This is a genomic window from Paenibacillus lacisediminis (genome assembly GCF_046567315.2).
The window spans coordinates 1-43,592 of sequence record NZ_JBKIAX020000032.1; the positions used below are offsets into that span (position 1 = coordinate 1).

Here is a 43,592-nt window from a genome sequence, read left to right on the forward strand (position 1 = left end):
CAGGTACTAATCGGTCGAGGGCTTATCCAAAAAACACCCCAAAATTGAGTAGGGGGCTAAAACACAAATTCGTTTCGTATCCAGTTTTCAAGGATTAACACCTTGAAACGTTTGGTGGCGATGACGGAGGGGTTCCACGCGTACCCATCCCGAACACGACCGTTATACCTTTACCCCATCAAAGTGAACCGAAGCTTCGCAGATGATTCCGAATACTTTGACGGGATACCCGATACATAGCGCCGATGGTACTTGGACCGAAGGGTCCTGGGAGAGTAGGACGCCGCCAAGCAAGAAAGAAGAGCACCGCCGATAACTCGGCGGTGTTTTTTTGCGTTGTTGAGAGGTTTGCAGCATTGTTGAGGTGTTTGCAGCGTAATGAAACGAAACGGCGTGGTAAAACGGATAGCAACGTTATTGCGGACACTGGGGGATGGAGAGGTGAAACTTAACGGACTAGGCTAACGGACCTGAGCGACGTTATTTGGTCGAAAACGAGGGGTTAGAAATTCTAACGGACCGAGCGGACCTTATTTCCCTCAGATTGGCGTAAATGTCTGCATTTTTAGCCCGATAGCGTCATCTGAGTCCGTTAGAACGGGAAATACCCGGGAAATGGGGGGATAAGGTCTTTCCTGTCCGTTAAGGTCAAATACATATGGTGGAGACGTTTTGTTCGAAATACAGGGCACCAGGCATGATTAAAATCTTTTCATTTAAAACTTAAAAATGTCCACTTATCTGAAAAATCTATAATTTTCCAATGGTAGCGTTTACATTATAATGGAACCAACCTGATTCTTAAGGTAAGGTATCAGCTCAGGATGAACAAGAAGGGATGAGAAGGAATGGTAAACGTCCGAAAACTGCCGATTTGGCTGGGCACACTGATTTTCGTTACGGCAGTGGCGCTTGCGGGCTGTGGAGGCGGTAACGCTGCTAACGGAAATCAAGGAGCTTCCCCCAATCCGTCAAACGGAAGCGAACCCGCAGCGGAAACGGCCGCCCCGGCGAACGAAGGTACAGACATGGACCCCGTAACGCTGAAATACACGTTCTGGGGCAGCCCTCAGGAGAAAAAAGCTGTGGAGGAGGCGACGAAAAAGTTCACCGAAAAATATCCCTGGATTACCGTCAACGCCGTGCATATTCCTGAAAGCGATTACGATGCCAAACTTACCGCGATGGTCGCGGCCAATGAAACACCGGACGCCGGTTATGTGCATGGGGAACTGGGGGAGGCCTGGCAAAAGGAAGGGAAATTTATCAACTTCAACGAGATGTTCGCCAAGGATACGGAGCTGAAAAAAGAGGACTTCCTCGACTATATCTGGTTCAACGGGGATGATCCGAACTACACCTGGGGCATCAGCACGGCGGGCGAAACGTTCGCGCTGTTTTACAATAAGGACTTGTTTGAGGAGGCCGGCGTGGAAATGCCTCCCGCCAAAGCGGAGGAAGCCTGGACGTGGGCCCAGTTCGTGGAAGCCGCCAAAAAGCTGACGATCGACAAAAACGGCAAAAATGCTGCGGAACCGGGCTTCGATAAGGACAATATCAAGCAATTTGGCGTTTCGTTCGAGAACTGGTACGGTCCGGTGATGGCGCACATCGTCAACAACGAAGGCGACCTCGTTTCGGCCGACGGGACGAAGTTCGCTCTTGATCAGCCGGAGGCGGTGGAGGCAATCCAGCGGTTGGCCGATCTGATCAACGTTCACCATGTCGCGCCCAACCCGGTGCAGGCCAAATCGATCCCGTCCCAGGCGGTCGCCTTGCAATCCAAGCTGGTGGCGATGAGCATGCACGGGCAATGGATCAACCTCGATCTTGGGGCGGCCAAGGTCAATTACGATATCGGTGTGCTCCCGAAAATGAAGCGCAGCGTCGCCATGGGCATCAGCGGTGTCAGCGCCATGTTCAAAGCGACGAAGCATCCGGAAGAAACGTGGCTGCTCACCAAATTCCTCGCCGATCCTTCCGGCGCGCTGAACTTGTACCGGGACGGCCTCTGGATGCCAACGCTCAAGAAATGGTACACCGATCCCGAGCTTGTCGCCCAGTGGGCGGAAAACAATCCGTCGCACCCGCCCGGCTTCAAGGATGCTTTCCTGAACAACCTGCTGAACAACAGCACGCCGTCGCCGGTCTATTACGTGAAAAATTTCGGCAAAGTCAGTTCCATGGCGTTCTCCGCGCTCGATCCCGTATGGCTCGGCAAGCAAACGGCCGAAGAAGCGATGAAAGAAGTCGCTTCCAAGGTGCAGCCGGAAGTCCAGGGCCGTTACGGCAAGTAGAGAAACCGGCGGCTTAGGGGAGGCGCGTGTCGGGCACGTTTGGTCCGCATCGGGCCGCGCGCTCCCGGCAGCCGGGAGGAGGAGAGAGGCTTATGAGATCTGTCGCTGAAACACCCCGTCAAGCGGCGTTTGATCCGCTGCAAGGCATCCGGAGACGAAGGCGCAAAGAACTGAAATACGGCTTGCTGTTTGCTTCACCGGTGCTGCTTGGCTACTTGATTTTTGTGCTGGGTCCGCTTGTATTCACGTTTTTGCTTGGGTTTACCGAGTACAGCATGGTTGGGAGCCCGAAGTTCGTGGGCCTGGAGAATTTCGCGCGTCTGTTTACCGGCAAGGAGCCGCTTTTTTACGACGCCACCGTCAGCACGCTGTATTACGTGTTCGTCAGCGTTCCGCTCGGCATCGTGTTTTCCTTTTGTCTGGCCCTGCTGCTCAACGGCAAAATTAAAGGAAGGGCGTTTTTCCGCGGTTTGTTTTACCTGCCGGTCGTCATCCCGCTCGCCGCGTCTTCGATCATTTGGCTGTGGATGCTGCAGCCGGATTTCGGAATCGTCAATTATGTCCTTGGTTTATTCCATTTGCCCAAGTTTTCCTGGTTATCCTCGGACACGACGGTCATTCCGACCTTAATCCTCTTCAGCTTATGGTTGACGGGGAACACGATGGTGATTTTCCTGGCCGGTCTGCAGAATATTCCGGCTCATCTGTACGAGGCGGTCGAGGTGGACGGGGGGAACGCGCTGCACAAAATTTGCTACATTACACTGCCGATGAGCTCTCCGATCATTTTTTTTAACACCGTGATCGGGTTCATCAATGCGTTTCAGACCTTCGTGCAACCCGCGGTCATGACGCAGGGCGGGCCGGACAACGCGAGTTACCTGATCGTATATTACCTGTTCAAGGAAGGATTTCAGTTTACGAAATTCGGCACGGCCAGCGCTGTTGCTTCCTTGTTGTTCCTGGTCGTTCTGCTGTGCACGTTCGTTCTTTTCAAATTTTCCAATTCGCTGGTTTATTATGAAGGGCGGGAAAGAGGAAGATGAAAGTACGCAAAATCGCCGCTCGCTTGAGCTTTTATGCCGTGTTGACATTGGGCGGGCTCGTGTTCGTGTTTCCGTTCTATTGGATGCTGCGGACGGCGTTTGTGGGCATGGACGGCTTGTTTGCAATTCCGCCGGATATCGTGCCGGACTCTCTAAGGTTCGACAACTTTGCCGAGGCGCTTTCCAGCAACCCGTTTGGCCGCTATTTCTGGAACAGCACCGTCGTCACGGTGCTTTCCATCGCCGGCGTCGTCCTATCGAGCTCAGTGTGCGCGTACAGTTTTTCCCGGATTTCTTGGCTTGGTAGAGACAAGATATTCGGCTTTATCCTCACCGGATTGATGATGCCTTTTTTCGTCGTGATGATTCCGCATTTTCTCGGCTGGAAAACCCTTCATTTAACCGATACGCTTGTTCCCCTGATTGCACCGGCCTGGTTCGGTGGAGGGGTGTTCAACATTTTTCTGCTCCGCCAGTTTTTCCTGACGATCCCGCGGGAAATGGACGAAGCGGCCAAAATGGATGGTGCCGGGCATTTCCGGATTTACTGGAACGTGATTATGCCGATCGGCAGGCAATCGCTTATCGTTGTCGGCATGCTGACCTTTCTGGCCAACTGGAACGATTATCTGGCTCCCATGGTGTTCATTTCTTCGGAAAAAAATTACACACTGATGCTGGGACTCACTTTGTTTCAGGGGACGTATTCGGCGCAGTGGCACCTGATGATGGCCGCGACCGCTATTATCGTGTTGCCTTCGCTTGCGGTATTTCTCGTTGGTCAACGATTTTTCGTAGAGGGAATCGCCATGAGCGGAGTGAAAGGCTAAACGGAAAGGCAGAATTTTTGGACTAAAATGCAGGAAATAGTCCCTTTCATACCAAATTATTCTATATAATGAGGCATAAGGAGGGAGGCAAATGCTGCATTTTCTATTGGTCGATGATGAGCCCGGTCACGTGTTCGGGTTCAGCAGGCTGCTTGGCAAGCTGCGGCCGGGCGATGCCGTAAGTTCCGCGCGCAGCGGCGAGGAGGCTTTGCGTCTGTGTGAAGGCAGGATGTTCGACCTTATCTTTACGGATATCCGGATGCCGCAAATGACCGGGCTGGAATTTATGGAAAAGCTCGATCCGGTAAACCGGGCGAAGGTGGTTGTGCTGAGCGGGTACGATTTTTTCGAATACGCCCAGAAAGCGCTTACGTTTGGGGCGTTCGGCTATTTGCTGAAGCCGGTTGATGCCGCCAAGCTGCAGGAGGTATTCGCGCGGGCGGAGCAGATCAGCGAGCGCGAGCGGCACGACCGCTTAAGGCAGCAGGAGCTGGCGGCCAGGATTGATCGTATGGAGCCGGCGTACAGCGGAAAGCTGCTGCAAGCGTGGATCGACGGCGCCATAAGCGGCGAGCGGCTAGCGGAGCTTAAGCTTATCTTGCCATTGGCCGGTGCGGGCACAGCCGTTTCCGCAAGGCGGAAGTATTCCTTCGGCCGGGAGGAGGCGGCCAGGATCCAATCCCGGCTGCGCGAGTACGGCGACTGCTTCTGCTTCGTCAGCGAACATGACGACCAGGAGTTGATCTGCGTGCTCGGCGATGGCGTTGATCCGCAGGCGGCCGGACGGGTCTTCGAGGAACCGGAGCAACGGCTCGGAGCGGGGTATCTATCGGCCGGGATTGGAAGCCGCAGGGATAGTCTCCTGGAGGAGGCCCACATCAGCGTCCGCGAAGCCCGGTTCGCTAGGCTCGAGCAATTCTACGAGGAAGGTCAAACCGTTTTTGCGTTTGGTACCAGCCATTTGGACCGGGAATGTATTCCGGTGCTGGCTTCCGCCGCGGAAACCACACTGAAGGAAGCGCTCCGCAGCGGAGACGAACAAGCCGCGAACAATGCACTCACCGCCATATTCCGCGAATGGCGCAGCCGTCCCTATCCGCTGCCGCATCGTTTGCGGGACAAGTGCAAGCTGCTGCTGGTCAAAACGGTCGAGGATCACGATATCCTCAGGGAAGGCAGCTTGCATGACGATTTTTTGCGGGAGATCGAAGCCTTGACCGAGCATGCGGCCGTCTACTCCCAATTGGAAAGGGGTGCGCTTGATGTGGTGGTCCGCGTTGTCCGCACGATCAAGGAATGGAAGGAAAATCACCGCCATCAGCTTGTTCAGCGCTGTCTGGCATATATCGACGAGCATTACCGCTCCGACATTTCGCTCGAATCCACGGCACAGCGGTTTGGACTCAGCGCAGGTTATTTCAGCCAATATTTCAAAAATAAGCTGAAAATCAATTTCACGGCATACCTGAACCAAGTCCGTCTGTCCAAAGCCAAAGCCATGTTGGAGCATGAAACCTTACGCATCTACAAAATCGCCGAAGCGGTGGGTTACCAGGATGTGAAGTATTTCAACCGCGTGTTTAAAAAAGAGTTCGGAATGACGCCGGAGGAGTACCGCAAAACGATTCGTATCCTGCACCAAAAGCGGGGGTAGCCAGAAGATGATGCGCGGTCTCCGCCGGTTCGCCCGGCTCAAGTTCCGGACAAAACTGATCGTTTCCTATGTTTTCCTCATCACGTTCCCCATGATTCTCATCAGTTACGCCTATTACAAGACCAGCTCTGACATCATTCTGAAGCATGCCAGCGACAGCATGCAAGAGGTCGTTCAGAAAAACAACCAATATACCGACATTGTGCTAAACCGGGTCAAGGATCAATCGCTGTCACTGCTGGCCGATCCGAATTTATTCCATCTGTTCGACAGGCCGCCGCCGACGGATCTGCTGGAACTTCTGCAAATGGACCGAAAAGTATCGGAGATCCTTAATACGTATTACGCTTCGGAACCAAGTGTGGAAAGTGTCCAGCTCGTCACCGGCTATTACAGCTTCGGCGGAACGGCCGTCCTGACCTCCAGGCCGACCTTCGTTTCGGTCAAACCGGACAAGCTGCACGCATCCAAGCTCTACCGGGACACGCTCCGGGCCGACGGCAAACTGATCTGGATTCCCACGTACGATTTCGCCAAGCAGTTCGACCAGGAGGAGCTTAGAGACTTAGATCCGCGCTACCGTTATGTATTTTCCGCCTCCCAGCTGCTGAAGAGCTCCATCGTCCAGGGCGGCGTGGTCAAGAGCTGGGGAGCCCGCACCGAGAATCCGCTCCTTCTGATCAACTTCAATGAAAGCTTTTTCCGTTCGCCCCAGGCCGGCAAGACAGCGCTCGATGGCTCTTACATGTTCGTCATTTCCCCGCAAGGAGAAATCGTGGCTCATCCGGATACCGTTAAGCTTACGAGCACTGAGGCAGCGGATTGGCTGGACGAGGCGGCCGCATTCAAGACCGGGACGGCGATTTCCCAAATAAACGGGAAAAAGATGCTGGTCTGCTACGATACATCGGAAATTACCGGCTGGATCAGCGTTCTGGTCGTTCCTTACGATAGGCTGCTAAGCGATCTTCCTTTGGTCCATACGTACAGCTTATACATCGCGGCCGTGCTGATCGCCGTTTCTATCGCCGTCGCCTACATGATCTCGGGTTGGCTGACGATTCCGATCAGAAAGCTGCTGGTGGCGATTCAACTGACCGGGAGCGGTGTGTTTTCAACCAAAATCCCGGAACAAAGCGACTTGGAATTCGGCATTCTAATCAATAAATTTAATCTGATGAACGAAAAAATCAGCGACCTGATCAACGAAAACTACGAGACCCGGCTCAGGGAGAAGGAGGCGGAAATCATGGCGCTTAATCTCCAACTCAATCCCCATTTTTTGTACAACACGCTTAACGTCATTAATTGGATGGCGCTCGAGCGAAACGAGGAGGCGATCAGCAAAATGCTCGTCTGCTTATCGACCATGCTCCATTATACGGTCAAAAACAAACAGGAGCTGGTCGCTTTCGGTGACGATTCGGCCTGGCTTAAAAGCTATCTGCACATCATGGAACAGCGGTATTCCGGAGTATTTGAAGCAAGGTACGAGCTTGACCTCATTCCGCCGGATTGCAAGGTTCCAAAAATGTTTTTGCAGCCGATCATCGAAAATGCCATCATTCACGGTTTTGCTTTACGGACCAGCGGCGGATTGCTGCGCATTGCCGGTCATGAGGAGGAAGGCACGCTGGTGTTTACGGTGGAGGACAACGGGCGCGGCATGGATAAAGAAACGCTTTCTGCCGCGCTGAATCCGGAGGCGCCCGGAGTTGGCATGGCCAACGTGATGAACCGGATCAAGCTGCTTTACGGGGAAACGTACGGGGCCACGATTCGTTCGGCTCCGGACCAGGGGACACGGGTGACCGTCCGGCTGCCAAAGCGGACGTAAGGAACGGAAGCAGGCATTTTTCGTTATCCTGAAAGGAGGTGATGAGGTTTAGTTTGGCGAGGGATACAAAGAAAATAAAACAAATCGGGATCGGAGGAGAGGGCTGCTGAATCTAATTCCTGAATGGAAATGAAAAGGAGCGGTGAAATGATGGGACATGCACGGACGTTATCGAAACCTTTGAAGTTGATGCTCGGCTTGTTTGTCGCCAGCGCGCTGGCAGTGGCAATTCCGAAGGCGGCCTCCGCCTATACGTTGTCAAACAGTGAGTTTCAAGTTACGACCGGAAACCATGGAGAAATCACGAACCTGCAAATCGTCGGGGACAGCTTTCCGACCAATTACGTGATGAACGCCACCAACGCTCCACAGCAGAACACATCCGACCATCAATGGGTTGGTGAACTGATGTTTACCTATCGGTTGGGGAACGGAGCCTGGACGAAGGCTTGGACCAACCGTTCGGCGGACGGGCGGACGCAAAACCAATCCGGCAACACGGTAAACATAACCTATCAGAACTCCAACAGTGCGGAGGGCATTCGCAACTTCAAAGTGGACGAGTCCTACGCTCTCCAAAACGACCATTTGCGCTGGTCGATTACGGTAACCAATACCAGCAATCAGACGCTCGAAATCGGAGATTTTGGCCTTCCGCTTCCCTTCAATGAATACTGGTCCGCTGGAGGAGGCGAGCAGATCTACGAGTCGCGGGTCGTCACCCATTCCAACGTGGCAAACAACAATTCCTATATTACCGTGCAGCGCCCGAGCGGCATAGGGGGTACGCTGCTGATGGTGCCGGATGCTACGACTGGAGCCGGGTTCGAGTATATGGACAACTGGCGCGTCGAAGAGCACCCGGGCAGCAAATGGGCGGCCGATGAGGGCGGCTGGCCCGAAGGGCTGACCGTGTTCTACATCCATTCCAACGTGATCAAAAGCACGAACCGCGGGTATTTGCCGAACACGAGCCTGGTGCTGGCGCCGGGTGCCAGCAAGACGTACGCCTTCAAATTTTTCAAGGCAGCGAATGAACAAGCGGTGAAGGACCGGCTGTACGCGGAAGGGATGATAGACTTCACCGTCGTGCCGGGCATGATCGTGCCGACCGATCAGACGGCGAAATTCAGCTTGCGGACCACGAAGCCGGTGAGCTCAATCGTCGCCCAGTATCCGTCGCAAACAACGATCACTCCGCTGGGGACCGCGCCGGGCGGCCACCGTTTGTATTCGTTAACCTTGAGCCGGCTGGGGCAAAATGATATTACCGTCAACTACGGCAACGGTGAAAAAACCGTGCTGCAGTTCTACGCGATCGAGCCGGTCGCCAACGCTTTGCAGCGCCATGCCACGTTTATGGTGAACAATCAGCAGTGGAACGTGCCCGGAGATATTCGCGACAAAGTGTTCGACGACTGGATGATGCAGTCCAACTCCCGCCGCAATGTGTTTAACGGTTATTGGGGCTGGGGCGACGATTGGGGGCTGACGCACGGGCAGTTCCTGGCCGAGAAAAACGTGCAGAAACCGGTCGCCACGGAAATCGAAGCGGTGGACAAGTATTTGGAAACGGCGATTTGGACCAACTTGATGAACGGCCATCATGAGGATTATCTGATTCACGATTTCCTGATGCCGGAGCCGAACACGACGCCGACGTACCGGGGGTACGCTTATCCGCATGTCTACAACACGTATTTCAGCATGTACAAGCTCGCCAAAATGTACCCGGACATGGTCGACTACATTCACCCGCGCACAACCTATTTGCTGCGTGCTTACAATATCTTCAAGGCGCTTTACGACGGACCGGTCGCTTACAACTGGAACACCGGCTTAATGGGAGAGATGTCGACACCCGAGATCATCAAAGCGCTGAAGGAGGAGGGCTACACCTCCCAGGCCAATGACGTGATCAGCAAAATGAACACCAAATACAACAATTTCAAGAACACGACCTACCCGTACGGCTCGGAATACAACTACGACAACACCGGGGAAGAGTCGGTGTACACCTTGGCCAAAATGAACAACAATCTGTCGATGATGGGCAAAATCAACACAAAGGTGCGGGCGACGCGCGGCCATATGCCGCTCTGGTACTTCTACTCCGTGCCGGTGACGATTACCGGGGAGCCGTGGTGGAACTTCCAGTATACCGTCGCACTGCAAGGCTATGCGATGGATGACTGGGTGCGCAACCATTCGGCCAATCCGGAGGTCGAGCAGCGTTTGACCTATGCCTCGAAGCTCGGCAACTTAAGCGCGATCAATTCCGGGCAAATCAGCTCGGACCCGGCGGATATCGGGGCGGTCGCATGGACGTATCAAATGACCAAAGGCAACCATGGGGCGCTTGGCGTCGGGGGTGGGCCGCTGTTTAACGGCTGGCGTGGCATGTCCGGGGAAGCCGATCTGGGCCTTTGGGGCGCGATCAAAATTTTGAGCGCCGACGTGGCGGTCGATCCGCTATTCGGATTGTACGGGTATGGGGCCGAGGTGACGAAGAACGGGAACAATTACGTCGTCATCCCGAAGGACGGCGTATTCCAAAAGCTGAACCTGATTACGGAAAAACTCGGCATGGTGCTGGAGCGGGACACGTATACGACAGCTACGGTAGCTACCGCTAAAGATTACGTCAACTTCTCGCTGAAAAACGCGACGCCCGGAACCGCCCATACGACCAAAGTCACCTTTAACGGTTTGGCGCCGGGCTCCTACAATGTGCTAATCAACGACAACGCCGCCGGCAGCGTGACCGCGAAGAACGGAGCGCCCGCGATCGTCAGCCTGAATATCGGCGCGGCCGCCACCTACGATATCAAGCTGCAGAAGGGCGGCGATCCCGAGGGTCCGGCGGATGTGGCACCGCTGGCCACGGCATCGACCTCTTACGTTTCGCCGTGGGAGAGCCTGACCGGACTGAATGACGGGTATACGCCGACGAGCTCGGCCGATCGGGGCCACCCCGTTTACGGCAATTGGGACAACCCAAACACCACGCAGTGGGTGCAATACGATTGGAATCAAAACTATACGCTCGACCGGATGGACGTGTACTGGTTCGATGACGATCAGGGCATCGACCTGCCGGCGTCCTATACGATCCAGTATTGGAACGGCTCGGCATGGGTGAACGTTAGCGGGGCGTTGGGTTACGGCGTATTGCCCAACCAGTACAACACGACCACGTTTACGCCGGTGACAACTAACAAGATCCGGCTGAACATCACCGCCAAAGCAACGGCATCCACCGGCGTCCAAAGCTGGAAGGTGTACGGCAAGTGATTCTATCGAACAAGGACTCCCTCGGGAGTCCTTGTTTTGGGTTGGCATTAATTAGGGAGTGGATTCACAGGGTATCGCGTTTGGCAAACCTCCATAAACCAAGCAGCAGCAGGACGGTGAAGCTGCCGATCAAAAGGGAATAGAACAAGAAGTAAGATTGGATCGGGGATTCATCTTCGGGCGACATGGCCAGCATCGGCTGCGTCCACGGGTAAACCTGTCCCAGCGGCGTGCTGGCGACGAGAATCGCCGGGAGTGTAAAAATAATGCTGACCGCCAGGGGAATACCGAATGTTTTGGCCCGGATGGAGATCATCAGTTGCAGGAGCACCAGCGGCAAGGTTGCTAAAATCCCCTGCAACATATACCCGAGCAAGGCGAGGAAAGGAAAGTCGCCTGCAACGCCTTGAACCAGACCAACGATGGTAAAGAAGCCGAAAAGGATCACCATAGTGATGACCACCATACGCACGACCATAAAAAATTTTCCCAGGAAGATTTGCGAATGACCGACCGGCAGCGCCAACAGTTGCTTCCATCCGCCCCCGACATGCTCTCCTCGGCAGACGAAGGCCGCATAGATGCCGACCAGGATCGGCAGAACGAAAGGGCCCATAAATAAGGCGACTTGTGTCCAGACCTCGATCCATGAGTTATCTCCGGGCTGCATAAACAGATCGTAGTTTTTATAGAAGTTCGTGTAAGCCAGCAGCACGCCCAGCAACGGGCCGATAAAGTAGAGCAGCCAGAGCCTGGAGCGTTTTAACTTTAATCTCTCGACATACAAAATATTTTTCAAAAGAAATCCTCCTCGCTTACTGAACATCCCTTGCGGCAAAATGCATAGCCCCGCCAAACAGCAGGATGCTGCCGAGTCCAAGACTGATCGCAAGGTACAGCGGGAAATCCGGGTTCAAACCGATGCCTTCATAGCGCAGGATTACCGTGGAAGCTTGTACCGGATAGGCCAGCGGAAACCAGCGGGTCGTTTGAGCTGCGGCCAGGAACAGCCCCATCATCGCGGACACTGAACCGATCAGGATGGAAAAGGCTTGATTTTTCAAGGTCATGGACAGCCAAAATTGCACCGCCGCGATGGGAAATACGGCGACCAGCATCCCGTAACAATCCCCCGCGAGCAGCCCCCACGGCACCTCTCCGCCAAACCCCAGCAGTTTTCCCAATAAAATCATCCCAATCAGGAAAACCGTCACGGAAACCAATAACCCGGCGTTTAACCAGATGAATTTACTGAGATAAATTTTGCTTCTGGCAACCGGGAAAGACAGGGCTTGCTTCCACCCGTTTGCTTGGTGCTCTATGTTTGCAATGACGGATGCGGCCAGGGTTGCGGACAAAGGAAAGCCCAGACCGAACAGCAGGCTGTTGTCGTACAACAAGAATATCCACGGAGAACCCGCGCGGAACAATTCGGCTTGTCTCTCGACAAACCCGGCGCGGTAGGTAAAGTTCACCGTTTCATAAGCTAGGATGAGCAGCGGAACCAACATCACGACGATCCATAACGACGAACGCCTCAGCTTTAATTGATCGGCCTTCAGCAGATGTCTCATAGGCTTCCCTCTGTACCGGTCAATTCCAGGAAAATATCCTCAAGCGACCGCTTCACTTCTTCCAGCCGGTATACGGACAAGCCCGCATGGACCAATAGCGAATTCAGGCCGGAGACGAAACCCGGCTCCGTGCGGGGGACCCACAAGCCATCGTCCCGGATTTCGGCCATAATTCCGTTTCGGGAGAGTAGGGCTCCGGCTTCCCATACATCGCTGACGCCAACCTTAAGCAGGGGCTGCTGTTTTTCCCGCAGGCGTTCGATCGAATCCTGAAAGATCATTTTTCCGTGATGAATAATCCCCACCTGCGTAGCCATCTGGTCGATTTCGCTCAGCAAGTGGCTGGACACAAGCACGCTCATGCCGTTCTCCGGCAGTTTCTTGATCAATTCGCGAATTTCCTGGATGCCGGAAGGGTCCAAGCCGTTCGTCGGTTCGTCGAGGATCAGCAAATCCGGCCTGGAGAGCAGCGCGGCGGCAATACCGAGCCGTTGCTTCATGCCCAGGGAATATTCTTTGGTTAAGCGGTCGGACACATGAGTTAATCGGACGATGTCCAATGCCTCGTTGACGCTTTTTTCCGGGAGTTCCCTTAACCTGCGGACCGCCTCCAGGTTTTCACGGCCGGTCAGATTTCCGTAATAGGTCGGGGATTCGACCAGCGATCCGATGCGCTTCAAAATGGACAGGCGCCCGGTTTTCAGGCTTTGGCCAAAAATTTCAATACTTCCTTTCGTAGGTTCGATCAGACCGAGCAGCATGCGGATCGTTGTTGTTTTACCCGCGCCGTTCGGACCGAGAAACCCGTAAATTTGCCCTCGTTCCAGCCGTAAATTCAAGCCGTCGACGGACGTGCGGCTCCTGTACTTTTTGGTTAGCTCGTTTGTGATCAAAATCGGCTCATTCATCAAATTCTCACCTCAGGGTCCATCGTATAAGAAAAAGGCTGAACGGGAGCAAAACTCTTCCTAAACATTTTCTTAACGAATCCCCATCGAAATTTATCTATAATAGAAGCGGGAGGAGGATAAGCGTGGCTTATAGACTGGAGGAACATATCCTTCTGCTGGTGGATGACGACCGGCATATTTTGAATTTACTTACCACCGTGTTCGAAAAAGAAGGATTTCGTCATATTCTGACCGCCGCATCTGGAGCGGAGGCCCTTGCCGTTACGCGCCAAAAACGGCCAGATCTGATTTTGTTGGATGTGATGCTGCCCGATATGGACGGCTTTACCCTGTGCGGAACGATCCGGGCGGAGACGGATGCGCCCATCCTGTTTCTTACCGCGCGCACGGCCGATTTGGATAAGCTGCAGGGCTTCGGCTTGGGCGGGGACGATTATATTACCAAGCCCTTTAATCCGTTGGAAGTGGTCGCTCGCGTCAAGGCCCAACTGAGGCGCACCGCTCGGCCGCCGCTTGAACCGGTGCGCAAACAGGTATACGATTACGGATCATTTGCGGTAGATCCGAATACCGGGAGACTGACCGTTTACGGGATACGGATCAACTGCCCGGTTCAGGAGCTGAAGCTGCTGCTTTATTTTTGCGAGCATCCAAACCGGATTTTAAGCAAGCATCAAATCTATAAAGATGTATGGGGAGAATTCTACGGCGGGGACAGCACGGTGATGGTGCATGTCAGCCGCCTAAGGGAAAAGATCGAGGAGGACCCGGGCAATCCCCGGTGGATCAAGACGGTTCGCGGATGGGGTTATCTTTTTGAAACGCCGGCGGACGTGGAAAGGCCATGAAGCTGAAAAATCGAATCGCCTATTACTTCGTTTCGCGGCTTTTTTGGCTGCTGCTGGTGTGGGGGTTGCTTATCGCGGGCAGTTTGATGCTGTTCAGCTTTTTTCTCGGTTATGGCAAAGCGCCAGCCCCGCAATGGTCGGTTCGCGAGATCGCCGAGCATACGGCGGTTGAAGGAAGGCGCCTCACGGTTGCCCCTGATGTCCGGGAGGATATCATCCGAAACGATATGTGGCTTCAGGTCCTGAACGAGCGGGGAGATGAGATTTATTCCGTAAATAAACCCGAAAGCATTCCAGATCACTATATTCCCGGGAAGCTCGTTTCCGATTATATTTACCCGGGCAAAAACGGGTATCAGCTTTCCACCTGGTACAGAGCGGCGGGCGGCAGCGAGCTGACCTGGGTGGTAGGGAGGCCGTTGGCGGATGGCAATCCCTTGCTTTACGGGCTGAATATATTATGGATTTTGGCGATACTGGCCGTCGGTGTTTTAATCGTCCTGTATTTTGGCAGACAGCTAGGCTCCCCCTTACTCTACATCGTCTCCTGGATTGAACGGTTGTCCGCAGGAAAATACGAGGAGCCCTTGCAGCAGCGGAAATCCGTTATAAACGGATACTTATGCAAAAGAGCCGAGTATAGGACGTTTCACGAATTGATGCAGGCGCTTTCCCGGCTAACCTCCGCTTTGCGCAGAAACACGGAAGAGCGGGAATTATTGGAGAAAACGCGGGAAGAATGGATGTCGGGCGTCTCGCACGATTTGAAAACCCCTTTGTCCGTAATCAAAGGATATACCGTACTGCTATCATCTCCCGAATACGACTGGGAGCCGGCGCAGGTGCGCGGTTTTTCCCGCATTATGGGGGAGCGCGTGGAATATATGGAGCGGCTGATCGAAGATTTCAGCCTGACCTTCCAGTTGAAAAACGATTCGCTTCCGCTGCGGCTCGAACCAAACGATCTCGTAAGGATGACAAGAGATACTTTGGAGCAACTCCAAAGCTTACCGGAATCCATGGGTAAAGTGTTTTTGTTCGAAACGAACGGGGAGCAGGTTCCGCTTGCACTGGACTCGAGGTATATGAAACGCGCTTTGGAAAATGTAATTGCCAACTGTATTAAGCATAATCCGCCCGGTACCACCGTAAAAATCACGATCAATGAAGAGGGGGGGACAGGCGGGCAGGTTCGCATCGGCATCGAGGACAATGGAGCGGGGATGGATCGGGAAACGTTGGACCATTTGTTCGACCGGTACTTCCGGGGAACAAGTGCATCGTCCGACAGCTCCGGTACAGGGCTCGGAATGGCCATCGCCAGACAAATCATTCTCGCGCATGGCGGAGAAATCGCAGTCAACAGCTGGCTTGGCCAGGGGACGTTGTGCATGATTGCGTTCCCGAACCAACGGCGGGGCGATAAGGACTGAATCTGCAGGCTTGCCAGAGTCCGAGAGATATTCGTGAAATACTCCACTTCTCATTGGAAAAATCCAATTGATTTCGCACAAACCGCCTGTTTTGCCGACGGCGAGCTTAATCTATTGGAAATATTCAACCAAGCTGCTGTACTTTTGATCGAATTTCCATTCTATTGGATTTATCCAATCAGAACGATGTGTCAGGTCGTAGATGCAATGGTAAGCCCCACAAGAAAAGCTCCTGCGGCTCGGAAGCCGATCAGGAGCTTTTTTGCTGCTCGTACAGAGGCCTAGTGATGTTCGGCAGTCTAAGGGGTAATGATTCGGATGTTTTTCCCTTTTTTGCGAAAAGTCAGTATAACCCGGGCCACCGTAAGCCCGATGACGATTGCCGCTGTGCTGAGATAAATCAGCTTTGCCCAAAAGTACTGCGTGTCCTTCCCGATAAGCAGACCATGAGACAGGGCGAGGAAAAAACCAGGAAAGGCAAGAAAGTGGATCGTCCGCCACGCTTTTATGCCGATCTTTTTGATCCCGTCGGAGGTGAGAATTAGGATTAAGATGATATAAAAAGCGATCGTCCCCAGCCCGGTAACGATGGGATGTGTAGTTGCGGTAAACGGCACCAGCAGGCTGGCGAGTGTGTAGCCAACATATTTGTCGAACAGCAGCACGCCGCCATGGATCAACCCGAACAAAAAGCCAAACCAGCCGCTGGATTCATGCAGTGCCAACAGGAAAGACTTAGTGCGGCCTTTTGCCAGTTTGAGGCTCATCATCAATCCGGCCGTTACCGATACAAACATCAGAAGATAGCTGGTTAAGCCCGCGGCACGCGTTGTTGACCATACGTTAAAAGCGTCAAGAAATGAGCTCATAGGGGGTGTCTCCTTTCGCGGCGTTGTAGTGGTCCAGCGTTCCGCTGACGACGATGGACCGATCGTGCTTGACACCGATCATGGCGCTTAAAGGATAGCGGTCGTGAAGCCATCGGGTTCCTTCCTCTACGCCCAAAATAAGTACGCATTTCGCGCAAACCTCCGCTTCGGGCAAATTCGGCGCCAACACCGAGACCTGCGCCAGATCCGAGTCGGAAGGGGTGCCGCGCCGCGGGTCGATGATATGATGAACGATTTTTCCGTCCGTATCCGTCCACTGCCGCTTCAAGGAACTGCTTGTCGCGATCCCCAGCGTTCCGTGCAGATGCAGTTTCAGCATATCCCGCTCCTCTTGCCACGGATCGGCGATTCCGATATGCCATCCTTCGCGGGGCGTGCCCCAGAGCGAAATGTCCCCACCGGCGCCGATGGCTCCCGGAGAGATCGCCTGCTGCTGCAGCTTCAAAGCGAAGCGGTGTGCGCTCCATCCTTTGGCGAACCCGCCAAGGTCGACGGAAATCCCCGGTTCCAGCGTAATCCGCTGCAATTCCTGGTTCAGACCGGCCGGACGCGGGCCGATTCCTTCGGCGTTGCAGGATGCCGTTACGGTTTTGCTCGGCACCGTCAAAGTTTCAAAGGAACGGGAATACCCCAGCTCGCAAAGCGCCGCGCCAAGATAAGGGCTGAATAAACCTTCCGTTTGCTGATAATGTAAATTCGCTTCCGATACGACGTTGTATAGAAGAGAGGAAGCCGTAAAAGGCTGCCCATTGGACCGGTTTAGTGCCGAAAGCTCGCTATCGGGCCGAAACCGGCTGAGTTTGTTTTCCACGTAAATAAACCAGTTCATGGCACTGCGCCGGAAAAGTTCAGGGAGACCCGCCGTGAAAAAGAAAGCATTCATCGCGCGAAATTTGTGCATGGCCGTTTCCTCCTTTAGGATGCGTGGGATCTCATCCCGCTGAATTCATCGGATTGCGGTCCGGATCCGGAGCCACCGCTTTCGTAACTGGTACGGGGGGAGGCGCTGCCGCCATTACCGTTATAGTCTTCAAACCGTGGTCTCCGATCGGTTCCTTGATGATCATAGGTGAATTGGTCGCTGTTTTGTGCAGATTCGGACGCCGTTGATGAAGACGAAGATGAAGATGAGGCTGAGGCTGAATTTGCTGCGTCGCTGTGGCTTGCGTTCAGGCCGATCAGTCCGACGAATAACGCCGCGCTCGATACCCCAACACACCACTTTGTCCATTTATTGTTTGCCATGGGATGTCCTCCTTAGTTGAACAAGTCTAGCTGTAAGCCTAGTATGATTGCCCTACCTTAAGCCCATATGAAAACATACTGAAAGTTTGCTGAGGCCCTTGCTGGGGATCTTGGTTTGGATCTTTACAGAATCAGTGAAGATTATAACTCAACCTGTTAATTTCACCTGATCGGATCGGATGACAGGCAAAAGCGTGCTTGACCGGCTTGGCTCTGACCATTAATTGCAAATCATACAACTAACTTTACATCCATTTACCCAATCATTCGTTTAATTGCATTTCATACAATAACTTCCCCTTCTCATTATCTCTTCTTTGAAAGATAGCGGAGTAATTGCAGGTTTTACACTTAATAAAGCGCTATGGCAGCATTTGCGGATAAGTAACTGTACAATTTGCAATTATTCCATTCAATAGTGGACTAAGAAAACTGGAGTCAGCGGATCATTTGCTGACCGATTCAATTAACCTTATACTATAAGAAGATTGCGAAATCGGGGGTGAGCGGATGGTAAGCTCTATTTTCAAGGAAGAAATCAGAAAGGCCACGGGGAGATCATGGGAGGATTGGGTCACAGCGCTGGAAGGTACGATTGATCCGGGCTGGTCAGACGAACGAATAAAAAAGGAAATTCAGCAGCAGCATCACGTGTCGGAAGAGTGGGGTGAATGGATCGCCACGATGTACGCTCCGCTGATGGGACGAGTCCCAGTCGGAACGACCAAGGATGCGGGAGTGCAGATCGGGGTAAGAAGGACGCTGGCCGCTCCGAAGGAACAGGTTTGGGAGTTTCTCACGACTCCCGCAGGGTTGTCGCTATGGATCGGGGATGTCCCGTCTTTCAAACTTGAGGTAGGGTATAAATTTGCGTCAAAGGAAGGCGTGTCCGGTAAAATATCGGTGGTCAAGCCTTACCAAAAGCTGCGGTTGACCTGGAAACGACCGGAATGGGAGCAATTTTCCCGCCTGCAGCTTTACGTGCTGTCGACGAATACCGGCAAAACGACCGTTTCGATCCACCAGGAAATGCTGGAGGAAGTTTTTATCCGAGAGCTGATGAAACGCCACTGGGAAGACATGCTTGCTGAGCTTAAACGCTATCTGGAGGAGACTCCTTAAGCGAGTCCAGCGTTATCGATGTCCGAATGCCTGCTATTCGGGCAACTCTTTTTGTTTGGTCAATAGCTGGAGTTTGTGCGCCAATATCCGTTCCAAATGAGCTTGCGCCAGTTCCAGTTCCGCTTTTTTTCTATCGATCTCCATTATTCTTTGGTGAGTAACTTCAATGATTCTTTGCAAATCAATCTGTTTTTTTGCTTCCGCAAATGTATACTGTCTGAGCTCGGTAAGTGTAAATCCGGCAGATTGAAGACTTTTGATTGTCCGAAGATGCGTTGCCGCTTCCTCAAAATATTCGCGATAATTATTTTCCGCACGGCGGACATGCCTGTGATCCAGCAGCCCTTCCTTTTCGTAAAACCGGATCGCTGCTGCGGTCATACCTACCTTTTGTGCCAACTCGTGGATTTTCATGGGATTCTCCTTTATAAGCCCTTGACCTTAAAGTATACTTTATAGTTTATACTTTGAATGTCCATAAGAATCAAGTCAAGGATTTCCAAATTATACACGTCAAAAGAAAGGAGACACAGGCCATGATTGCAAAGATGGAGCATCCGGCATCAAGGGCAGTCGTATTAGGAGGCGGTGGAATTACCGGTATGGCATGGGAGATCGGCATACTGGCCGGTTTGCTCGAAGCCGGTGTCGCCCTCCAAGAGGCCGACCGGATCATTGGGACGTCAGCAGGGGCCTTCGTAGGGGTGGCGCTTGCCTCAGGATATGATCTGAATAAACTCTTTAACGAGCAGCATGAACCTGCAGATTCGGAAGTTTCGGCGGCGGCGTCCGAATCCTTAATGACAGCTTGGTTGAACGCCTTCTCCATAGGAGGGAAAGACCCGCGGCGGATTGGGGCCGCCTTCGGCGACATCGCCAAGAGTAATCCTGAACCAGTGTCTGCCGCCGTACGTCGTTCCGCAGTCCTGGCAAGGCTTGTCACAACGGACTGGCCCGAAAAACTGCGGGTAACCGCGATGGAAGTGGAAACGGGACAGCTTCACCTGTTCGACCGGGCATCAGGGATTCCTCTCATTGACGCGGTATCGGCAAGCGGCGCGGTTCCGGGGATATGGCCGATGGTGCGGATCAACGGCAAGTGGTGGATGGATGGGGGAATGGTGTCGACCACCAATGCACGCGAGGCGGAGGGCTATAGGCGAATTGTAATTTTGGCCCCCATGCCGGAAGGTCACGGGTTGATTCCGGGAGCCATGGAAGATGCGGCAACACTCCACGCCAACGCGGAGGTTGTTCTGATCACTCCGGATCGGGCAAGCCTTGAAGCGATCGGTCCAAATCCGTATGATCCCGCACGCAGAAGCAGGGTAGCGGTTGCCGGAAAAGCACAGGGTATCGGCATCGCTTCCTCCATCGGAAACAAATGGTAACCCGAGGCCGGTTAGAAAACAAAGGAACCTCCAAGCAACTTAGCCAAGACCCCATTTGGCGGACATTAAAAAGAAGCCCCCAGGCAAGGGGCTTCTTTTTCTGGTCAAAACCCGTTCCAAACGGCGGTCTGTTCGGCGGGCAAACGGGTGGTAGGCCGGGAGGGGCGGGCCGCTTTCCCGATGGCGACGAGCATCACGGGGATATAACGTGACGGTATGTCAAACGCCTCGATCAATGCGGCGGGATCGTATCCGCCCATCGGGCAGGTGTCGTACCCAATCGCTTTGGCGGCGAGCATCAGCTGCATGGAGGTAAGGGAAGCGTTGCGGATCGCTTCGTCCCGGGGAAATTGCGGATTGTTCAAATAGGCCGCTTCGATTTGACCGATCAGGTTTGCCCTGACTTCTTCCGGCATTAGCCCGGCAGCCACGTCGCGGCTCAAAATCATTTCCGCGTCACGGTGGGCCTCAAGGTCCCCCAGGATGGCGATCACGGCGGAAGCTTCCGCCACCTGCCGCTGACCGTACGCAATGGGGAGAAGTTTCTCCTGAAGCCTTGGATCGGCGATCACAAGAAATTTCCAGGGTTGAAGATTCCAGGCCGACGGGGCGCTCCCCGCCATTTCAAGTAGAAAGGTAATTTCGCTTTCGCTCAGCTTATGTGCAGGATCAAAGTGCTTGACCGCATGGCGTTCCCGCAAAACGGTAAAAAAGTCGGCTTGTACCGCGGATGTCATCAAATCCACTCCTTAGTTGTAAATTTTTTTTATAATCATGCCGGAGTATTCAAGCCCCGGCCCGCTAACGGACTGTGGCGACCTTATTTGTCCGGAAAGACGGAGTTTGAAATTCTAACGGACATGAGTGCTCTTATTTGCCCCAAAATGGCTGAAAAGGAGCGCCAAACTGGCAAATAAGGTCTCTGGTGTCCGTTACATCGCGAATGCCCCCGTTTTCGCTGAAATAACGGCGCTGGTGTCCGTTAGAGTCCAGCGGGTGGTGCAGATTGGTTAAGTTGCTTCGCCTTCCTAGCGAACCGCGGCTTTTTCGGACTTGTTGTTTTGGGACTTGTTGCTTTCGGACTTGTTGTTTTCGCCCTTGTTATTTTTGGCCTAGGTGTTCTCGGTCTTGCTGTTTCCACCCTTGCTGATTCCGCCCTTGCTTTTTTCGCTCTTGCTTTTGGCGCTCAAGAGATTCGCCCCTGTCACGCCGGCGATGATCAGGAGCGAGCCGATCACATGATACACGGTTACGTTCTCTCCGAGAACGATCGCTCCGGCCGCAATCGACACCACGGTCGACAAGTTGGAAAAGACGCTCACTTGCGAGGCTTCCAGCTTGGATAAGGCGTAATTCGCACATAAGGCAGTGACGAGCGAAGACATCACGCCAAGATAACCGACCGACAGGACAAAACTGCCGCTTCCAAGCGGCGCAAGCCAGTTCCCGAGCGTTCCGGCAGAGGCGTGCTGGGTCACCGAAACGGCCAGAAAAACTACGCAGCCGATGCCGAGCGTCAGATAGCTGATCTCCCAAGGACCGTAAAGCTTCAGCAGCGATCTGGCCAGCACGCTGTATCCGGCAAACGCAAGACCGGAGAAGAACAGCAATAACAGACCTGCCATGTTTCCGAAGTTAATAGGGCCGTTCCCCATCACAAAAATGAACACAACGCCAAATACGGAGAGAAGGATCCCCAGCTTCTGGCCCAAGGTCGTCGTTTCCTTCAAAAAGACGAAGGCCATAACCATCGTCAACACCGGTGTAAAAGCGTACATTATGCCTCCCTCCGCAGAGGTGGCGTGCTGCAGGCCAAACGTTTGAAACAGGAAGAACCCTACAGGATAGAACGCGGCCAGTAAAAATACCGGGAAAAGCGGCTTGCCCCGAAACCGAAGCTTGATCAGGCCCAGGGCAACGGGAATCGACATCGCCGCGAACGAAACGACAAAGCGGAACGCCAGCGTATCGACCGGACTCGCATTTTCCAGGGCGATTTTCGTAAACAGAAAAGAGAAGCCGATGATCGCGGCGTTGACGAAGGCGCAAATATAAGCAAAAGTTCGGTTTTTGGGTTCGATATCGGCCAACCTCCTTTGTATGTTCTAGTTTGGATCATGTTCGCGAACAGTCATCCTGAAGCAATGGTATAATGAATCAGCGATCTGAAAAACCGCGATTTTTCAAAACTGTACCGATACAGTTTGGCAAACCGGCACCAGCAGCAGGAAGAGGAGAGAGGTAACGTGAAAAAATACATGTCGATCCTGTCCGATATCGAACGGAGAATATCCGCTGGCCGATATCGCCCGGGGCAAAAACTTCCGTCGGTGCGCAAGGCCGCCCAGGAATATGAATGCAGCGCCAGCACGATCATCAAGGCCTATGCGGAGCTGGAAAAGCGGCATGCGATCTACTCCGTGGCGCAAAGCGGGTTTTACGTAGTCGGGCACTCTGTTGCGGCACGGACAAGCGGCGATAGCACCACGATCGATTTTACATCGGCGTCGCCGGATATCGACCTGTTTCCCTATCTCGATTTCCAGCACTGCCTCAACAAAGCGATCGATACGTACAAGGCCCAGCTTTTCACTTACGGAGATCCGCTGGGGATGGAGAAGCTGCGGCAAACGCTGGTTTCCCATCTGGCAAGCAACCAGGTGTTCGCCACAATGGAGCAGATCGTGGTGACCTCCGGCGTACAGCAGGCGCTGGAAATTTTGGCGAAAATGCCTTTTCCGCACGGGAAATCGGCCATCCTGGTCGAGCAGCCAAGCTACGATATTTATTTGCGCTTTCTTGCGGCGGAGGGCATCCCTGTGCAAGGAATCGCACGTACTGCGGCAGGGGTCGATTTAAGCGAACTGGAGGAGCGGTTCAAGAGCGGCGGGATCAAATTTTTCTACACCATGTCCCGCAATCACAACCCGCTGGGGACGACGTTAAGCACAGAACAAAGAAAGGCTATCGCCAAATTGGCAGAAAAATACGATGTGTACGTAGTCGAGGACGACTATATGGCCGACCTGGGAGATGAGCGGGGGTATCACCCGATCCATGCGTACGACAGCGGCTCGCGCGTCGTTTATTTGAAAAGCTTTTCCAAGGTCGTTTTTCCCGGGCTGCGATTGGGCGTCGCGGTACTGCCGAGCGGGCTTCTGGAACGGTTCCGAGCCTATAAAAATTACGGCGACACCTCTCTTTTGTCCCAAGCCGCGCTCGAGGTGTATATCAAAAACGGCATGTACGAACGCCACAAGCAAACCTTATACGACCGGTATTCCGAACGGATTCACACGTTGTTGGAGGCGGTCAGGCGGCATGCCGAAACGGGACTGGTCCAGGTTCCGGACGTCTCCTCGGGCATGTTCGCCCAGCTGCGGCTGCCTCAGCAGGTCAATTTGGAACGTTTGACGGAGTGGCTGGCGGCCAGAAATATCCTGGTACTGCCCAGCAAAGCGTTTTATTTGGCGGACTATCTGGCGAGGGAGAAATTTTTGCGGATCAGCGTTTCCCGGGTACCGCTGGCGCAAATCGATACGGGCGTCAAGGCGATTGTAGAAGAAGCCGCGAGGGCGTACGGAAGGTAGGGCCCCCAGAGTCGTAAGCCACACGCACCGATATTATTGCAACGGGCTTCAACCGCTAATCTCTATTGGACACCTTTCTTGCTGAATAATAAAATGGGAAATTTATCAACCTAAAAGAGGTTGTTCAAAATGAATAGTTTCCGGCAATCCCAAAGCAAAAAGGAGTGTTCGTTCCCGATGGATCAGCAACTAGAACCGATTCCTCAGCCCAAAAAGTATGGGGCGCTTGGCAACCTGCCTTTGATCGATAAAGATTTGCCTACTTTATCCTTTGCCAAACTGGCCGACGAGTTCGGGCCGATTTACCGGTTCGAGATATTGGGCCGGTCCTTTATCGCCGTATCCGGGCATAAACTTGTGGCTGAGGTGTGCGATGAATCGCGTTTTGACAAAAGCATCGGCCATTTAATGAAAGTGCGCGATTTTGCCGGCGATGGCCTGTTTACGAGCCTGACGAAGGAGCCAAATTGGGCCAAAGCGCATCATATTCTCATCCCTTCCTTTAGCCAGGCGGCGATGAAAGGGTACCATGCACGTATGGTCGATATCGCCCTGCAGCTCGTGCAAAAATGGGCCCGGCTGAACCCCGGCGACAGCATCAAAGTACCGGAGGATATGACTAGGCTTACGCTGGATACGATCGGTTTATGCGGATTCGATTACCGGTTCAACAGCTTCTACCGGGAAACGCCGAATCCGTTTATCGTCAGCTTGGTGAGAGCGCTCGACGAAGCGATGCATTATTCGAGCCGGCTGCCGATCCAAAACAAATTGATGGTGAAGAAAAAACGCCAATACGAGCGCGACATCCAATCGATGTTTTCCCTGGTCGACCGCATCATTGCCGAGCGCAAGGCGAGCGGGGAGCAGGGCGGCACCGATCTGCTCGCCCGGATGCTCAGCGCGGCCGATCCGGAAACCGGGGAACTGCTGGATGACGAAAACATCCGCTTTCAGATCATCACTTTCCTCATCGCCGGGCATGAGACGACAAGCGGCTTGCTGTCGTTTACGATCTATTATCTGCTGAAAAATCCGGATGTGCTGAAGAAAGCCTATGAAGAGGTGGATCAAGTTTTAACGGATCCCGCCCCCAGCTACGAGCAGGTGCGGAAGCTGAACTATATCCGCATGATTTTGGACGAGTCGCTGCGCCTGTGGCCGACAGCCCCGCAAATCGGTCTGTTTGCCAAGGAGGATACGGTTATCGGCGGCAAATATGCGATCAAGAAGGGCGAGACGGTCGCGGTCATCCTGCCGAAGCTGCACCGTGACAAGGAGGCTTGGGGAGAGGACGCCGAACAATTCCGCCCGGAGCGGTTCGAAGATCCGAAAAAAATCCCGCATGATGCCTATAAACCGTTCGGGAACGGACAGCGGGCCTGCATCGGCCGGCAATTTGCCCTGCACGAAGCAGCGCTTGTCCTCGGAATGATTCTGCAGCGGTTTGAGCTCATCGATCATACGAATTATCAGCTTAAGGTCAAACAGACTTTAACATTAAAGCCCGACGGCTTCACAATTCGGGTAGGCCCGCGTCCGGCCGCGGGCAACCTTACGGGGAATGTGCTTCCCGTCAAGGAAGACGGCAAAGGACCGGTTCAAAAGCAGCAAGCGGAAACGCCCCGGCCGGCGGTGCTGGTGGGGGTCAACGACCGTCCGCTGCTCGTTCTCTACGGTTCGGATATGGGAACGGCGGAAGGAATCGCCCGGGAGCTGGCCGATCTAGCGCGCTTGCACGGGGTCCGCAGCGAAACTCAGCCTTTAAACGAGCGCGTCGGGAATCTGCCGAAGGAAGGGGCGGTCATCATCGTGGCCTCCTCGTATAACGGCAACCCCCCCGCGAACGCCAGACAGTTTGTGGAATGGCTGGAGGAAGTGGAACCAGGGGGCCTTGCGGGCGTCAATTATACGGTGTTTGGCTGCGGCGACCGCAACTGGGCGAGCACATACCAGCATGTGCCGAAGTTTATCGACGAGCAAATGGAGCGCAAGGGGGCGAAACGTTTTTCGGCGCGCGGCGAAGCCGACGCCAGCGGCGATTTCGAGCAGCAGCGCGAAGCGTGGGAGTCGCGGATGTGGAGCGAGGCCATGGACTTTTTCGGAATCGCTTTGAATCCGAACGCCGAAAGAGAGCGCAGCACGTTAAGCATCCGGTTCGTAAGCGATTTGGCGGACTCGCCGCTGGTGCAGTCCTACGAAGCGGTTTCCGCCGCAGTAACGCTGAACCGGGAACTGCAGGCCGCAGGCAGTGAACGCAGCACCCGGCAGATCGAGTTGTCCCTGCCGGAAGGGCTCGGCTACGACGAAGGCGATCATCTGGGCGTGCTCCCGGAGAACAGCGGCGTTCAAATCGGCCGGATTCTGAAGCGGTTCGGTTTAAGCGGGGCCGACCAAGTGATCATGACGGCCAGCGGATTCAGCGCGGCCCATCTGCCTTTGGACCGGCCGGTGAACCTGGGCGATCTTCTGGCGCATTGCGTGGAGCTTCAGGAGCCGGCAACCCGGGCGCAAATTCGCGAGCTGGCGTCTTATACGGGATGCCCGCCCCATAAACGCGAACTCGAGCAATTGCTCGAAGGGGAGAACTACACGGCGCAAATCGTCAAACGCCATGTCACGATGCTCGATTTGCTGGAAAAATACGAAGCGTGTGAAATTCCGTTCGAACGCTTTATGGAACTGTTGCCTCCGCTCAAGCCGAGATATTACTCAATCTCCAGTTCGCCGAAAATTTCTCCGGAAACGGCAAGCATCACTGTAGGAGTCGTCCGCGGGCCGGCGTGGAGCGGGCAGGGCGAATACCGCGGAGTTGCGTCCAATTATTTGGCGGAATCCACACCGGGGGACCACGTCGTGATGTTTATCCGGACGCCGGCTTCCGGGTTCCGGTTGCCGGATGACCCCGGAACGCCGATCATTATGGTCGGGCCGGGAACCGGGCTGGCGCCGTTCCGCGGTTTCCTTCAAGCGCGTTCGGTGCTGAAGCGGGAAGGGGGGCAGCTTGGCCGCGCCATGTTGTTTTTCGGCTGCCGGAACGAGGCGGACTTTATTTATCGGGATGAGCTGGAAGGTTATGTGCGGGACGGGATCGTTTCGCTGTATACCGCGTTTTCCCGGAAAGAAGGCGTCCCGAAAGCGTATGTTCAGGACCTGATCGAGCAAAATGCCGAGGAAGTGATATCCTTGCTGGCGAGTGGCGGACATCTGTATATTTGCGGGGACGGCAGCCGCATGGCGCCGGATGTGGAAGCCCGCCTGCTCCAGTCCTATCAGAAAGTACAGGGAACCGGAGAGCAAGCAGCGAAGGCTTGGCTGGAGAGCTTGACCGCTGATGGGCGGTACGCCAAGGATGTGTGGACCGGGGTGTAAGGGCTACGTTGCGATATAAGGAAGAGCGGGAAACCTCCCACGAAATGCAAAAGTGCAGGCGATTTTTGTCGAAACTCCCATAAACCGGTGGGTCAAATGCAAAAGTGCAGTTCATTTCGGCTAAAAGTTACTTTTTTATCATATAGCCCAAAATGAGATGCACATTTGCATTTCAATCACGCTAAAGTAGTAATTTAGGGAAAATAGAATGCACTTTTGCAGTTGATCCCATTGGGCCGTCTTTCTTCCCATGAAAAACAATAAACTCGGCTGAAGGCCTTAACCGAATCCGGCTTCGTGCTTTCGTGTAAACCTTAGCTGACGGAACTGAAGGACCCTTAATCGTCCATTTCCCGGATATTTCCCGCTCTAACGGACTCACCAGTCGTGATTTGGCTTCAAATGAGGTCATTGGGACGGACTTCCTTAATTCTCCCAAGCCGGATTCCAGACAACTTCCCACAGATGGCCGTCGGGGTCCTGGAAATAACCCGAATAGCCGCCCCAAAACGTGTCGTGCGCCGGCACGGTGATGGTGGCGCCGGCCTGTTCGGCTTCCTTCATGACCCGGTCCACCTCTTCCTTGCTGCTTACATTGTGGCCCAGCGAAAATTCAGAAGGACTGGCTGCAGTTTGGGGAATCTGCGCATCATGGGCCAGATTTTTGCGGCTGAACAGGGCGAGCCGGACCCCCGACTCCAGGTCGAAAAACGCCACGGCGCCATGCTCGAACTCTTGTCCGACAATGCCTTCGGTCGGGAATCCCAGACCGTCGCGATAAAACTTCAGCGATTTTTCCAGGTCATCCACGCCGATCGTAATGACTGTAATACGCGGTTTCATAGGAATTGAGCCTCCTTGTATATATGGATGTGCTTGCTCTATTTTTATTTTAGTCGGCCGCACGGGGGAGGGGATTGTAAAAATCGGACATGCCGCCGAACTCCCGGGCCGCCGTCACCGGAGCACAGCCGTAATATCGCTTAAACTCACGGATCATATGCGCTTGATCAAAATAACCGTGCTTGAAAGCGAGGGATGGTCCGTCCATTTCGGGGCGATTCCGGATGGACTGAACCACCGCCTGAAAACGCACGATTTCACTGAACTTTTTAGGGCTCGTCCCGATCCGACCATCCGCAATACAACACGCTATAGCGATTCCGCTTGAGATCATGGGAAAATAAAATATCGCTGCAGCCGTCCGGGATTACCCGGTCAATCGCTCTTTCCTTGTGCGGAAGTGCCTGGTTTAAGTTTAACCGCAAATCTTGAACTTGATGTTCCCGCATGGAGTCTCCTTCGCCAGCAGGTTCGCTCTGCCAATAACATGAAACGAACGGAGCCAGCATCAGGGAAGGAGGGAGCTCCCGGTACCGGTAAGCCGGATCTCTTCCGTTGGCTTGATTGGGGCGAAAAAGCGTATGGATTTGCGTTGGCATAAAAGCGTTCCCCCTTCGCAGGCAATATCGCGGATCATCGCGGATCGCATAAAGAACCTGGCGGCTGGGCCAGGTTCTTCTAGTGACATTTATTTCGTTTGCGCCGCCACTGCCGCGGCGAACCGTTCCAGCGCTTCGGTCAGCAGCTCGCGCGGGCAGGCAAGGTTGATGCGCAGGAAACCTTCGCCGCTTTGCCCGTAGACGGAGCCTTCGGTAAAAGCGACTTTAGCCTCCCTGTACATCAGCCGTTTCAAGGCGGCTCCGTCAACTCCCAAAGCACGGCAGTCGAGCCAGAGCAGGTAGGTCCCCTCCGAGCGGACCGGGGCCAGCATCGGCAGACGCTCGGCCAAGAAGCCGACCGCAAAATCCCGGTTGGCGCCGATGTACTCCAGCACCGCTTCCAGCCAATCTTCGCTTTCATTATACGCGGCGATCGTGGCCGAAGGGCCGAAATAATTCACCGCCCCGATGGCCAAGGCATCGATCCGGTCGGTAAATTTTTGCCGCAGCTGCGGGTTGGAAATGACGGTGAACGAGCTGGCCAGTCCGGGAATGTTAAACGTTTTGGACGGCGCCAGGCAAGTGATGGTCATGTCCGCATGCTCCGGCGACAACGAGGCGAACGGATAATGGCGGTTGCCGCGGAACACGAGATCGCAATGGATTTCATCCGAAACGACCTTTACCCCGTACCGATCGCATAGCTCTCCCAATCGTTCCAATTCCGCTTTCTTCCAGACTCGTCCGCCGGGATTGTGCGGGTTGCAGAGCAGCATCAGCTTGGCACCCTGCTGCATCAAGCTTTCCAGATGCCCGTAATCCATCCGGTAGGTGCCGTCCTCCAAAACCAGCGGATTTTCGGCCACCTTGCGACCGTTCTTCACGATCACATCGAAAAAGGGGTTATAAACCGGAGGCTGCAAAATAACGCTGTCCCCCGGTTCCGTCAGCGACTGGACAGCCACGCTTAGCGCAGGAACGACCCCGGGAGTATTGGTGATCCAGGAAGCGTTCAGCTGCCACCCGTGCCGTCTGCCAAACCAGCCGATAATCGCCTCCAGATATTCCTGAGGTCTAAACGTATATCCATAGATTCCAAGCTTGGCCCGCTCGGTAACCGCGTCGATCACCGCCGGCGGACATTTGAAATCCATATCGGCCACCCACAGGGGAAGCACGTCGGGATCGCCGAACAGCTGTTTGCCGAGATCCCATTTCTCGCAACAGGTTCCTTTGCGTTGCGTGCGTTCGTCGAACTGATAATTCATTTGTATTAACACCCTTTCCGCTTCGTACACTTCGATGTGATCCTTATATTCCTACTACTCTTCGTAGCCGTTGACGATGACTTCCAGTTCACCCGTCGTCGAGTCGATCAGCATCCCGTGAACGGGAATGCCGGCGGGGAGAAGTGGATGTTTTTTGACCAGGTCGACGGTTTGAATGACGCCTTCCTTCTCATTGTCAACGCCGCGCAGCCAGTTGTTCAGCTTGATGCCGGAATTTTCCAGCGTATTCAGCACGTCTTCGGAAATGCCGCGTTCGCGCATCGATCCGATCATGCGGTCCGCATTGAGCGACGCCATCCCGCATCCGGTGTGCCCCACGATGTAAACTTCTTGCGCGTGCAGTTCGTAAATCGCGACCAGCAAGCTGCGCATCACGCTGCCGAAGGGATGGGAAATCAGCGCCCCCGCGTTTTTGATCAGCTTGACATCGCCGTTGCGCAGGTTCATCGCTTTCGGAAGCAGCTCCACGAGACGTGTATCCATACAAGTGACGATGGCCATTTTTTTCTCGGGGAATTTGCCCGTCATATATTTTTCGTATTCTTTGTCTGCTACAAATTGCCGGTTAAACTCCAATATGGTGTCAAGTTGAGTCATTGGACACGCCTCCTTAAATAAACTTTAGATTACCGCTGGTCGATTAGGCGAATATTCGATTTGTAAAATTGCGATTTGCCGTCAAGCCGGAAGGTTCCGGTCGTTTCCTCGCCGCTTAAGGTCAGCTCTTCTTCAAAAAAAACAGCCTGCATCCGGTCGATCCAAAACGGATAAACCTCGTTTTCCATAGGGATATCATAATCACCTGGTTTGGAAACGAGCTGCAAAGCGGGAACCCCGCTCATGCCGCATCCGCAGTTTTCCGTATCGTACACGATGCGCAGCATGCCCGGTGTTTCGCCCAGGGACGCCGAAATAAGCTTTTTCGCGGCCGGATTTAGAGTCACTTTCATCGCGCCTAAGCCCCTCCTTTTAATCTGGAAGTCAAATATCTCAAAAACAATTTATACAAACCCGCCTTAAAATTTGATTATACGTTTTGTTAAAAGTATCATCAAGAGTAGCAGTTAATTCAGAGTAGAGGTGGGGATTGCCATGAAACAGGAAACGGCAGCAAAGTGGGAGCTTTTTCGCTTACTTCTGGAAAAAATTCAGAGCTATCATGAAGCGGTCGCACTGATGAACTGGGATTTGCGCACCGGCGCGCCGAGAAAAGGGGCGGAAACCCGCGCGAGATCGATCGGACTGTTGTCGACGGAAGCGTTCAAAATGGGGATCTCGCCGGAAATGGGCGAGTACCTTGGCTTTTTAAGCCAACCGGCGGTTCTGGACGAATTGGACGATACCCAGCGGCGCATGGTTCTGGACGTGAAAGAGGATTATGACCGGAGCGTTAAAATTCCGCCGGAAAAGTTCCAGGCTTATACCGAACTGACGGCGCACGCTGAAACGCTGTGGGAGGATTTCAAGGAAAATGCCGATTTTCCGGGCTTCGCGCCTTACTTAACCCAAATCGTAGAGAAAACCCAGGAATTCATCGACTATTGGGGACCGAAAGCGACTCGTTACGATACGCTGCTACATATGTATGAACCGGATTTGACCGTGGAGAAGCTGGACCAAGTGTTCGGACAGCTGCGCGACCGGCTCGTGCCGCTTGTCGAAGCGGTGACGAACGCGCCGAACAAGCTGGAGTCCGCGTTCCTGAAGGAGCAGTATGACGTAAGGCAGCAGGAGAAGTTCAGCTTGTTCCTGCTGGAGCAAATCGGCTACGATTTCGAAGCGGGCCGGGTCGACGAAACGGTGCATCCGTTTGAAACGACGATCAACCACGGCGATGTACGGATTACGACGAATTACAAGCAGAATGACGTGGCCAGCGCGATTTTCAGCTCGCTGCACGAAGGCGGACACGCGTTATACGAACAAAACGTGGCTGATGAGCTCGCCGAAACCCCGCTTGGCCAGGGAACGTCGATGGGCATTCACGAATCGCAATCCCGGTTCTGGGAAAACTTCATCGGCCGCAGCCAGCCATTCTGGAACCGTTATTTCGGCGATTTGCAGCAGCATTTTCCCGAGCAGCTTAAAGACGTGACCGCGGAGGCATTTTTCCGGGCGGTAAACCGCGCGGAGAATTCGCTGATCCGGATCGAAGCGGATGAACTGACCTACAATCTGCACATCATCATTCGCTATGAGATCGAGAAGATGCTCTTTAATGAAGGGCTGCCGGTCAGCGAACTGCCTAAAGTATGGAATGAGAAATATCAATCGTACCTTGGCTTGACGCCGCCGGACGACGGGGTCGGCGTGCTGCAGGATGTGCATTGGTCCGGCGGGCTGTTCGGCTACTTCCCTTCCTATGCGCTCGGCAACATGTACGCCGCTCAAATCGCCAACACGTTGCGCCAGGAAATCCCGCAGCTTGACGCTCTGGTGGAGGCCGGCAACTTCCAGCCGGTCAAGGAATGGCTGACCGACAAAATCTATAAATACGGCAAAAGCCGCAAACCGGCGGAAATCATCAAGGCGGTGACCGGGGAAGACTTGAATCCGGAATATTTGGCCGATTACCTGGAACAAAAATTCAAAAGCATCTACGGGCTGTAAACGGCCGGTAGCCGGACGTGCAAACCACCAATTATAGTGGTAAAACCTTCAATTTCATAGTGGCGAAACCTCCAGTCCATTTGCGGTTGGGGGTTTTTTGCCGATTGGATATATCCATTAGAAATGGAAAATCGTTGGCAAATACAGCCGCCTGATTGGATTTTTTCCAATAGATGTGGATTGGAAAGACCCAAAACGGGCGATTTGAGCGAAATCTATTGGATATTCTCCAATGAGAACTCAAAATTTCGGCCGAATTCCCGCAATCTAATTGGATTTTTTCCAATCAAGTCCCGGGGGTCATCCTGCTCCTTAACCTTTTGCTGGGCATTAGCATACTATTAAGTATCCGGCAAGTTGGAAGGAGTGTGAACGTGATGATGAAGCGCCGTATGGCATTATGGCTGGCCATCGTGCTGCTGCTTGGCGCGGCTTTAAGCGGCTGCGGTCATGGCGGCCAAACTCAAAAGGTAAAGGTCGGGGAAGTGACCCGTTCCGTTTTTTATGCCCCTCAATACGTTGCCTTTGAAAAAGGTTTTTTCAAGGAAGAAGGGCTCGATGTGGAACTGCAGACAACTTCGGGCGGAGATAAAACGATGACCGCGCTGCTGTCTGGGGCCGTGGATGTAGCATTGGTCGGGGCAGAAACGTCGATTTACGTCTATCAACAGGGTTCGGATGATCCGGTGATCAATTTTGCCCAGCTGACGCAAACGGACGGAACTTTCCTTGTGTCCAGAGAAGATCCCGGCGAATTCGACTGGGATAAATTGAAGGGAAGTGTCTTTCTCGGCCAGCGGAAAGGCGGGATGCCGCAAATGGCCGGCGAGTTTACCCTGCGTAAGCAAGGAATCGACCCGCATCAGGATTTGGAGCTGATTCAAAACATCGATTTCGCCAACATCACCGCTGCATTTATCTCGGGAACCGGCCAGTTCGTCCAGTTGTTCGAGCCGCAGGCCTCCATCATCGAGCGGGAGGGTAAAGGCCATGTCGTCGCCTCCTTCGGTACGGAAAGCGGCAAACTGCCCTACACGGTGTTTATGAGCAAACAAAGCTTTATCAAAGATAACTCGGAAGTGGTGCAGAAATTCACCAATGCGATCCATAAAGCGCAGCGCTGGGTCCAGGAGCATACGCCGGAGGAAACGGCCGCAACGATCGCGCCTTTTTTCAAAGACACGGATCAGGATATTTTGGCCAGCTCCGTCAAGCGTTATCTGGAGCAGGGAACGTATGCCGAAACGCCGGCCTTGGCCGAGGATGCCTGGAACAACCTGCTCGATGTGATGGAGAGCGCCGGGGAATTAAACGAACGGGTGGAGCTTAAGAAGCTGGCCGACAACAAGTTTGCCGAAAAAGCGGTACAATCTGCTTCCACAGCCTCCGGCCGGTAAATCAACATTTATAATGCGTGTTCAAATATAGTGCGTGTTCAAAAAGTTCGGTTTTCAGCACCGAAGCGTATGCTTCCGAAGTGCGTTTTTTCAAAACGCTGTAGGTCGGATGAAGCTAGGGACGAAAGGAGCGGAGCGTACGTTTTGGGTACGTGAGCAACTGAAATGTTTCCGTAGGAAACATGCTTCGGAAGCATATGCCCCACCCGGCTGAATTCAAGATTCGATGTCGAGTCCGCTTCTTGAGCTGCTTCGTGATCAAAACCGGACTTTTTGAACTACCTTAAACGGAAAAGGAGCGTGAGCGCTTTGTTGCCTGTCTTGGAACTGAAGAATATGGATCTGGTATACGTGACCGATCGGGAAGCCGTGCTAGCCTTGCAAAGGATGAATTTGACCGTGGAATCCGGTGAATTCATCAGCCTGGTCGGTCCCAGCGGATGCGGAAAGACCACGCTGCTCTCCGTAATGGCCGGGCTGCTGGCCCCTTCCCGGGGGGAGGTGCTGCTGCACGGCAAGCCGGTAACCAAACCGACCCCGAAGGTAGGCTATATGCTGCAGCAGGATTATTTGTTCCCGTGGCGGACCATTTTCAGCAACGCCGTGATCGGTCTTGAGCTCACCGGACGCTTGACGCAGGAAACGGAGCAAATGACGCGGGATTTGCTGGCCGAGATGGGACTTGGCGATACGGCGGGCCTGTACCCCGGCCAATTGTCGGGGGGCATGCGCCAACGGGTGGCGCTCGTGCGGACGCTGGCCACCGATCCGGAAGTACTCCTGCTCGACGAGCCGTTTTCGGCGCTTGATTACCAAACGAAGCTGCAGCTGGAGGACCTCGTCGCCGGCACGCTGAAGCAGCGGAAAAAAACAGGCGTACTCGTCACGCATGATTTGTCCGAAGCGATCGCTGTCAGCGACCGGGTCATCGTGCTGGCCCCAAAGCCGGGCAGAATCCGGAGCACGTATACCGTCCCGGACAATATCCGTGAGGCCCAACCGTTTTATGCGCGGGAAGAAGCGGGATTCAACGAATTGTTTCAGGAAATTTGGCGGGATCTCGAAACAGCGGAAAAAGGAGGGATGGCCATTGATGCAGGCGGATGCAACGCGTTTGCCGGATCAAGAACGTTTGCTTAGGGAGAAATGGAACCAGCACCGCAAGCAAAAACGCAAAAGGAACCATCTGGTGCTGGCGGTCCAAATCTTCCTTTTGCTGCTGTTTATCGGATGGTGGGAGCTTGCCGGCCGGATGAAGTGGATTGATGTGCTTATTTTCAGCTATCCGTCGAAGGTGGCGAAGCAAATTTTCCAGGATGCGGCGAGCGGCGAGCTTTGGCCGCATCTGGCGATGACGGTTGGCGAGACGGCGGTCGGATTTTTGCTGGGCACGCTGCTGGGGACGCTGCTCGCCGTGCTGATCTGGTGGTCGCCTTTTCTGTCCAAGGTGCTTGATCCGTACATGGTCGTGTTCAACAGCATGCCGAAGGTGGCGTTAGGGCCGATCTTTATCGTGATGTTTGGGGCGGGTTTCACCGCGATCGTTGTGACAACGCTGTCGATCACCGTGATCGTGACCACGCTGGTCGTGTACAACAGCTTTAACGAAGTTGACACCAACCTCGTCAAAGTGATCCGCACGTTCGGAGGCCAGCGGCGCGATGTATTTATGAAGGCGATTTTGCCGGCGTCATTTCCGGCCATCGTCTCGACGTTGAAGGTGAATGTCGGCATGGCCTGGGTCGGCGTCATCGTCGGCGAATTCCTCGTCGCCAAAATCGGGCTCGGTTATTTGATCGTCTACGGGTTTCAGGTGTTCAACTTTACCTTGGTCATATCCAGCCTGGTCATTATTGCGGTTGTCGCCACAGCGATGTATCAAGTGGTCGTTTATATCGAACGGAAGCTGGTTCGGGAGCGGTAACGCTCCTTTTTCGTTTTTGCGGGATTGTAAGCCGGCGCGAAATCAAGTAGGATATTTTCATACAATCGACAATAAGCGGCAAATCCATACATAAGGGTGGTCTTCATGCGCATTGTAAAAACGGCAATTGCAACGCTGCTCGCGATTTTGATCGCGGAATTTACCGGGGTGAACGGGGCTCTGTCCGCTGGCCTGCTGGCCATTCTCGGGGTGGACGTGACCCGCAAACGCAGCCTGGTGACGATCTCGGCGCGCTTTTTCGCCTCGATTCTGGGACTGATCTTGGCCGCTGTTCTTTTTCACGTGCTGGGATTCCATATTTGGGCGCTGGCGATTTACATTTTGATCGCCTTCCCGCTGATTACGAAAGCCCGCTTTAAAGAAGGGATCGTGACCAGCTCGGTCGTCGTGTTCCGGGTGTTTGGCGGGGAGGAGATTTCTTGGCACGTCATGCTGACCCAGGTGGAACTGTTGATCATCGGGCTTGGCTCGGCGCTGCTGGTCAATTTCCTGTACATGCCGAAAACGGAGGAGAAGCTCCTGGAAATCCGGCGGCAGGTGGATGGACGGTTTTCCGTCATTTTTCAGCAAATCGCCGCCTCGCTGCGCGACCCGTATCATCTATGGGACGGCAAAGAGCTGACGGAAGCGGCGAAGCTTGTGGAGGAAGGCTTGTCCGCCGCGAAGCGCGCTGTGGAAAATCAGATGATTTATCCGAACGAGGCTTGGACGGTCTATTTCTATATGCGCAAACAGCAGCTCGACCGGATCGAAGGCATGATGGAGCTGATATCGCAAGTGTACCAGCGGATGCCGCAAGGGGAAATCGCCGCCTTGTTGTTCGACCGCCTGAGCATAGACGTAGCTCAAGAGGAATATACCGGCATTACCGAACAGATGCTGGCCGAGCTGGAGCAGCAGTTCAAAACGATGGAGCTGCCATCGACCCGCGAGGAATTTGAAATCCGTTCGGCGATATTACAGCTGTGCCGCGAGCTATCTTTATATCTCGAAGTTTCGAAAAAAAGCAAGGCGCCGGTACCCTTGGAAGCGGCCGGCCGCAAAAAAACGTTGTTGGGGCGCTAATTTCCCAGGCTTCTTTCTTCCTTAAAACTAGCGGCATTTACATATACTGCCCTAATAAAAGCGGCAATAATATTTTTTATTTATCTCTGCATATTCAACATTCGCCTATGTCCTGCATACACTTTATTGAAAGATGTATGGAGGAGGTACTAACATGTCATTGAAATATCAAAGTAGAGAGGTCATTACGAAAGCGATCTGCGGAAAAGGTCGTAAGTTCTCTACCGTAACACATACCGTGACTCCACCGCACAAACCGTCCAGCATTCTGGGGGCCTGGATCATCAATCACCAGTACGAGGCGGTCGCGGCGGGAGACGGAATTGAAGTTATTGGTACTTACGATATCAACATCTGGTATTCCTACGATAAAAATTCACAGACCGAAGTTGCCAAGGAAACCGTATCTTACGTGGAAAATGTGCCGCTGAACTACCTGGATGCGAGACACCGCGCCTCGACGGTCGAGGTTTCCGCGGAAGCCACGCAGGAACCAAGCACCGTGGAGGCCAACGTGACGGGAGACGGCCGCGTGCTGATCCGGGTGGAGCGCGAATTTGCGGTAGAGCTGATCGCCGAAACGAAGCTGAACGTCCTTGTCGTGCCGGGCGGCGCTGAAGACAAGGATTATGATTTCGGCTCCGAGCTGGAGGACTACGAAGATTTGGATCCCGATCTCCTCGACGACGAGCTGTAATTTTTGCCTTATCCAACCGGATGTTGACCACCAGGTGTTCGGGCTACAATGTAGCATATGCAGCAGGGGCGTCGTCGAAGAGGGCGGCCGCCCTCTTTTTGTGGGAAATTTTTCGAAAAGCCGAATGAGACGGGAGATGCGGACCTTGAACAAGGAAAAGAATATCGTGCTTAAAATCCGCGTCGCTTCGGAAGAAGCCAAAGTACGTCTGAAGCATGCTTTGGAGCGGACCAGCGCTCGTTATCAAGTGATTCACCCGCTGGGCACGGAGCGTACGGAAGGGCTTCGGGGCAACCGGAAAGCCGGTGTGGATCGCCGCGGCGCCTGGATTCATTACGGACCGGAGGAGGCGTATTGGGGCGGCGGGGTGCAGGAGATCGTCATCAATCGTTCCTTCACTGGAACGCCGGGCCGGTCGCCGGAGGATGCGCGCCGCCGCTTGGCGGCAGCCGGAATCAGCGTCTCCGAAGCGCTGCACCCGGTATATTCGGCCTCCGGTATGGAGCTGCCGCCGCGCCGGTTTAAACGGCGGTACGCGGTAGATGTCTTTCACTTGCGCGCCCTGGAGGCCCGGCTGCTGGGCCGGACCGGACATGCGCTGCAGTTCCCCGCGAACCGGCTGGATCCCGGCTCTCCGTTGTGGAGACGGCTGGAGTCCACGGCGGTCCGGGCTTTGTACGCGCTGGGACTGGATATGGGAGAGGTCGTGATCTCGGCCGGAGAAGAAGGCCGGTTTACGGTGGAAGCCCTCTCCCTCGCCCCGGAGGTGCCCGACCCGCGGCAGACCGGCCTGTACGCCCGGGCGATCCGCGAAACGCTGGAAGAGCTGGAGCAAGCCGGCGAAGCCCCGCAGGAGCCGCTGATCGGGATGGACCCCGAATTTTTGCTGGTGAATCGCGCCACCGGCAAAGTGATCCCGGCTTCGCGCTACCTTGGCCTCCATGGCGCCGCCGGCTGCGACGTGCTGCGTTACCGTGGGCGCCGCATGTTTCCGCTCGCCGAGCTGCGTCCGAAGCCGGGGCATGATCCGCGCGAGACGATCGTTCACTTGATGCGCGCCTTTCGCGCGGCGGGCGAAGCGATCGATGACCGGGAGCTTGTCTGGCAGGCCGGGGCCATGCCGCAGCGAGGGTTTCCGCTTGGCGGACATCTTCACTTCAGCGGCGTTCCGCTCACGAGCGAGCTGCTGCGGGCCTTTGACAACTATTTGGCGCTGCCGCTCGCGGTGCTGGAGGACGGACGAAGCCATCGCCGCCGCCCGCGCTACGGTTTTCTCGGCGATGTCCGCCGCAAGGATTATGGCGGTTTCGAGTACCGGACGCTGCCGAGCTTTTTGATTTCCCCGCTGGTGGCCAAAGGGGCCGTCGCTCTGGCCCGCCTCATCGTCGAAAACGCCGGACAGCTCAATCGCAGGCCGCTGGAGAAAACGGATGTGTTCACCGCGTTTTACGCCGGCCGGCAGCAGGAGCTGCGGACCGTTTTGCCGCTGCTGATCCAAGACATCCAAGCCGCCGCCGCTTACCCCCGCTACGAAAGTTATATCGCTCCGCTGCTGGAAGCGGCACTGTCCGGGCGTACCTGGGACGAAAGCGCCGACATCCGGCCTTTGTGGAATTTGCAAATTCGTTCGTAACCCCTGCCCGTCTTTCTCTGGTATAATAGAATTCTACGAATGCATGAAAATAGAGGCAAATCTGGAGGGGAATCATGGCTACATACACGCCGATGATCGAACAATATTTGCGGGTTAAGGCGGAGGCGCAGGACGCGTTTCTGTTTTTCCGGCTGGGTGACTTTTACGAAATGTTTTTTGACGATGCGATTTTGGCGGCCAAGGAGCTGGAAATTACGCTGACCGGCCGGGATGGGGGAGCCGACGAAAAAATACCGATGTGCGGCGTTCCTTACCATTCGGCGGAAAGCTACATCCAACGGCTGATCGAAAAAGGATATAAGGTGGCGATTTGCGAGCAGACCGAAGATCCCGCTCAGGCCAAGGGGGTTGTCAGACGCGAAATCGTGCGGGTGATCACCCCGGGCACGATTATGGAAGGAAAAACGGTTAGCGATAAAGTTAACAATTACATAGTTTGCGTAACCGAACGTCAGGGGCTGATGGCCTTGTCCGCCTGCGACCTGTCGACGGGCGCCCTGTACGCCACCTCGTCTCCGGCGAGCAAGGAATGGCTGCGCGACGAATTGGGGCTGTACGATCCGGCGGAAATCATCGGGGATACCGCGCTGCTCGAATGGATTAAGGAGCAAGCGGCCCCGCTCAGCAAGCCGGTCGTGTATACCCCGTGGACCAGGGCCAAGGAGGAAGCCGGCCGGATGCAGTTCGGCGAAGCGGAATGGATCCGCCTGGAGCTCGAACGCCGGGAAAACATCGCCCTGCTGGTCGGATACTTAAGCGAAACGCAAAAGCGTTCGCTGGGGCAATTGACGAAGATTTCCACGTATGAGCCCGAGCAATTTATGATTCTCGATCCGTTTACCCGCCGCAATCTCGAGCTGGTGGAAACGGTCCGGGAACGCTCCAAAAAAGGCTCCCTGCTGTGGCTGCTCGACCGGACGGAAACGTCGATGGGTTCGCGTCTGCTGCGGCGCTGGATCGATAAGCCATTGCTGCAGCGCGCGCGCATCGAAGAACGGCTCGAAGCGGTTGAGCATCTGCACGGCGGGTTTATTTTGCGCGAGGATTTGCGCGGTTCGCTGCTAAACATTTACGACTTGGAGCGGCTCGTCGGCAAGGTGGCGTTTGGCAGCGCCAACGGGCGGGACATGGTCGCGCTGAAAACCTCGCTGCGTCAGGTGCCGGCGATCAAGGAGCTGTGCATGAGCGCGGATTCGTCCACGCTGCGGCGGCTCGCGGGGACGATGGACGAATGCGCGGATCTGGCCGACTTGATCGATGCGGCGATCGCCGACGATCCGCCGGTATCGGTGCGGGAAGGCGGGATCATTAAGGCCGGCTATCATGCGCGGTTGGACGAGCTCAGGGAAGCCGGCGTGAACGGCAAACGCTGGATCGCCGAGCTTGAGGCCGCCGAACGGCAGGCGACCGGGATCAAGTCGCTGAAGATCGGTTACAACAAAGTGTTCGGCTATTATATCGAGGTTACACGGGCGAACCTGTCCGCGCTCCCGGAAGGCCGATACGAACGGAAGCAAACACTGGCCAACGCCGAACGGTTTGTGACCCCCGAGCTGAAGGAGAAAGAAGCGCTGATCCTGGAGGCCGAGGAAAAAATGGTCGATTTGGAGTATGCGCTGTTCAGCGAGCTGCGGGAGAAAATCGCCGCGGAAATCCCCCGGCTCCAGCAGTTGGCCGAACGGATCGCGGAAATCGACGTACTGCGCTCGCTGGCGGCGGTCGCGGCGGAGAACCGCTTCGTGAAGCCGGCGCTGACCGACGGGTATGACCTGATCGTGGAGCAAGGCCGCCATCCGGTGGTGGAATCCGTCATGACGGATACGGCGTTCATCGCCAACGGCACCGCCTTGCGCAAGGAGGAAGCAAGCATCCTCTTGATCACCGGGCCGAACATGGCCGGGAAAAGCACGTACATGCGCCAGGTCGCGCTGATTTCGATTTTGGCGCAAATCGGCAGCTTCGTGCCTGCGGCCAAAGCGGAGATTCCGCTGGTCGACCGCATTTTCACGCGGATCGGGGCGGCGGACGATCTGATCGGCGGCCAGAGCACCTTTATGGTCGAAATGGCCGACATCCAGATTATGACCGAAAAAGCGACGCCGCGCAGTTTGATCATCATCGATGAATTGGGCCGGGGAACGTCCACCAGCGAAGGGATGGCCATCGCCCAGGCGGTGATCGAATACGTGCATAACAAAATCGGCTGCAAGGCGCTGGTGTCCACGCATTTCCACGAGCTGGCCCATCTGGAGCACAGCCTCGGCTCCTTGCGCAATTACAGCATGGCCGTGCAGGAGAGCGGAGACAAAGTCCATTTCCTGCGCAAGCTGATCCAGGGGGCGGCGGATACGAGCTACGGCATTTACTGCGCCCGTTTGGCCGGGCTGCCGGAGGAAATCATCGGCCGAGCCTACGGGCTGCTTCAGGACCTGGAGCAAAAGGCACCGGTGTCCGGTAGCGGAGCGGGAGCGAAAACGGATGCGGAAGATGGGGCGTCTCCGGCTGCGCAAGGATCGAGCGGGGAAGCCGCCGGTACGGATGGCCCCGGACTGACGGCGGATGCGCAGCACGCCGGCGCCGCGCTGAATCGCGAAGCGGCGTCATCTTATGGCACCGGGACCATGGACCCGTCTACGTCCGCCGGCAAGTATGCATCGGCCGCGCAAGAGGCGGCGGCAGCGCGGACATCCTTGAAGGACGAGCTTGTGGATGCTGAGGAAGTCGTGCAGCTGTCCATCTTCGGTGACGAAAAGCCGCCCAAGAAAGCGAAGCCGGCCGCCGAGGACCCCGGGACCCGGCAGATCATTAACATGCTTAAAAATGCCGATTTGATGAATATGACGCCGCTGCAGGCGATGCAGCTCGTAAATGATCTCAAGATGAAGGCTAAAGACATGTAACCAAGAAATGAAATGTACAAGTGTACGTAAACGGTAAGGCGGGAGGGAAAACGAGTGGCAAAAATCGTAGTATTGGACGAGCATATCGCCAACCAGATCGCGGCGGGCGAGGTGGTGGAGCGGCCGGCGTCGGTCGTCAAGGAACTGGTCGAAAACGCCGTCGATGCCGGGGCGACCAACATCGAGGTTACGGTGGAAGAAGGCGGGCTAGAGCTGATCCGGGTGACGGACAACGGCTCCGGCATCGCGCCGGAGGACTGCGAGACGGCGTTTTACCGGCACGCAACGAGCAAAATCACGTCGGGCCGCGATCTGTTTCAAATCCGCAGCCTCGGATTCCGCGGCGAGGCCCTGCCGAGTATCGCCGCCGTCGCCAAGGTGAAGCTGGTGTCCTCCAGTGACGACACCGGGCTTGGCCGGCAGATCGTGATCGAAGGCGGAACGCTGAAGGAAAACGGGGAGACCGCCGCGCCGCAAGGCACGGATATTACGGTCCGGGAATTATTTTACAATACTCCGGCAAGGCTGAAATATATGAAAACGATCCAGACGGAGCTTGGACATATTTCGGATGGTTTGTACCGGCAGGCGCTGGCTCACCCGAACATCGCTTTTACGCTGCGGCATAACGGCAATACGCTGCTGCAGAGCCCGGGCGGCGGGGACCTGCTGCAGGTGATCGCCGCGATCTACGGGGTGAACACGTCGAAAGGGATGGTGCCGATCGAAGCCGAGGATCTGGATTACCGGATCACGGGATACATCGGCCGTCCCGATTTGGCGCGTTCGAACCGCGGCGGGATGTCCACGATCGTCAATGGCCGCTACATCCGCAATCAGGGGCTGCATCAGGCGATTCTGCGGGCCTACCATACGCTGCTGCCGATCAACCGCTATCCGCTGGTCGTGCTGATGCTGGACATGCATCCGTCGCTGGTGGACGTGAACGTGCATCCGGCGAAGCTGGAGGTGCGCTTCAGCAAGGAGCCGGAGCTGAACGGATTTGTGGAAAGCAGCATCCGCAGCGTGCTGAACAGCCTGGTGCTGATCCCGCAGGTCGTGCGGCAACAGATCGGCAGGGGATCGAGCAAAGCGGTGATCCAGGAGCAGTTTCACTTCCCCGCGCCGGATGTTGGTGCGGGGGAAGCCGCCGCCGGTACGCAGGGCGCGGCGGCGGACGGGACGCTCCGGCCGCCGGCTGCGGGCGGAGCGGACATAGACGCGCGGTCCGGCGTGGCGGACCGCGGCTTTTCCGGGGG

The 43,592-nt window shown here is 54.8% G+C and carries 36 protein-coding genes and 1 pseudogene; 22 read left to right on the plus strand and 15 right to left on the minus strand.

Annotation, left to right across the window (positions count from 1 at the left end):
• The first annotated feature begins 848 nt into the window (after positions 1-848).
• The 7 genes and pseudogenes from ACLD72_RS31755 (at position 849) to ACLD72_RS31785 (ending at position 10,958) form a co-directional block, all read left to right on the plus strand.
• Positions 849-2,297: an ABC transporter substrate-binding protein gene (locus ACLD72_RS31755; RefSeq protein WP_411003502.1), complete on the plus strand. Its 1,449-nt coding sequence runs from the start codon at positions 849-851 to the stop codon at positions 2,295-2,297.
• 92 nt (positions 2,298-2,389) lie between these two features.
• Positions 2,390-3,343: a carbohydrate ABC transporter permease gene (locus ACLD72_RS31760; protein ID WP_411003503.1), complete on the plus strand. Its 954-nt coding sequence runs from the start codon at positions 2,390-2,392 to the stop codon at positions 3,341-3,343.
• Entirely contained in the window at positions 3,340-4,173 is an 834-nt protein-coding gene (locus tag ACLD72_RS31765) for a carbohydrate ABC transporter permease (RefSeq protein ID WP_411003504.1), read from the plus strand. The genes ACLD72_RS31760 and ACLD72_RS31765 overlap by 4 nt, the downstream gene beginning before the upstream one ends.
• Before the next feature lie 91 nt (positions 4,174-4,264).
• Complete coding sequence (locus ACLD72_RS31770) at positions 4,265-5,827, plus strand: response regulator (RefSeq protein WP_411003505.1); 1,563 nt, start codon at positions 4,265-4,267, stop codon at positions 5,825-5,827.
• A 7-nt stretch (positions 5,828-5,834) separates the two neighbouring features.
• On the plus strand, positions 5,835-7,664 hold the full coding sequence (locus tag ACLD72_RS31775; RefSeq protein ID WP_411003506.1) for a sensor histidine kinase: 1,830 nt from the start codon (positions 5,835-5,837) through the stop codon (positions 7,662-7,664).
• 189 nt (positions 7,665-7,853) lie between these two features.
• Positions 7,854-10,535: pseudogene (locus ACLD72_RS31780) on the plus strand (DUF5695 domain-containing protein); the annotation flags it as partial.
• Entirely contained in the window at positions 10,533-10,958 is a 426-nt protein-coding gene (locus ACLD72_RS31785) for a galactose-binding domain-containing protein (RefSeq protein WP_411003533.1), read from the plus strand. The pseudogene ACLD72_RS31780 and the gene ACLD72_RS31785, both read left to right, overlap by 3 nt.
• 64 nt (positions 10,959-11,022) lie before the next feature.
• Here ACLD72_RS31785 and ACLD72_RS31790 read toward each other — a convergent pair whose 3' ends face one another.
• The 3 genes from ACLD72_RS31790 to ACLD72_RS31800 are packed head-to-tail and all read right to left on the minus strand — an operon-like array spanning position 11,023 to position 13,440.
• Positions 11,023-11,757, minus strand: coding sequence for an ABC transporter permease (locus tag ACLD72_RS31790; RefSeq protein ID WP_411003507.1), 735 nt, complete (start codon positions 11,755-11,757; stop codon positions 11,023-11,025).
• A 16-nt stretch (positions 11,758-11,773) separates the two neighbouring features.
• Positions 11,774-12,532 carry an ABC transporter permease gene (locus tag ACLD72_RS31795; protein ID WP_411003508.1) on the minus strand — a complete coding sequence of 253 codons (759 nt, stop codon included), beginning with the start codon at positions 12,530-12,532 and terminating at the stop codon, positions 11,774-11,776.
• On the minus strand, positions 12,529-13,440 hold the full coding sequence (locus ACLD72_RS31800) for an ABC transporter ATP-binding protein (RefSeq protein ID WP_411003509.1): 912 nt from the start codon (positions 13,438-13,440) through the stop codon (positions 12,529-12,531). The genes ACLD72_RS31795 and ACLD72_RS31800 overlap by 4 nt, the downstream gene beginning before the upstream one ends.
• Positions 13,441-13,577: 137 nt before the next feature.
• Between ACLD72_RS31800 and ACLD72_RS31805 the strand changes: the two genes are divergently transcribed.
• Both ACLD72_RS31805 and ACLD72_RS31810 read left to right on the plus strand, forming a co-directional pair.
• A complete protein-coding gene (locus tag ACLD72_RS31805; RefSeq protein ID WP_411003534.1) occupies positions 13,578-14,291 on the plus strand; it encodes a response regulator transcription factor in 714 nt (237 codons plus the stop codon).
• On the plus strand, positions 14,288-15,724 hold the full coding sequence (locus ACLD72_RS31810; RefSeq protein WP_411003510.1) for a sensor histidine kinase: 1,437 nt from the start codon (positions 14,288-14,290) through the stop codon (positions 15,722-15,724). The genes ACLD72_RS31805 and ACLD72_RS31810 overlap by 4 nt, the downstream gene beginning before the upstream one ends.
• A gap of 299 nt (positions 15,725-16,023) precedes the next feature.
• On the opposite strand, the gene ACLD72_RS31815 is transcribed toward ACLD72_RS31810, so the two are convergent.
• The 3 genes from ACLD72_RS31815 to ACLD72_RS31825 are packed head-to-tail and all read right to left on the minus strand — an operon-like array spanning position 16,024 to position 17,859.
• Positions 16,024-16,593: a ferric reductase-like transmembrane domain-containing protein gene (locus tag ACLD72_RS31815; RefSeq protein ID WP_411003511.1), complete on the minus strand. Its 570-nt coding sequence runs from the start codon at positions 16,591-16,593 to the stop codon at positions 16,024-16,026.
• Positions 16,577-17,515 carry an FAD:protein FMN transferase gene (locus tag ACLD72_RS31820; protein ID WP_411003512.1) on the minus strand — a complete coding sequence of 313 codons (939 nt, stop codon included), beginning with the start codon at positions 17,513-17,515 and terminating at the stop codon, positions 16,577-16,579. The genes ACLD72_RS31815 and ACLD72_RS31820 overlap by 17 nt, the downstream gene beginning before the upstream one ends.
• A gap of 14 nt (positions 17,516-17,529) precedes the next feature.
• Positions 17,530-17,859, minus strand: coding sequence for a hypothetical protein (locus tag ACLD72_RS31825; RefSeq protein WP_411003513.1), 330 nt, complete (start codon positions 17,857-17,859; stop codon positions 17,530-17,532).
• A 510-nt stretch (positions 17,860-18,369) separates the two neighbouring features.
• Here ACLD72_RS31825 and ACLD72_RS31830 point away from each other — a divergent pair.
• Complete coding sequence (locus ACLD72_RS31830; RefSeq protein WP_411003514.1) at positions 18,370-18,981, plus strand: SRPBCC family protein; 612 nt, start codon at positions 18,370-18,372, stop codon at positions 18,979-18,981.
• A 33-nt stretch (positions 18,982-19,014) separates the two neighbouring features.
• Here ACLD72_RS31830 and ACLD72_RS31835 read toward each other — a convergent pair whose 3' ends face one another.
• On the minus strand, positions 19,015-19,395 hold the full coding sequence (locus ACLD72_RS31835) for a MerR family transcriptional regulator (protein ID WP_411003515.1): 381 nt from the start codon (positions 19,393-19,395) through the stop codon (positions 19,015-19,017).
• Positions 19,396-19,517: 122 nt separating this feature from the next.
• Here ACLD72_RS31835 and ACLD72_RS31840 point away from each other — a divergent pair, with 122 nt between their 5' ends.
• Complete coding sequence (locus ACLD72_RS31840) at positions 19,518-20,372, plus strand: patatin-like phospholipase family protein (protein ID WP_411003516.1); 855 nt, start codon at positions 19,518-19,520, stop codon at positions 20,370-20,372.
• 104 nt (positions 20,373-20,476) lie between these two features.
• Here the strand turns inward: ACLD72_RS31840 and ACLD72_RS31845 are convergent, their stop codons facing one another.
• A complete protein-coding gene (locus tag ACLD72_RS31845) occupies positions 20,477-21,109 on the minus strand; it encodes a nitroreductase family protein (RefSeq protein WP_411003517.1) in 633 nt (210 codons plus the stop codon).
• Between the two features lie 375 nt (positions 21,110-21,484).
• Positions 21,485-22,462 (minus strand): DMT family transporter, encoded by a 978-nt coding sequence (locus ACLD72_RS31850; protein ID WP_411003518.1) that lies wholly within the window; start codon positions 22,460-22,462, stop codon positions 21,485-21,487.
• Between the two features lie 156 nt (positions 22,463-22,618).
• On the opposite strand from ACLD72_RS31850, the gene ACLD72_RS31855 reads away from it, so the two are divergent.
• Both ACLD72_RS31855 and ACLD72_RS31860 read left to right on the plus strand, forming a co-directional pair.
• Positions 22,619-23,962 carry a PLP-dependent aminotransferase family protein gene (locus tag ACLD72_RS31855; RefSeq protein WP_411003519.1) on the plus strand — a complete coding sequence of 448 codons (1,344 nt, stop codon included), beginning with the start codon at positions 22,619-22,621 and terminating at the stop codon, positions 23,960-23,962.
• Between the two features lie 177 nt (positions 23,963-24,139).
• Positions 24,140-27,334 carry a bifunctional cytochrome P450/NADPH--P450 reductase gene (locus tag ACLD72_RS31860; RefSeq protein ID WP_411003520.1) on the plus strand — a complete coding sequence of 1,065 codons (3,195 nt, stop codon included), beginning with the start codon at positions 24,140-24,142 and terminating at the stop codon, positions 27,332-27,334.
• A gap of 426 nt (positions 27,335-27,760) precedes the next feature.
• On the opposite strand, the gene ACLD72_RS31865 is transcribed toward ACLD72_RS31860, so the two are convergent.
• The 6 genes from ACLD72_RS31865 to ACLD72_RS31890 all read right to left on the minus strand — a co-directional run bounded on the left by ACLD72_RS31865 (position 27,761) and on the right by ACLD72_RS31890 (position 31,015).
• Positions 27,761-28,177 (minus strand): VOC family protein, encoded by a 417-nt coding sequence (locus ACLD72_RS31865; protein ID WP_411003521.1) that lies wholly within the window; start codon positions 28,175-28,177, stop codon positions 27,761-27,763.
• Between the two features lie 49 nt (positions 28,178-28,226).
• The gene (locus tag ACLD72_RS31870; RefSeq protein WP_411003522.1) at positions 28,227-28,511 is read right to left on the minus strand and encodes a helix-turn-helix domain-containing protein; all 285 of its coding nucleotides are present in this window, start codon (positions 28,509-28,511) and stop codon (positions 28,227-28,229) included.
• Positions 28,447-28,776, minus strand: a complete 330-nt coding sequence (locus tag ACLD72_RS31875) for a hypothetical protein (RefSeq protein WP_411003523.1) — start codon at positions 28,774-28,776, stop codon at positions 28,447-28,449. The genes ACLD72_RS31870 and ACLD72_RS31875 overlap by 65 nt, the downstream gene beginning before the upstream one ends.
• Before the next feature lie 89 nt (positions 28,777-28,865).
• Positions 28,866-30,044, minus strand: a complete 1,179-nt coding sequence (locus ACLD72_RS31880) for a MalY/PatB family protein (protein WP_411003524.1) — start codon at positions 30,042-30,044, stop codon at positions 28,866-28,868.
• A gap of 54 nt (positions 30,045-30,098) precedes the next feature.
• Positions 30,099-30,662: a beta-class carbonic anhydrase gene (locus tag ACLD72_RS31885; RefSeq protein WP_411003525.1), complete on the minus strand. Its 564-nt coding sequence runs from the start codon at positions 30,660-30,662 to the stop codon at positions 30,099-30,101.
• Positions 30,663-30,691: 29 nt separating this feature from the next.
• The gene (locus ACLD72_RS31890; RefSeq protein WP_411003526.1) at positions 30,692-31,015 is read right to left on the minus strand and encodes an iron-sulfur cluster biosynthesis family protein; all 324 of its coding nucleotides are present in this window, start codon (positions 31,013-31,015) and stop codon (positions 30,692-30,694) included.
• A gap of 142 nt (positions 31,016-31,157) precedes the next feature.
• On the opposite strand from ACLD72_RS31890, the gene ACLD72_RS31895 reads away from it, so the two are divergent.
• From ACLD72_RS31895 to mutL, 9 genes are all read left to right on the plus strand, one after another.
• Positions 31,158-32,675, plus strand: a complete 1,518-nt coding sequence (locus tag ACLD72_RS31895; protein WP_411003527.1) for a carboxypeptidase M32 — start codon at positions 31,158-31,160, stop codon at positions 32,673-32,675.
• Positions 32,676-33,055: 380 nt separating this feature from the next.
• A complete protein-coding gene (locus tag ACLD72_RS31900; protein WP_411003535.1) occupies positions 33,056-34,072 on the plus strand; it encodes an ABC transporter substrate-binding protein in 1,017 nt (338 codons plus the stop codon).
• 309 nt (positions 34,073-34,381) lie between these two features.
• Entirely contained in the window at positions 34,382-35,212 is an 831-nt protein-coding gene (locus ACLD72_RS31905; RefSeq protein WP_411003528.1) for an ABC transporter ATP-binding protein, read from the plus strand.
• On the plus strand, positions 35,166-35,996 hold the full coding sequence (locus tag ACLD72_RS31910) for an ABC transporter permease (protein ID WP_411003536.1): 831 nt from the start codon (positions 35,166-35,168) through the stop codon (positions 35,994-35,996). The genes ACLD72_RS31905 and ACLD72_RS31910 overlap by 47 nt, the downstream gene beginning before the upstream one ends.
• Before the next feature lie 105 nt (positions 35,997-36,101).
• A complete protein-coding gene (locus ACLD72_RS31915; protein ID WP_411003529.1) occupies positions 36,102-37,082 on the plus strand; it encodes an aromatic acid exporter family protein in 981 nt (326 codons plus the stop codon).
• Between the two features lie 154 nt (positions 37,083-37,236).
• Positions 37,237-37,779 carry an outer spore coat protein CotE gene (cotE, locus tag ACLD72_RS31920; protein WP_251595151.1) on the plus strand — a complete coding sequence of 181 codons (543 nt, stop codon included), beginning with the start codon at positions 37,237-37,239 and terminating at the stop codon, positions 37,777-37,779.
• Positions 37,780-37,924: 145 nt separating this feature from the next.
• Positions 37,925-39,412, plus strand: coding sequence for a putative amidoligase domain-containing protein (locus tag ACLD72_RS31925; protein WP_458476513.1), 1,488 nt, complete (start codon positions 37,925-37,927; stop codon positions 39,410-39,412).
• A gap of 74 nt (positions 39,413-39,486) precedes the next feature.
• On the plus strand, positions 39,487-42,333 hold the full coding sequence (gene mutS, locus ACLD72_RS31930) for a DNA mismatch repair protein MutS (protein WP_411003531.1): 2,847 nt from the start codon (positions 39,487-39,489) through the stop codon (positions 42,331-42,333).
• Between the two features lie 54 nt (positions 42,334-42,387).
• Positions 42,388-43,592, plus strand: a 1,205-nt coding sequence (gene mutL, locus ACLD72_RS31935) for a DNA mismatch repair endonuclease MutL (protein ID WP_458476514.1), incomplete at its 3' end; no start/stop codon positions are given.

Coding starts and splice junctions, on each gene's coding strand:
- ACLD72_RS31755 (WP_411003502.1), top strand. CDS start 849: ATGGTAAACGTCCGAAAACTGCCGATTTGGCTGGGCACACTGATTTTC.
- ACLD72_RS31760 (WP_411003503.1), top strand. CDS start 2,390: ATGAGATCTGTCGCTGAAACACCCCGTCAAGCGGCGTTTGATCCGCTG.
- ACLD72_RS31765 (WP_411003504.1), top strand. CDS start 3,340: ATGAAAGTACGCAAAATCGCCGCTCGCTTGAGCTTTTATGCCGTGTTG.
- ACLD72_RS31770 (WP_411003505.1), top strand. CDS start 4,265: ATGCTGCATTTTCTATTGGTCGATGATGAGCCCGGTCACGTGTTCGGG.
- ACLD72_RS31775 (WP_411003506.1), top strand. CDS start 5,835: ATGATGCGCGGTCTCCGCCGGTTCGCCCGGCTCAAGTTCCGGACAAAA.
- ACLD72_RS31795 (WP_411003508.1), bottom strand. CDS start 12,532: ATGAGACATCTGCTGAAGGCCGATCAATTAAAGCTGAGGCGTTCGTCG.
- ACLD72_RS31800 (WP_411003509.1), bottom strand. CDS start 13,440: ATGAATGAGCCGATTTTGATCACAAACGAGCTAACCAAAAAGTACAGG.
- ACLD72_RS31810 (WP_411003510.1), top strand. CDS start 14,288: ATGAAGCTGAAAAATCGAATCGCCTATTACTTCGTTTCGCGGCTTTTT.
- ACLD72_RS31815 (WP_411003511.1), bottom strand. CDS start 16,593: ATGAGCTCATTTCTTGACGCTTTTAACGTATGGTCAACAACGCGTGCC.
- ACLD72_RS31820 (WP_411003512.1), bottom strand. CDS start 17,515: ATGCACAAATTTCGCGCGATGAATGCTTTCTTTTTCACGGCGGGTCTC.
- ACLD72_RS31825 (WP_411003513.1), bottom strand. CDS start 17,859: ATGGCAAACAATAAATGGACAAAGTGGTGTGTTGGGGTATCGAGCGCG.
- ACLD72_RS31830 (WP_411003514.1), top strand. CDS start 18,370: ATGGTAAGCTCTATTTTCAAGGAAGAAATCAGAAAGGCCACGGGGAGA.
- ACLD72_RS31835 (WP_411003515.1), bottom strand. CDS start 19,395: ATGAAAATCCACGAGTTGGCACAAAAGGTAGGTATGACCGCAGCAGCG.
- ACLD72_RS31840 (WP_411003516.1), top strand. CDS start 19,518: ATGATTGCAAAGATGGAGCATCCGGCATCAAGGGCAGTCGTATTAGGA.
- ACLD72_RS31845 (WP_411003517.1), bottom strand. CDS start 21,109: ATGACATCCGCGGTACAAGCCGACTTTTTTACCGTTTTGCGGGAACGC.
- ACLD72_RS31860 (WP_411003520.1), top strand. CDS start 24,140: ATGGATCAGCAACTAGAACCGATTCCTCAGCCCAAAAAGTATGGGGCG.
- ACLD72_RS31865 (WP_411003521.1), bottom strand. CDS start 28,177: ATGAAACCGCGTATTACAGTCATTACGATCGGCGTGGATGACCTGGAA.
- ACLD72_RS31870 (WP_411003522.1), bottom strand. CDS start 28,511: ATGATCTCAAGCGGAATCGCTATAGCGTGTTGTATTGCGGATGGTCGG.
- ACLD72_RS31875 (WP_411003523.1), bottom strand. CDS start 28,776: ATGCCAACGCAAATCCATACGCTTTTTCGCCCCAATCAAGCCAACGGA.
- ACLD72_RS31880 (WP_411003524.1), bottom strand. CDS start 30,044: ATGAATTATCAGTTCGACGAACGCACGCAACGCAAAGGAACCTGTTGC.
- ACLD72_RS31885 (WP_411003525.1), bottom strand. CDS start 30,662: ATGACTCAACTTGACACCATATTGGAGTTTAACCGGCAATTTGTAGCA.
- ACLD72_RS31890 (WP_411003526.1), bottom strand. CDS start 31,015: ATGAAAGTGACTCTAAATCCGGCCGCGAAAAAGCTTATTTCGGCGTCC.
- ACLD72_RS31895 (WP_411003527.1), top strand. CDS start 31,158: ATGAAACAGGAAACGGCAGCAAAGTGGGAGCTTTTTCGCTTACTTCTG.
- ACLD72_RS31900 (WP_411003535.1), top strand. CDS start 33,056: ATGAAGCGCCGTATGGCATTATGGCTGGCCATCGTGCTGCTGCTTGGC.
- ACLD72_RS31910 (WP_411003536.1), top strand. CDS start 35,166: ATGCAGGCGGATGCAACGCGTTTGCCGGATCAAGAACGTTTGCTTAGG.
- ACLD72_RS31915 (WP_411003529.1), top strand. CDS start 36,102: ATGCGCATTGTAAAAACGGCAATTGCAACGCTGCTCGCGATTTTGATC.
- cotE (WP_251595151.1), top strand. CDS start 37,237: ATGTCATTGAAATATCAAAGTAGAGAGGTCATTACGAAAGCGATCTGC.
- mutS (WP_411003531.1), top strand. CDS start 39,487: ATGGCTACATACACGCCGATGATCGAACAATATTTGCGGGTTAAGGCG.